General features: G+C 66.7%; 33 protein-coding genes, 1 tRNA gene and 1 pseudogene (1 of these 35 running past the window's edge). 2 read left to right on the top strand and 33 right to left on the bottom strand.

Annotation, left to right across the window (positions count from 1 at the left end; genetic code table 11):
* Positions 1 to 256 precede the first annotated feature (256 nt).
* The 16 genes and pseudogenes from OF829_RS19545 to OF829_RS19470 all read right to left on the bottom strand — a co-directional run bounded on the left by OF829_RS19545 (position 257) and on the right by OF829_RS19470 (position 25,282).
* Positions 257 to 1,846, bottom strand: coding sequence for a carboxylesterase/lipase family protein (locus OF829_RS19545; protein ID WP_264941874.1), 1,590 nt, complete (start codon positions 1,844 to 1,846; stop codon positions 257 to 259).
* Positions 1,731 to 3,167, bottom strand: a complete 1,437-nt coding sequence (locus tag OF829_RS19540) for a methyl-accepting chemotaxis protein (protein ID WP_264941873.1) — start codon at positions 3,165 to 3,167, stop codon at positions 1,731 to 1,733. Before OF829_RS19540 ends, OF829_RS19545 begins: the two co-directional genes overlap by 116 nt.
* Before the next feature lie 42 nt (positions 3,168 to 3,209).
* The gene (locus tag OF829_RS19535; protein ID WP_264941872.1) at positions 3,210 to 4,211 is read right to left on the bottom strand and encodes a sugar kinase; all 1,002 of its coding nucleotides are present in this window, start codon (positions 4,209 to 4,211) and stop codon (positions 3,210 to 3,212) included.
* Positions 4,208 to 4,963 carry a 2-dehydro-3-deoxy-D-gluconate 5-dehydrogenase KduD gene (gene kduD, locus OF829_RS19530; RefSeq protein ID WP_264941871.1) on the bottom strand — a complete coding sequence of 252 codons (756 nt, stop codon included), beginning with the start codon at positions 4,961 to 4,963 and terminating at the stop codon, positions 4,208 to 4,210. The genes OF829_RS19535 and kduD overlap by 4 nt, the downstream gene beginning before the upstream one ends.
* A complete protein-coding gene (gene kduI / locus OF829_RS19525; protein ID WP_264941870.1) occupies positions 4,963 to 5,805 on the bottom strand; it encodes a 5-dehydro-4-deoxy-D-glucuronate isomerase in 843 nt (280 codons plus the stop codon). The genes kduD and kduI overlap by 1 nt, the downstream gene beginning before the upstream one ends.
* Positions 5,806 to 5,822: 17 nt before the next feature.
* On the bottom strand, positions 5,823 to 7,271 hold the full coding sequence (gene uxaC, locus OF829_RS19520) for a glucuronate isomerase (RefSeq protein WP_264941869.1): 1,449 nt from the start codon (positions 7,269 to 7,271) through the stop codon (positions 5,823 to 5,825).
* 242 nt (positions 7,272 to 7,513) lie between these two features.
* Positions 7,514 to 8,827: pseudogene (locus tag OF829_RS19515) on the bottom strand (MFS transporter); the annotation flags it as partial.
* Between the two features lie 38 nt (positions 8,828 to 8,865).
* Positions 8,866 to 9,693: a 2-keto-4-pentenoate hydratase gene (locus tag OF829_RS19510; RefSeq protein ID WP_406701451.1), complete on the bottom strand. Its 828-nt coding sequence runs from the start codon at positions 9,691 to 9,693 to the stop codon at positions 8,866 to 8,868.
* Between the two features lie 147 nt (positions 9,694 to 9,840).
* A complete protein-coding gene (locus OF829_RS19505; RefSeq protein ID WP_264941868.1) occupies positions 9,841 to 12,678 on the bottom strand; it encodes a TonB-dependent receptor in 2,838 nt (945 codons plus the stop codon).
* Between the two features lie 128 nt (positions 12,679 to 12,806).
* Positions 12,807 to 14,240, bottom strand: a complete 1,434-nt coding sequence (locus OF829_RS19500) for a glycoside hydrolase family 28 protein (RefSeq protein ID WP_264941867.1) — start codon at positions 14,238 to 14,240, stop codon at positions 12,807 to 12,809.
* A gap of 90 nt (positions 14,241 to 14,330) precedes the next feature.
* The gene (galB, locus tag OF829_RS19495) at positions 14,331 to 17,003 is read right to left on the bottom strand and encodes a beta-galactosidase GalB (RefSeq protein ID WP_264941866.1); all 2,673 of its coding nucleotides are present in this window, start codon (positions 17,001 to 17,003) and stop codon (positions 14,331 to 14,333) included.
* Positions 17,004 to 17,016: 13 nt separating this feature from the next.
* Positions 17,017 to 18,072 (bottom strand): LacI family DNA-binding transcriptional regulator, encoded by a 1,056-nt coding sequence (locus tag OF829_RS19490; protein WP_264941864.1) that lies wholly within the window; start codon positions 18,070 to 18,072, stop codon positions 17,017 to 17,019.
* Positions 18,073 to 18,122: 50 nt separating this feature from the next.
* Positions 18,123 to 19,394, bottom strand: coding sequence for a sugar MFS transporter (locus OF829_RS19485; protein ID WP_264941863.1), 1,272 nt, complete (start codon positions 19,392 to 19,394; stop codon positions 18,123 to 18,125).
* A gap of 76 nt (positions 19,395 to 19,470) precedes the next feature.
* The gene (locus tag OF829_RS19480; protein WP_264941862.1) at positions 19,471 to 20,232 is read right to left on the bottom strand and encodes a FadR/GntR family transcriptional regulator; all 762 of its coding nucleotides are present in this window, start codon (positions 20,230 to 20,232) and stop codon (positions 19,471 to 19,473) included.
* 140 nt (positions 20,233 to 20,372) lie between these two features.
* On the bottom strand, positions 20,373 to 23,546 hold the full coding sequence (locus tag OF829_RS19475; protein WP_264941861.1) for a TonB-dependent receptor: 3,174 nt from the start codon (positions 23,544 to 23,546) through the stop codon (positions 20,373 to 20,375).
* A 152-nt stretch (positions 23,547 to 23,698) separates the two neighbouring features.
* On the bottom strand, positions 23,699 to 25,282 hold the full coding sequence (locus tag OF829_RS19470; RefSeq protein ID WP_264941860.1) for a family 43 glycosylhydrolase: 1,584 nt from the start codon (positions 25,280 to 25,282) through the stop codon (positions 23,699 to 23,701).
* A gap of 100 nt (positions 25,283 to 25,382) precedes the next feature.
* Between OF829_RS19470 and OF829_RS19465 the strand changes: the two genes are divergently transcribed.
* A complete protein-coding gene (locus OF829_RS19465; RefSeq protein ID WP_264941859.1) occupies positions 25,383 to 26,273 on the top strand; it encodes a ThuA domain-containing protein in 891 nt (296 codons plus the stop codon).
* Here OF829_RS19465 and OF829_RS19460 read toward each other — a convergent pair.
* The 4 genes from OF829_RS19460 to OF829_RS19435 all read right to left on the bottom strand — a co-directional run bounded on the left by OF829_RS19460 (position 26,270) and on the right by OF829_RS19435 (position 32,496).
* The gene (locus OF829_RS19460) at positions 26,270 to 27,574 is read right to left on the bottom strand and encodes an HlyD family type I secretion periplasmic adaptor subunit (RefSeq protein ID WP_264941858.1); all 1,305 of its coding nucleotides are present in this window, start codon (positions 27,572 to 27,574) and stop codon (positions 26,270 to 26,272) included. The two genes, OF829_RS19465 and OF829_RS19460, sit on opposite strands and share 4 nt — an antisense overlap.
* A 13-nt stretch (positions 27,575 to 27,587) precedes the next feature.
* Positions 27,588 to 29,312, bottom strand: coding sequence for a type I secretion system permease/ATPase (locus OF829_RS19455; protein WP_264941857.1), 1,725 nt, complete (start codon positions 29,310 to 29,312; stop codon positions 27,588 to 27,590).
* Between the two features lie 65 nt (positions 29,313 to 29,377).
* Positions 29,378 to 31,939, bottom strand: coding sequence for a calcium-binding protein (locus tag OF829_RS20605; protein ID WP_319951567.1), 2,562 nt, complete (start codon positions 31,937 to 31,939; stop codon positions 29,378 to 29,380).
* A gap of 296 nt (positions 31,940 to 32,235) precedes the next feature.
* Positions 32,236 to 32,496, bottom strand: coding sequence for a hypothetical protein (locus tag OF829_RS19435; RefSeq protein ID WP_264941856.1), 261 nt, complete (start codon positions 32,494 to 32,496; stop codon positions 32,236 to 32,238).
* A 185-nt stretch (positions 32,497 to 32,681) separates the two neighbouring features.
* On the opposite strand from OF829_RS19435, the gene OF829_RS19430 reads away from it, so the two are divergent.
* Positions 32,682 to 34,619 (top strand): potassium transporter Kup, encoded by a 1,938-nt coding sequence (locus OF829_RS19430; protein ID WP_406701450.1) that lies wholly within the window; start codon positions 32,682 to 32,684, stop codon positions 34,617 to 34,619.
* Here the strand turns inward: OF829_RS19430 and OF829_RS19425 are convergent.
* From OF829_RS19425 to OF829_RS19365, 13 genes are all read right to left on the bottom strand, one after another.
* The gene (locus OF829_RS19425) at positions 34,616 to 35,311 is read right to left on the bottom strand and encodes a response regulator (RefSeq protein ID WP_264941855.1); all 696 of its coding nucleotides are present in this window, start codon (positions 35,309 to 35,311) and stop codon (positions 34,616 to 34,618) included. The genes OF829_RS19430 and OF829_RS19425 overlap by 4 nt on opposite strands.
* Before the next feature lie 10 nt (positions 35,312 to 35,321).
* Positions 35,322 to 37,862: a DUF4118 domain-containing protein gene (locus tag OF829_RS19420; protein ID WP_406701452.1), complete on the bottom strand. Its 2,541-nt coding sequence runs from the start codon at positions 37,860 to 37,862 to the stop codon at positions 35,322 to 35,324.
* A 116-nt stretch (positions 37,863 to 37,978) separates the two neighbouring features.
* On the bottom strand, positions 37,979 to 38,572 hold the full coding sequence (kdpC, locus tag OF829_RS19415; protein ID WP_264941852.1) for a potassium-transporting ATPase subunit KdpC: 594 nt from the start codon (positions 38,570 to 38,572) through the stop codon (positions 37,979 to 37,981).
* A gap of 11 nt (positions 38,573 to 38,583) precedes the next feature.
* Positions 38,584 to 40,614 (bottom strand): potassium-transporting ATPase subunit KdpB, encoded by a 2,031-nt coding sequence (gene kdpB / locus OF829_RS19410; RefSeq protein ID WP_264941851.1) that lies wholly within the window; start codon positions 40,612 to 40,614, stop codon positions 38,584 to 38,586.
* 17 nt (positions 40,615 to 40,631) lie between these two features.
* Positions 40,632 to 42,335, bottom strand: a complete 1,704-nt coding sequence (kdpA, locus tag OF829_RS19405) for a potassium-transporting ATPase subunit KdpA (RefSeq protein WP_264941850.1) — start codon at positions 42,333 to 42,335, stop codon at positions 40,632 to 40,634.
* 12 nt (positions 42,336 to 42,347) lie between these two features.
* On the bottom strand, positions 42,348 to 42,437 hold the full coding sequence (gene kdpF / locus OF829_RS19400; RefSeq protein WP_264941849.1) for a K(+)-transporting ATPase subunit F: 90 nt from the start codon (positions 42,435 to 42,437) through the stop codon (positions 42,348 to 42,350).
* A 295-nt stretch (positions 42,438 to 42,732) separates the two neighbouring features.
* Positions 42,733 to 42,816: transfer RNA gene (locus tag OF829_RS19395), tRNA-Leu, on the bottom strand.
* Between the two features lie 60 nt (positions 42,817 to 42,876).
* Positions 42,877 to 44,082: a FecR family protein gene (locus tag OF829_RS19390; RefSeq protein WP_264941848.1), complete on the bottom strand. Its 1,206-nt coding sequence runs from the start codon at positions 44,080 to 44,082 to the stop codon at positions 42,877 to 42,879.
* Positions 44,079 to 44,471, bottom strand: coding sequence for a hypothetical protein (locus OF829_RS19385; protein ID WP_264941847.1), 393 nt, complete (start codon positions 44,469 to 44,471; stop codon positions 44,079 to 44,081). The genes OF829_RS19390 and OF829_RS19385 overlap by 4 nt, the downstream gene beginning before the upstream one ends.
* Positions 44,472 to 44,590: 119 nt before the next feature.
* Positions 44,591 to 45,040, bottom strand: a complete 450-nt coding sequence (locus OF829_RS19380; RefSeq protein WP_264941846.1) for a DUF805 domain-containing protein — start codon at positions 45,038 to 45,040, stop codon at positions 44,591 to 44,593.
* Between the two features lie 34 nt (positions 45,041 to 45,074).
* Positions 45,075 to 45,503, bottom strand: coding sequence for a DUF805 domain-containing protein (locus tag OF829_RS19375; protein WP_264941845.1), 429 nt, complete (start codon positions 45,501 to 45,503; stop codon positions 45,075 to 45,077).
* Between the two features lie 106 nt (positions 45,504 to 45,609).
* Positions 45,610 to 47,118: a YifB family Mg chelatase-like AAA ATPase gene (locus tag OF829_RS19370; protein ID WP_264941844.1), complete on the bottom strand. Its 1,509-nt coding sequence runs from the start codon at positions 47,116 to 47,118 to the stop codon at positions 45,610 to 45,612.
* Positions 47,115 to 48,571: the 3' portion of a tryptophan halogenase family protein gene (locus tag OF829_RS19365; RefSeq protein ID WP_264941843.1), read on the bottom strand. Its footprint extends 202 nt past the window's final position; the window shows 1,457 of its 1,659 coding nt (coding positions 203-1,659); the start codon falls outside the window, past its right edge; the stop codon is at positions 47,115 to 47,117. The genes OF829_RS19370 and OF829_RS19365 overlap by 4 nt, the downstream gene beginning before the upstream one ends.

Genomic DNA, 48,571 nt, shown 5'->3' with positions numbered 1-48,571 from the left:
CGCGCCGCATACTTCCTCGCCTTCATCCACCTCGCCGCAGCCATGATCTGGATGCGTTGAATGTCGATTCGTCCTAGCGCTCGCCCGGAAAAAGACATCGCCCCGGCCCGGCTTGCAATGTTGGATTTCGCCTGCTTGGCTCAGCGCGCCCGGCCGCCCGGGCCGTTCTTTGACATCGCGAATTCAGGGGCGGAAGCGAAAGCGCGAAAACCGGCGCACCAGTGTCACCCTAGTGTAACCTTTCGGCGACCGCGCCTCAGCTCCCCGGTTGGATATAGGGCACCCGCGCGAACAGCTCGCGCTCCCATTTGCGCGGATCGTTGACCGCGCGGCTGTTCACGTCGAACAGCATCGTTGCGCGCTTCGGCAGCGTATAGGCAGGCCATGCCGGCACGCCTTTCGCCACCGGTTTCCCCGTCCGCGCCAGCGCCGCGAACGCCGCCATCACCTGCCGGCTCAGCCGCTGCGCCTCGGGCCCCGTGCCGGTAAACGATCCCTGCGCGCCCAGCGTACCGAAGGCGAGCGCGATGTCCATCGTATGCGGCGCGCCGCGGCCCGGGATCGGCGACTGGAAATCGACCTGATAGACCCAAGTCGCCTTCGCCCCTGCCGCAGCGCGGGCATCGGCCTCGATCACCTGCCCCGGCCAGCTCCGGCCCGCCGTGGTCGCGCGGTAGAAAATCTGTTCGGGCGTATCATTCGGGAAATGCGCGCGATACTCGCCGACGATCCATTCGGGCAGCAGGTCCATCCGCAGCTCGGGCGCCATCGCCGCCGCCAGATTGTCCCAGGTCAGCCCCTTCACCTTGGGGGAATCGGGCGAGACGAACGCGCGGGTCTCGTCGTGGGTGTTGCCGAGGATCATGGGAATGTGCAGCGACTGCGGATTGGCGTCGGGCCAGAAAGGGTGGCGCGTCAGCCATTTCATGTCGAGCACCGGCCCGAAATAGACGCCCCCGCCCAGGATCGGATCGGTCGCGTCGAGCGCCTCGACCAGTCTCTCCATCGGCATGTCGAGCAAGGGCGACAGGTCGCTCTCCTTCACCCCGAGCTTCGCCAGATAGGCCTGCGCCCTCCTGGTCGCGTTCATCGGCCCCGAAGCGGTCACCTGTTGCCCGCTCATCGTCGCTGCCGAATGGAACAGGCCTTTCGCGGCGGGCATCCCCATCAGCGTGGCGATCTTCGCGCCGCCGCCCGACTGGCCGAACACGAACACGCGACCGGGATCACCCCCGAAGGCCGCGATATTGTCGCGGATCCATTCGAGCGCCAGGATCAGGTCGAGCTGCCCCAGGTTGCCGCTGTCGGGGAAGCGCGGATCGAGCCGGGCGAGATAGAGGTATCCGAACGCGTTGAGCCGGTGGTTGACCGTGACGACGACCACATCCTCGGTCCGCGCCAGCGTCTCGCCATCGTTGAGCGGCACCGTCACCGTCCCGCCCGAATAGGCGCCGCCATGGATATAGACCATCACCGGGCGCTTGGGCGCGCTTGCGAGGATGGTAGGCGTCCAGATGTTGAGCTTGAGGCAGTCCTCGGACTGCGCCCCGTTCCCCCGCTGCGGCGCCATCGCGCTGAATTCATTGGCCGGGACGATCTCGCCCTCGTGCGAGGCTCTTACCGGGGCGCGAAACCGCTCGGCGCGCCCGTAGCGAACGCCGAGGAATCGGTGCACGCCGTTGACGGTGTCGCCGGAGAAGGCCCCGTCAGGCCCACCGGCGATGGCGACCTCACGGGCCGGCTTCGGCGCCGTCCGGGGGTCCGCCGCCAGCCTCTGCCCCCGCGCCACCCCCGGCATCGCCGCCAGCGCCAGCCCGCCCGCCAGCACGCTCCGCCGTGTCGTCATCGTCCGCTCCCATCATGAACGCGCTCACCCGCTGCTCGACCTGCTCGAGCGTCGATCCCGCCTCGGCCGCCTGCCGCCCGGCGCTTTCGGCGGCACCCGCAAGCGAGGTCACCCGCTCGCTGATCGTCGCGATCAGCGCCGCGATCTCGCGCGAGGAGACCGCGGTCTCGTCGATCGAGGCAAGGATGCCCGCCATCACCGCCGCCTGCGATTCCATCGCGCCCGACACGGTCCGCACCCGATCGAGCAGCGCACTCACCGTGGTGCGGATCGCTTGGTTGGTCTCCGCGACCAGGTCGCCCGCCGCCTGGGCCTCGCGGATCGTGACGGTGATCCCGCCGGTCGCGTCGGCGGCCTGGTCGGCGAGGCTGCGCACCTCCTGCGCAACGATCGCGAAGCCCCGGCCGCTCTCCCCGGCACGCGCCGCCTCGATGCTCGCATTGAGCGCGAGCAGCTTGGTCTGGTGGGCGATATCGGCGATCAGCGTCACCACCGATTCGATACGCGCGGTATGTCCCGCGAGGCTCGCGGCATGATCGGCGCCGGTCACCGCCACCGCGTCCGCCTGCCCCGCGACATCGGCCGCCGCCAGCGTGTCGGCCCGCGCCTGCTCATAGACCGCGATCAGCCCCGCCGCGCTCGCCGTCGCCTCGGCCATCACCATTGCCGACTGGTCCGCCGCGGTGGCCACCTCGGTCGCCGGCATGCGCAGCGCCTGGAGTTCGGCCGCGGTCTGCTCGGTGAAGCGCGCCACGTCGCGGCTTGCCCGCACCGTCCCGGTCACCGCCTCGCCCAGCTCGTCGCGCACCGCCACCGCGGCGTCGCGCCGGGCCGCCGCCGCGCGCTGCCGGGCGATCGCGCGCAGCCGGCTGGCAATCACCTCGAACTCGATCATCCCCAGCTTCTGGGTGGCGCGAGTCACCCGCTCGATCTTGGCGAGGTCATCGGTCAGCTCGAAGAACAGCGCATGGACCCGCATCTGAGCCACCGCCATCGACGCGGCGACGACCCAGAATTCGAGCTCGAGCTGCGAGATGCGGTCGGCTTCGGCGATGATGGTGTCGAGCCATTGCTGATCGACCGGGCAGGCGAGCTTGGCATGGGCATAGCCGATGCGCGCGCGCACCAGTTCGTCGGTGACCGCGATCCCGCGGCGCGCGAGCAGATCGCGGACAATGTCCTCGATCTGCGGTTCGATCAGCGACCAGGCTTCAGCCAGCTCGGCCTCCCAGACGGCGTCGATCGAATAGGCCTGGCGGAGCTGCGCCACCTTCTGGTGGGGCAGCGCCTCATCCTCGGCGGGTGAACGGCTCCCCTTCATGACGGATTCCCCTCCCACGGGCGATCGTTCGCCTCTGTGTCGTCATCTCCGCACGTCCAGCCCTTCGCCGAACGCGGCGAGATCGGCCCGGGTGAACAGGCTCGCGTCGCCGGGCAGCGAATGTTTGAGGCAGGTCAGTGCGAGACCCGCTTTTGCTGCGGCGCGGCTGTCCCCGCCCTGCAGCAATCCGTGCAGCACGCCCGCAGCAAAGGCGTCGCCCGCGCCGATCCGGTCGACGATCCCCGCGACGAGGATCTCGTCGGTCTGGTGCGCGCCCTCGCGCGTGTCGATCCGCGCGGCGATGCGGTGGCTGTCGGCATCGACGACATGGCGCGCGGTCGAGGCGATCATGCCGAGCTTGGGGAACGCGGCGAACGCGGCCTCGGCGGCCTCGCGGCGCCGGTCCGAACCCTCGCCCGAAAAGTCGCGGCCGAGGAGCAGCGAGATATCACGGTGGTTGCCGAACAGGATATCGGCATGGCCGATCAGCTGGGTCAGCACGCCACGCGGATCGCTGTCCCATGCCTCCCACAGCTTCGCGCGGTAATTGCCGTCGAACGAGACCGGAATGTCGCGGGCAGCCGCCACCTCGGCAGCCGCGATGGCGGCCGCGGCAGTGTTCGGCCCAAGCGCCGGGGTGATCCCCGACAGGTGAAGCCGCGTCACGCCGTTCAGGGCCGCATCCCAGTCCCAACGCTCTGCCGCGCGATCCGCGAACACCGAATGCGCGCGGTCATAGACGACCTCCGAGGCGCGAAGCCCCGCGCCCGGCGTCAGGAAGTAGAGTCCCAACCGGCCCGGCTCGACCGCAACGCTGGAGGTATCCACCCCCCGCCGCCGCAGCTCGCCGATCACCGATGCGCCCAGCGGATTGTCGGCCACAGCGCTCACCATCCGCACGGCATGCCCCAGGCACGCCAGCCCGGTCGCGACATTCGCCTCCGCCCCGCCGACATTCACTTCGAGCTTGGGCGTCTGCAGCAACAGCTCGCGGCCGGGCGGCGAGAGCCGCAGCATCAGTTCACCGAAGAAAGCAATCGTCATCGCGCCAGCCAGCCCCCGTCCACCGCCAGGATATGCCCCTGGACATAGTCCGAAGCGCTGGACGCAAGAAAGACCGCCGCGCCGCCCATATCGTCGGGCGAACCCCAGCGGCCCGCCGGGATGCGCTCCATGATCTGCCGGTTGCGCGTCTCGTCGGCCTGGAGCTGGGCGGTGTTGTTGGTGGCGATATAGCCGGGCGCGATCGCGTTGACGCAGATGCCCTTCGACGCCCATTCGTTCGCGAGCAGCTTGGTCAGCCCGCCGATCCCCGATTTGGACGCGGTATAGCTCGGCACGCGGATGCCGCCCTGGAAGGTCAGCATCGAGGCGATGTTGATGATCTTGCCGCCGCCATTGGGGATCATGTGCCGTGCTGCCGCCTGACACAGGAAGAACACCGATTTGAGATTGGTGTCGACCACAGCGTCCCAGTCTTCCTCGGTGAAGTCGATGCTGTCATTGCGGCGGATGATCCCGGCATTGTTGACGAGGATGTCCAGACGCCCGAGCTTCTCGACCGCCTCGTCCACCACCCGTTGCACCGGCTCGATCGACGAGAGGTCGGCGGAGACGATCTCCGCCTTGCGCCCCATCGCGCGCGCCTTCTCGACGGTCTCGGTCGCGGCGCTGCGGCCGACGGCGGCGATATCCGCCCCCGCCGCCGCCAGCGCCAGCGCGATGCCCTGCCCGATGCCGGTATTGGCGCCGGTGACGACTGCCACCTTGCCGCTCAGATCGAAGGGGCTCGACATCAGGCCAGCTGGCAGATGTCGAGGACGTTCATGTCGGTATAGTCCTGGTTCTCGCCAGCCATCGCCCAGATGAAGGCATAGGCCTTGGTTCCCGAGCCCATATGGACCGACCAGGGGGGCGAGATCACCGCCTCTTCGTTCTGCACCACGATATGCCGCAGCGCGTCGCCCTGGCCCATATAGTGGAAGACGCGGTCCTTCTCGAGATTGTCGAGATCGAAGTAGAAGTAGATCTCGCTGCGGCGCTCATGGATGTGCGGCGGCATGGTGTTCCACACGCTGCCGGGCTTCAGGATGGTGAGCCCCATGACGAGCTGCGCGCTGTCGCACACGCCGGGGATGACGAGCTGGCAGATCGTCCGCTCGTTCGATTCCTCCAGCGTGCCGCGCTCGAGCTTGTTGGCGTCGGCGATCGAGAGCTTGCGCGTCTCGAACGCCTTGTGCGCGGGGCACGAGGCCAGATAGAAACGCGCACCTGTGCCGCTGAACACGACTTCCGCCGCGCCCATCGTCACATAGAGGCAGTCCTTGTTCGCCAGCGTGTAGCTGTCGCCATCGACGGTGACCGTCCCCTCGGCGGCGCCCACATTGACGATCGCCAGCTCGCGCCGCTCGAGGAAGGGGTGACCCACCGCCGAAGCCGGCTCGGTCTGCGCGGGCAGCGCGACCGGGGCCGAACCCACCTGCACCCCACCGATCACGAAGCGATCGGCATGCGTATAGTTGAGCACGCACTCGCCCTCGCGGAACAGGTCGCCGATCAGATAGCGGTCGCGCAGCTCGTCATTGGAGACGCACTCCATCATGTCCGGGTGAGTGGCGTAATAGGTACGGTCGAACATGATATCTCCGGTTGTGATCAGGCCGCCGCGGCGACCGGGGTTGGGGCGTGCTGGTCGAGCTTGTAGGCCCGCTTGACCAGCCCGTTGGTGAGCTCGTGCGCCAGCTCGGCGGCCTCCCAGTCGAGCAGGCGGCCTTCCGCCACCAGCTGCGCGAGGAAGCCGCAATCGATCCGCCGCGCGACATCGTGCCGCGCCGGTATCGAGAGGAAGGCGCGCGTATCGTCGTTGAAGCCGACGGTGTTGTAGAAGCCCGCCGTCTCGGTCACTTGCTCGCGGAAGCGGCGCATGCCCTCGGGGCTGTCATGGAACCACCAGCTCGGGCCGAGCTTGAGGCACGGATAATGGCCGGCGAGCGGTGCCAGCTCGCGCGCATAGGTCGTCTCGTCGAGGGTGAAGAGGATGATCGACAGGGTGGTCGAGGTGCCGAACCGGTCGAGCAACGGCTTGAGCGCCGAGACATAGTCGGTGCGCAGCGGAATGTCGGCGCCCTTGTCGCGCCCATGGCTCGCGAACAGCCCGCCATTGTGATTGCGGAAGGAGCCCGGGTGGATCTGCATCACCATCCCGTCGTCCGCGCTCATCGCCGCCATCTCGGTCAGCATCTGCGCACGGAACAGCTCGGCATCGGCCGGGGTCCAGCTGTCGGAAAGGATGGTGCGGAACAGCCGCTCGGCCTCGTCAGGCGAGAGGTTCGCGGTCTGGGCAGTGACATGGCCATGATCGGTCGCGGTCGCCCCCGCCGCACGGAAATCCGCACGGCGCTTGCGGTGCGCGGCGAGATAGCCGTCCCAGCTATACACGTCCTCGCCGGTCTTCTCGGCGAAGACCTTCATCGCCCCGGCGAACTGCTCATGCTCGACATCGATCACCGCGTCGGGTCGATAGGTCGTGACCACCCGGCCGTTCCAGCCGCTCGCATGGATGGCATGATGCGGCGACAGATCGTCCTGCGGCCCTTCGGTCGTGGCGAGGAACTCGATCCCGAACCGGTCGAACAAAGCCCGCGGCTTGAACGCGTCGGTCGCCAGCTTCTCGTTGATGCTGTCGTAGTAGAAGTCGGCGGTCGAGGCATCGAGTGCGACGTCGAACCCGAACACCTCGCCGAACACATGGCCAAGCCACATCGAGGACGGCGTGCCGCGGAACAGGTGCAAATTCTCCGCGAGGATCCGCCAGGCTTTCCGGGGATCATGCGACGGCACGCCATTCTTGTCGGGCACCCCCAGGTCCGCCAGCGCGATCCCCTGGGAATAGAGCATCCGGTAGAGATAATGATCGGGCGCGAGCAGCAGCTCGCTCGCGTTCGACCAATTGGCGTTGGTCGAGAACCAGGTCGGATCGGTGTGGCCATGCGGGCTGATAATCGGCAGCCCGGCAACCTCGGCGTAGAGTGCGCGCGCGACGTCGCGCGTACGCCCTTCCGCCGGGAACAGCCGGTCCGGATCGAGCTTGAGGGGTTTCGCCATCGTCAGCCTCACACCTTCCTGCGGGTCAGCGCGTTGACGATCACGCCCAGGATGGCGACTCCCGCAAACGCTGCCAGCACCCCGTAATAGCTGGCCGGAGCGAAGCAAGGCGAAGCGGCGCCCATCCACACCGGGGTGCAGCCGCCCACCGCGGTCTTGCTCGACGCGAGGAAGAACACCATCCCGGCAATGCCCGACACCACCGCGAGGATGACGGCCCAAGGTGTCGACGCCGGGAACCGCTCGACCCGCTCGAGCCGCGGCGAGAGGATGTGCACCGAAAGCACCGCGAGGAAATAGGCCGCGCCCGCGGCGATGAACATCGGTGCATAGCTGTGGAACCGGTCGAGCACGTCGCCCGAATATTTGGAGAAGAGCGCCCCGCCGAGCGCGCCCACCGTCCCGCCGATGCCGATCACCGCGCCAACCGCGAAGCGTGGGAAGGTGTCCGACGGTAGCGTATAGAGGTTCGCCGAAAAGCCCTGATGCGCGGCGGCGGCGATGCCGATGATCAGCACGCTCACCCACAGGTTCGAAACCGAGGTGGCGAACATCACCGGCAGCACGAAGATCGCGCAGACAATCATGGTGATCTTGCGCGCCCGGCTGACGCTCATCCCCGATTTCATCAGCCGGCCCGACAGCCAGCCCCCGGCGACGCTGCCAACGTCCGAGATCAGGTAGATCGCGCCCAGCGCCAGCGCCGCGGTCGCGGTCGTCCAGGTCTTGAGGTCGAGATCATATTGCTTGCCCAGGAAGTCGGGCAGCCAGAACAGGTAGAACCACCAGATCGGGTCGATGAAGAACTTGCCCAGCGCGAACGCCCAGGTTTCGCGCGTCGCGAGCAGCTTGAGCCACAGGCCCGGCGTCTTCACATCGGGATCGGCCGGATCCTGGGTGATGTGCGCGAGCTCGGCGGCGCCGACTTTCGAATGGCTGGCGGGATCGTCCTTGTAGATCGCCAGCCAGGCAATCAGCCACAGCACGCCGAAGATGCCGGTGGCGATGAACACCATCCGCCAGCTCAAATGCATGTACTTGATCATCACGAAGACGATCAGCGGCGTCAGGATCGCGCCGACGTTCGAGCCCGCGTTGAACAGGCCGATCGCGAAGGCGCGCTCCTTCTGCGGGAACCATTGCGCGACCGATTTGACGCCCGCAGGGAAGTTGCCGGACTCGCCGATGCCGAGGCCAAAGCGGGCCGCGGCGAACTGGCTGACGCTGTAGACGCCGCCGCACGCGACATGCGCGATCGTCCAGACGACAACAGCGACGGCATAGCCCAGCCGCGCGCCGATCGCGTCTACCACCTTGCCGAAACCGATATAGCCGACGGCATAGGCGATCTGGAACCAGACCACGACATCGGCATACATGCGCTCGTCCATATGGAGCGCGGGGTCTTCCATCATGATCGGCTTGAGCAGCCCGATCATCTGGCGGTCGATATAGTTGATCGCGGTCGCCGCGAACAACAGGGCGATGATCACCCAGCGATAGCGCCCGACGCGCTCCACGGCGCCGGCAATCGCCGCCTCACCCGAACTCGCCATTCCCCTCTCCTTTTTTCTCGTTATCGAGGCAGCCGGCCTTAACGGCCGATCGTGCACCGCACCCGCATATCGGTGCCGAACCGGGCCTCCACCGCGGCGCCGGGGCGCACGGGATGGACGCCGGTGACGGCGCCGGTCGAGATCCATTGGCCGGCGGCCAATGGCAGGGGGCGGGATGCCGCCAGCTCGAACAGGAAGCGCACAGCGCCGAACGGCCCGTCGAGCATGGTACCGGCCGTCCCCGTCCCGGCCTCGATACCGTCGATTGTTAGCGCTACCGGCCAGTCAAGGAAACCACTATCGGGCGCCACCGCAGCGCCGATGACGAGCCCGTTATTATTGCCGAAATCGGAGATGGTGACTGCCGGGCCATGTTCGTTGATCCCCGCGAAGGGCGATCCCGCCACCTCGATGCCGATGCGGATCTCGTCGACATGGGCGGCGACCGCCGCGTTGGTCCATTCGCGGCCGAAACTCGCGGGCAGTTCGCCCAGTTTGAGCAGGAATTCCGCCTCGGCGGCGGTGAATCCGTCGGCGAAAGCGTGCATCATCGGCGAGGAGCCTTCGCCCGCGTGGACCACGCCTGCGGCGAAGATCGGCCCCGCGAGCCGGTTGGTGCCATATTGCGCGACCAGAGGCTCGGGAATGCGGCCCACCTTCCAGCCCGCGATACGCCCGCCGAACAGGCCGATCGCGCGCTCCTGGATGCGGTAGCCATCGTCGAGCGATTCGGGGAGTTCGCCCGGATAATCGGCCAGCGCGCTGCCGGCGTGGCGGGCATCCACGAATGCGCGGGCGATCGCTTCGGCTGCTTGTCTTCCTTCACTCAACGCATCTTCCTTCTCGATCGATCGCCGTGCGGTCACAAACATGCTCCCCGGTCATTTGCAAAAAATCGCTCGGCGTGAGGCACGCCGAGCGAGGTTGCGAGGGCCCGGAAAAGGCGCGCACCCGCGCCTGTCCCGGAACCAGGGAAGCATTTGGGTCGGGACGGCAACGCGCCGCCCGCCCGATCAGAACTTCACCCGCACGCCAGCGTAGAACTGGCGGCCGGTGTGGTGGAACAGGACGACCTGATCGTCCTTGTCGATGTAGAAGTCCTGCGGCTCGTCGGTGAGATTGATCGCCTCGAACGTCAGGGTGACATTGTCGGTGATCTTGAGCGAGGACGAAGCGTCGAAGTTGAGCGTCTCGTTCACGCCTTCCTCGGTGCTCTGCTCGCGCGCACCGCCCGCAAAGGCGGTGAGATAGGAGGAGCGGTAGGTCGCCGAACCGCGGATGCTGAACACCGAGTCCTCGTAGAACAGGGTGCCGTTGGCCGACTTGTTCGAGAGGTTGGTCAGCGGCCCCACCACCGTGCCGACGCCGCCGGGCCCCGGATAGGTGATGTTCGCTTCGACATAGGTGTAGTTCGCCAGCACGCCGAGATGGCTGAGGAAGCCCGGTAGGAAGGTCAGCTGGTGCTGATAGTTGATCTCGAAGCCCTTGAGCTTGCCGCCCTGCCCGTTGACCGTACGCGTGTACTGGAACAGGTCGGTCGGCAGCACGCCGGTGCCGTTGAGCAGATCGAGCGGGAGGCCCAGCTGGGTGTAGGGCACCAGTTCGGTGATGCTCGTGCCCGAAAGCGTGCTGATATTCTTCTGGAACAGCCCCACCGCGAGCAGCGATCCCTTGCCGAAATACCATTCGGCCGACAGGTCGAGATTGGTCGCCTTGGTCGGATCGAGGAAGGGGTTGCCGGTCGAATAGCCGCGGTTCGACGCCTGGATCGTCAGCGAACCGCCGGGCGACAGCGCGGCGAGGCCGGGACGGGTGATGACGTCGGCATAGCCGAAGCGCAACAGCACGTTCGGAGTGATCTCCGCCACCAGGTTCACCGCCGGCAGCCAGTGATCATAATCGCGGATCACGCGCAGCTGCTGGATGCTGCCATTGACCGCGGCATAGCCCGCGGTGTTCTGGCCGGTGCGGACATAGCGGATGCCGACATCGCCGCGGATCTGGATCGATCCGATCGGGAAGCGGAAATCGCCCTGCAGATAGACCGCCTTCTCGATCTCCTGCACATCGACGAAGCTCGACCGCGCATTGGTGTTCTCGACCCCGCCCAGGCGGAAATCGATATTGGTGCCGTTGATGTTCTGGACGCAGTCGCAATAGATGCCGAGCGTCGAGACGAACGCCGCGAAGTTCGGGATGATATAGCTGCCATAGGCCGGATCGCCGGTCGCCCCGGGGAGCGAGGTGGTGAGCGAAGCGACCTGCGCCGCGGTCAGCGTCGGCGAGACGGTCTCGGCGACCAGGCGGCGCTTCTCGCTGCCGCGATAGTTGAACTGGCGATATTCCGCGCCGGCCTTGATCGTGAAGTGATCGGGGATGACGTCCCATTCGCCCAGCGCCTTGAGCGAGCGATAGCTGTTGATCGCGCCCTGGGGACGGATGCGGATGTCCGACGCGCCGTTGGTCATCGACCAGTTGGCCGGATTGTTGATGTCGAAGCCCCAGTTGATCACGGGCTCGCGGTCATTGCCCCGATAATCCCACGAGAAACCGTTCGTATTGAGCCGGTCAAGCGTGATCGTCGTCTGGACCGGGTTGCTGAAGTCCGAATTGGCATAGCCGCCAAACAGCGTGCCGCGGAAGCCGCCGCCGAAATCCTGGTTCACGGTCAGCGTATATTGCTGGAACTTGGTCTCAAGATGATCGAGGCGCGATTCGACGCGCACATCGACATTGTCGAACACGCCCTGGACCAGCTCGTTCTGCGAATTGACCGTGCCCGAGCGGATGATCGTCTGGGGCTTGCCGGTGCCGGTGCGGCTGAACGAGATCGCCTCGATATAATTCTCGGTGCGGGTTGTCCTCGAATCCGAATAGAGCGCGTCGAAGGTGATCAGCGTGTCGTCCGACGGCTGCATCTGGATCGAGGCGGTGATGCCCAGGCGGCGCAGGTCGTAATTCCAGGTGTCGTAGCGCGGGATGCGCGGATGATAGATCAGCGTGTCCCAGTTGCTGCCGTTGCTCGCCGGGACCTCGTTGATCTTGGCGACGGTGAAGCCGGCCAGCGTCGAGGCGGCGTTGAAGCCGCCATTGGCGCCGGTCGGGCTCCAGCGAACGGTCGAATGGCCGGTCTCGAGCACCTTGCGCTGCGAATAGGCGGCCGACAGCAGCACGCCGAAACTCGAATCGCTATTGTGCCAGCTCACCAGCCCCGCGAAGCGCGGCGAGACCTTGTCGTTCATGTCGTTATAGCCGGCCTGCGCCGAGCCCGCGATGACCAGGCCGTCCTTGTAATCGAACGGGTGCGCGGTCTGCAGGTCGACGGTCGCGCCGAGCGAGCCTTCCTCGACATCGGCCGACGCGGTCTTGCGCACGGTGATCGAGTTGAACAGCTCCGAAGCGAAGACGTTGAAATCGAAGCCGCGGCCGCGATTGACGCCGCCGCCGGCATCCGAGCTGCCGGTGGTCGCGATCGCTTCCATGCCGTTGATGCGGACGCGGGTGAAGCCCGGCCCGAGGCCGCGGACCGAGATGCTGCGGCCCTCGCCGCCGTCGCGCGCAATGGCGACACCGGGGACGCGCTGGATCGATTCGGCCAGGTTGTTGTCGGGGAAGTCGGCGATGTCCTCGGCCTTGATGACGTCGACCACGCCGCTCGACCGGCGCTTCTCGTCGAGCGCTGCGGTGACCGAACCGCGGAAACCGGTGACGACGATCTCCTGCTCTTCCTGAGCGTTGGGATCGGTGTCCTGCGCCATCGCCTGCGACGGCATCAGCGTCGCCAGCGTCAATGCGGCCAGCGAAACCCCCGAAGCACGCCGAAAATTCGTCGAAACGACTGCCTTTCTCATCTCCACCTCCTCTGAGCCCCCGAATCCATTTGACGGACAGGTCCGGTGAGCTGTCCCTCTTGCTACCGGTGTCATAGTCCTGCGTCAACGCAGCCGTTTGCGGATTTTCGTGCTTTCGCGGGACTCGTTCAGCCAAGCGTCTCGACCGGCCTCCCGTTAACCCGCACATTTTCCAGCGTTAATCGCTCGGTGAAGCGCACGACGCTCGGCTGGCTCACCCCATCGAAACTGCAGTCGCGCAGGGTGATATCGGTGACAGGAGCCCCGGGCAGCCCCTGGCTGTCGATCACGCGGAGCGCATTCGCCGCACGCAGCCGCTCGACCACGACGTTGCGCAGCCTGGGCACGAACCGCCCCCTCGCGCCCTCTTCATAGTTGAAGTCACAGGTGACCGCGGCGCGGCTCACCGTGCCGACATCCAGGTCGCGATAATAGAAATCCTCGAGCAGCCCGCCCCGCAACGCATTGTTCTTGAAGCGGATTGCGTACCAGAGATCGGGACTGTCCATCACGCAGCGCTCGGCGAATACCCAGCGCGCGCCGCCCGAAATCTGCGATCCGACGACGACACCGCCATGCCCTTCCTTCATCCGGCAATCGCGGATCAGAATATTCTGCGCGGGCGTGGCGAGGCGGCGGCCATCCTCGTTGCGCCCCGAATTGACCGCGATGCAATCGTCCCCGGTGTCAAAGGTGCAGCGCTCGATCAGCATCATATCGACCGATTCGGGATCGCAGCCGTCATTATTGGGGCCATGCCCCATGATATCGACGCCGCGGACGATGATGTTGCGGCAGAGCACCGGGTGGATCTGCCAGAAGGGCGAGCCGCGCAGCTTGATCCCCTCGATCAGCACATTCTCGCAATCATAGGGCTGGACGAAGGCGGGGCGCAGGTAGCTCCCCTCGCCGAACACGCGCTTCTCGACGGGCACGCGGTCCTCGGCCATCTGGAACAGCACCGCGCGCGCCTTGCGCTGGTCGGGCATGCCCTCGCGCCAGCCATGTTCCGCGGTGCCGCCCCAGGGGCCTTTCCACGGCCACCAATGCTCGGCGCTCCCCTGCCCGTCGAGTATGCCGCTGCCGGTGATCGCGATATTCCGCTGCTTTCGCGCATAGACGAAGGGCGAGTAGTTCATCAGCTCGATCCCCTCCCAGCGCGTGAAAACAAGGGGATAGTGGGCGGGATCGGTGCTGAAGAGCAGGTTCGATCCTTCGGCCAGATGCAGGTTCACGTTCGATTTGAGATGCACGGCGCCGGTGAGGAAGCGCCCGGCGGGCACCACCACGCGCCCGCCCCCGGCGGCCGCGCACGCCTCGATCGCCCTGGCGATAGCGGCGGTATTGAGCGTCGTCCCGTCGCCCTTCGCGCCATAGGCCGTGATGTCGAAATCGCGCGCCGGGAATTCGGGCGCGCGGACGGTGCGGGCGATATCGGCGGCGCGGTCCCAAGGGTCGGCGGGGCGGGCGAGCGCGCCGGGCACCACCGCGCCAATCGCTGCCGCGCCCGCACCCGCGCCTGCATAGCGCAGCACGTCACGGCGCGAAGGTCTGATCAGCATGGTGCTCTCCCAGGGTCGGCTGTCCGGTTTGACACCGGTAGCCAACCCTGTCGCGCGCCACGATTCGGGTCAAGCCCGGCGCGAAAGCGGCTAGCGCCGGCCGCGGATGATGACCGATGCGCCTCTAAGCGAGCCTGAATCGGCGCGGAGCGTGATCGTCCCCGCCTTGCCCGGTTTCGAGCGGACGATCACCAGCGCATAGCCGTTGAACGCCTTGCGCCGGGGCGAGGGGAAGGGCTCGAAATCGGCGGGATCGCCATTGTCGGTGGCGACGATCTCGCCGGGTCCCTCGATAGTGAACGCGATCGGATTGCGCGCGCGCGGGGCGGTGATGCCGTTCGCGTCGGTCACCCGTACGGTGACAAAGCTCAGGTCATAGCCGTCCGATGCGATCGTCGAACGGTCCGCCGTCGCCCCGAGCGCCGCCGGTTCGCCTGCGGTCTTCGTCACCGCCTCGGCCCAGCGCTTGCCATCCTTGTACGCGACGACCTTCAGCTCGCCGGGCTCATAGACGACATAGTCCCAGCGGAGGCGATACTCGAACGGCGCCTTTTTCCGCCGCCCCTGCGACTTGCCGTTGACGAACAACTCGGCCTCGTCGCCCGAGGTGAAGACATGGACCGGGGTCACCTGACCCTCACGCCCCGGCCAGCTCCAATGCGGCAGGATATGCGCCATCGGCAGATCGGGCCGCCACCGCGCCTGATAGGCGTAGAAACGGTCCTTCGGGAAACCGGCGAGGTCGATGATCCCCGAATAGGAGCTGCGCGCGGCATAATAGGGTGTGGGCTCGCCGAGATAGTCGAACCCGCTCCACACGAATTCGCCCGCGTTCCACGGATGCTGGTCGTGAAGCGCGAAGCTGCGATCGGCCGACGAGCCGAAATCGGCCGCGAACAGCTCGTAGCTGCTCACCTGGAGCGTCGCCGGATCGCCGCCCGCGCCGGGCCGCACCGGGCCGCTGATCGTGCCCGGCACCGGGAACTGATATTCTCCCCGGCTGCTCAGCGCCGACGCGCTCTCGCTGCTGAGGATCGCCTTGCCCGGGAAGGCCTTGCGGAAAGCAGGGAATTGGCTGGGCAGGCTGCGCACCCCGACGCCCTGATAGTTGAGCGTGATGACGTCCACTTCGCGCGGCAAAGCCATGTCCGCCTTGGCCCAGTTCATCGCGGTCATGGTGCCGCGCGTCGGATCTTCCTGCCGCACGATGCCGACCAGCTCGCGCGCGATCGCCGCCCCCTCCTCGCCCGAATATTGCTCGCCCACCTCGTTGCCGATGCTCCACAGCACCACCGAGGGGCTGTTGCGGTCGCGGCGCAGCATCGAACGCAGATCCTGCTCGTGCCAGTCGGCGAAGATCAGGTGGAAATCGAGCGGGGTCTTCTTCTTGAGCCACACGTCGAACACCTCGTCGATGACGAGGATGCCCATCCGGTCGGTCAGGTCGAGCAGTTCGGGCGCGGGCGGATTATGGCTCATCCGCAAGGCATTGGCGCCCATGTCTCGCAGGATTTCGAGCTGACGCTCGCCGGCGCGAGTGTTCCAGGCGGCCCCAAGCGCGCCGAGGTCGGCGTGGTTGTTGACGCCCTTGAGCGCGATATGCTGGCCGTTGACGATCAGGCCCCGGTCGGGATCCCAGCGGATGCTGCGGATGCCGAATTTGGTCTCGTAGCGGTCCACGACCTTGCCGCCACGGGTGACGCTGGTGACCGCGACATAGCGGTTCGGCTTTTGCTCGGGCGGCGGGCCCCAGAGGCGGGGATTGGCGAGCGTGGTGCCAGCTTTCACCTCGGCCTTGCCATGCGCCGGGACCTGCGTGCTCGCCGCCGCGATCTGCACGACCGCAGCGCCGGTGCGCCGACCCGAAGCGTCGAGCGCGTAGATGCTCGTCGAAACCTCGACCGGCGCGGCCACCCCGGAATCATTGTCGACCGTCACCGTCAGATCGATCGCCGCCGAAGCCGCCGAGACCTGAGGCGTCGTCACCTGCGTGCCCCAATGGCCGATATGGACCGGGTCGGTCTTGGTCAGCCAGACATTGCGGTAAATGCCCCCGCCCGGATACCAGCGCGACGAAGCAGGCGGGTTGTCGAGCCGGATCGCGAGCTGGTTGTCGCCGCCGGGGACGACATAGGGCGTCAGATCGACGCGCCACGAATTGTAGCCATAGGGCCAGCCGCCCACCAGATGCCCGTTGAGCCAGACTGTCGCGTAGGCCATCGCGCCATCGACATCGAGGAAGACCGAACGGCCCTTGTCGCGCGCCGGGATGTCGAGCTTCTTGCGGTACCAGCCGATCCCCCAGCTCGGCAGCCGCCCCATCCCGCCATAGGGGCCGGTGGTGAGGAACGGCCCGGCGATCGCCCAGTCGTGCGGCAGCGTCACCGCGCCCCAGCCGCTGTCGTCGAAGCCGAACTGGACGAAGGGCAGATCGCCGCCGGGATCGCCCGCGGGCCGGACGTAGCGCCTCACGGGATCGCGGATAAAGGCGTTGCCGGTCGGCAGGATCCACGGCTTGAGCACCGACAGCCCTGCCCCGCCGAGCGTTTGCGCATCCTCCGGCCGGGCATCGGCAGCCTTGCCGTCGCCGCTCTCGTCCCCCGCCGGGCGGACATCATAGTCGAGCCGGACCGCCATCCCCTGCGGATCGCCCAGGTGAAAACGCCAGCCGGTATTGATCGACAGCCGCTCGCGCGGTTCGCCCGCCATCGCCGCGCCGGGGGTCAGCAGAAGGGCGAGCGCCAGCAAGCGGAGCAGGGGCATGGGGAGCTTTCGTCTAGAGGCCGACGCGGCGGAGGGAGCCGGGCTGCGCGTCACGGCGCTTCGCCCGGCCGATGCTGCCCGAAACCGCGCGGGGGAAGAGGATGCGGCGGATCGGCGGCGCGGGGCGCCCGGTCCGCGCGCACTCGATCCGTTCGGCGAGCAGGCGGAAGGCGGCGCGGCACATCTCGGCAACGGGGAGCGCCGCACGCGTGAGCTCGGGCCAGATGCCATCGCCGATTCCATAATCGTCGAAATAACAGACCGCGACGTCCTCGGGGACGCTGCGGCCGCGCAAATGCGTCGCGGCAAGGCAGGCTGCGGCCTGATCCTCGCGGCAGACAAGGATCGCGCTCGCCGCATCGGCCCGCCCCGCCAGCCTGGTCGCCGCCTCGATCGCCGAACGCTCGGCATCGACGACGAGTTCGGGCGCCACGCCCAGCCCGAAATTGGTGAGCGCACGGGCATAGCCTTCGAAACGGGCCCGGTCGGTGAGGGAATCGCTCAGCGCGCCCATGAAGCCGATCCGCTTGTGGCCGAGGAAGATCAGCCGCTGGGCAAGGTCATAGGCCGCCGCCGTCTCGTCGGTGCAGACGGCTGCGAGCCCTTCCGGCTCGGCAGCGATCGCACAGGCCGGGAGCGCATCGCGGACGAGCGACGCGCCCGCCCCGCGCAACAGGATCAGCGCCTGGGGATCGAGCCGCTCGAGCCGCATCGCCTCGCGCTCGCTGCGGCCGGCGCCCACCGCGAAGGGAACCAGCTGCATCCCGGATTGCCGCGCACCGGCGATGCATGCCGTCAGATAGGTTCCGAGCCGCGCCTCCTCCGCCTCGGGATAGACCAGAGCGATCCGCGCGTCCCCGTCACCGCCCAGCGCGAGCTGGCGCGCAGCGGGATCGGGGCGATAGCCGGTCTCGGCGATCGCGGCCTCCACCCGCGCCAGCGTCTCCGCCGACACGCGGTGCGGCGCATTGATCGCGCGCGACACCGTCATCCGCGATACGCCGGCACGATCGGCGATGTCGCGGATCGTGGCCGGCGATCGATCGCGATCGGGCGTGGCGCTCCTCATCTCGAGGAGCAGTAGAAATGGTACGAGTATTTAAGTCAATATAGTCTGAGTTATTGCGAAGCGCGCTGCCCTGTCACCTTACAGCCCCATAGCGCGTAAAACAGCACATAGAGGCTGCACAAAGCGGTGAGGATGAAGCCCCAGTGCAGGCCATAGGCATCGGCGATCTTGCCTTGGACCGAGGCGAGCGCACCGCCGGCGATCGACATGATCAGCAGACCCGACCCCTCTTCGGTCAGCGGCCCCAGCCCGCGGATCGCGAGCGCGAAGATCGCCGGAAACATGAGCGAGATGCCCAGCCCGACCGTGATCAGACCGTACATCGCGGCGGGACCCGGCACGAACACCGCGACGAGCGAGCCGCCGATCGCGATGAGCGAGAACAGCGCCAGCACGCGCTCGGGCGCGATTTTGCGCATCAGCCCGGCGGCGATGAAGCGCCCGACCATCATCCCGCCCCAGAAGAAAGTGAGATAGAAGGCGGCCTGATCCTGCGGGATATTAGCGACGCTCGGCTGCGAGACGAAGTTGATGAAATAGCTGCCGACCCCGATCTCCGCGAACACGCACAGCGCGATACCGACGCAGCCCAGGATCAGGTTGCGGTGGTTGAACAGCGACAGGCCCCGGCGAGCCTCGACCGAAACGCGCGAGGTCGCAGCGCCGAGCGCGGGCAGCTTGGCGCGCGCGATCATCACTGCGAGCACCGCGAGCACGATCGCGACGATGAGATAGGGCAGCTCGGTCGCCTGAGCATCGGCCATGCGCTGGGCATGGGTGAGCTGGGTGCCCGGCGCGGCGGTGCCGCCGATGGTGCGCGCGAGGATCAGCTGCTGGCCGAAGACGATCGCGAGCACGTCACCGGTAGTGTTGAACGCCTGCACCAAGGTCAGGCGCGACTCTGCGCTCTCGGGCGGGCCGATCACCGCTACATAGGGGTTGGCAGCAACCTGGAGCAACGCGATGCCGCACGAGACCGTGAAGAGCGACGCGATAGTCACCTCGTAGGAGACGAGGTTGGCCGCCGCGATCATTCCGAGCGATCCCACGGTCATCACCACAAGCCCGGTGGTCAGCGCGCGCTGATATCCGATCCGTTCGATCAGCTTCGCGGCGGGAATCGAGGCGAGCAGATAGCCGATGAACCAGACCGATTCGATCAGCCCGGTCTGGAAATAGCTGAGCTCGAAGACGCTCCGCAGATGCGGCAGCAGCGTGCCGTTGATGACGCTGATGAAGCCCCACATGAAGAAAAGCGTGGCGAGCAGCACGAGCGCGCCGCCATATCGCGTGCCAGCCGGCACACCAGTTTCATTCGTCAACGACCCCTCCTGCTCAATATATGGTACGAGTATATTTTGCCCAGCCGATACGCGCAACCGCGTTCCGCCAGCGCTGTCAGGAAGCGCGCGCGATCCGGCGGCGGCGCGCGGGCGATCCGATCCCTTCGATCCCCATATCGTGCAGCGCCAGCTCGAGCAGGTCGTTCATCGCATTGCGCGCCGCGCCCGCATCCGAGCGCAGGATCGCGTCATACACGCGCTCATGATCGGGCACCGGATCGCGCTGGCGCTCGCCGAACGCGCCCTTGCGGCGCTTGAACTCGGTGGTCCAATGGACCGCAGCGCCCACGGTAGTGGCCAGCGCGCTCATCGTCTCATTGCCGGTCGCGGCGAGGATCGCGCGGTGAAAGCGCTGGTCCGCCGCCTGTCCCTCGGGCGTGCGTAGCGTGTGTTTCGCCATCTCGTCGAGCGCGACGCGCATCGCGTCGAGGTGGCGCTGCTCGCGCCGGTGCGCCGCGAATCCGACCGCGGCGGGCTCGATCACCCCGCGCAGCTCGAACAGGTCGCGGATGAATTCCTCGCTCGGCTCGCCCTCGAACATCCAGGCGAGCACGTCCGGATCGAGCAAATTCCACATGCCGCGCGGATTGACGCGGGTACCCGCCTTGGGCCGGCTGTCGACCAGCCCCTTGGCGGCGACGATGCGAATCGCCTCGCGATAGGCGGTGCGCGAGATGCCCAGCGCCTCGGCCTGCTCGATCTCGCCGAGAAAGGCATGGCCGGGCAGGTAGACGCCCGCCAGGATCGCCGTCCCGATCGTGCGTGCGGTGGTGCCGTGGATTCGCGGCCGCAGCGTCTTTCGCGTCTCCTGGTTCATGCCCTCTCCGGTTGCTGCCGCAACGGTAGCGCCATCCCCCCCAAAAAAGAAGGCCGCCCGAAGGCGGCCGAGGAGGTAGCTCTTGAGAGGCGGGGAGCGGCGGCCGGTCTGTAAGCCGGCCGCCTCCCCCTTTTCGAGGATCAGAAGCGGCCGCGGATGCCGACCATCACCTGGCGGCCCGGGTTGAAGTAAGAGAAGGCCGCGTTCGGGAACTGGAAGTAGCTGCGCTGCGCCGCCTTGTTGATGTTCTGCACGTCGAGCGTCAGCTCGGGCAGCCCCTTCATCCCAAGCACCTCGCCCAGATCCACCGACCCGCCGAAATCCCATTGCTGGTAATCGTCGCCATAGAGCGAGGCGAGCGTGATGCCGTTCTGGTTCGCCCCCGACGAGACCGAACCCTGGGTGAAGGTGGTCGAGAGCCGCAGCGAGACGCCGTGATTCTCGTAATAGGCGGTGACGTTGTAGGTCACCGGCGCCACGCCCGTCGCGATTGCGGGCGCATTGCCCGAACCTGTCTGGCTGATCAGCGTCAGGTTCGCGTTGAAGCCGAAGCCGTTGATGCCGAGATAGCGACCGAGCAGGAAGTCGAGCGGCTGCACCCAGTTCACTTCGAGGCCGTTGACCTTGAGCGTACCGCTGGCGTTGACCTGCTGGGTCAGCACCACCGTCGCGGTGTTCGGACCGCCACGGGCATCGATCGCGACCTGCTGCGTCGGGCTCAGCGTGGCGTAGGTGACGCCATATTGGGCAAGCGACGAGAAGGGCACGGTGACGTTGCCGTTGACGGTGAAGCCGGTCACCGCCTTCCGGAAGGCGGTGAAGCCGATATAGCCTTCCTTGCCGGTGTAGAACTCGAACCCGACATCGATATTGTCCGAGATGAACGGCGACAGCGCCGGATTGCCGACCGAACCGATATCCGCCGAGGGGCTCGAGAAGTTGAGGCCCGGCAGCATCTGGCTGGGGTTCGGACGCGTCATCGTCCGCGAGACCGCCGCGCGCACCACCGCATTGTCGCCAATGTGGAACGCGCCGGAGGCCGAGGGCAGCCAGTTGTCGTAGGTGTTGTCGGTGTAAACGAAGTTGACAATGTTCGGGTAGCAGCTGCCGTCGCGCGCATTGGCGTTGGCGCCGGTGCCCGGGCAGTCGGCGGGGAGCGGGCCCGCGCCGTCCGGGTCGACATTGTTGCGCGGATCGGGGATCGTCACGCGGCCGCCGATCGTCTGCTTGGTCTGCACCCAGCGGACGCCGACATTCCAGGTCAGGCGGTTGTCGCCGATCGGGGTGTCGCCGTTGAGCTCGCCATAGAAGCCGAGCGTGCGCTCACGGACATAGCCGCCGCTCGCGCCCGTGTTCGAGCCGCCCGATTCGGGCGCCGCATCGTGGAAGGCCTGATAGTTGGAGGCCGCCTTGAACTTCTCCCAGTCGACAGTGAGGAAGCCCTCGGGACCCGGCTTGAGCAGCGCCTGGAGCGGCGCGCCGTTGGGCACGAGCGAGCCGGCATAGGTGATCGGGCCCGCGGCACCCGCGGTATAGCCGGTGCCATAGGCCGGCCAGGTCGGATAGCCCGCCGGGGTCGCGGTGTTGAGGCCGTCGCAATTGGGCTGGCGGTTGGGCCCGGGCAGGTTGACGCTCGGACGGTCGCCGCAGACCGCATTCTGCCAGGCCTGGCTGTTGTCATAGCCGCGGATCGTGCGCGACGTATCGTCATAGGCGCCGCCGACGCGCAGGTTCAGCTGGCTGTCGCCCCATTGCACATTGCCGCGCACACCCTTGGTGTAGGTCTGGCGCCGCTCGTCCTGGATGTTCACGCGGCCGCCGGGCCAGCCGAAGCTCGCCGGGCTGTTCAGATTGACGTTGGTGGTCACCGTGGGGAACACGCCGCCATTGGTGTTGTCGTAATTGACGGTCACGCCCGAATTGGCCGGGGTGATCACCAGCACCGTCGGCGATTCGCGGTGGAACCGGCTCTCGGTATAGTTGGCGTTGATATCGAATTTGAGGTTGTCGCTCAGCTCGACCTCGAGCCCCGGATTGACCCCCCAATATTGAAGGTGCTCGATATAGGGGCGATATTCGAGGAACCATTGCGCGTTGTAATAGGTGCCCTTGGTGACGACGCAGCCACTGGTGCAGTCGCTGCGGTCATATTGGGTGTTGACCGGGATCATCGCGCCATTGCGACCGACCCAGTTCATGTCGACGCGCTCCATCTCGTTCAGCCGGCGCGCGAACATGCCGTCGATATAGATGTGGATCCCGTCGCCCTTATATTCGAGGCTGCCGATGAAGTTCAGCCGCTCCTTCGAGCCGAACTCGGCGACCGGGCGGCCGAGGCGCGGGATGATGCCGTTGTCGATCTGGGTGATGTTCGCGCCCGGATTCTGCGCGAGCAGGAAGGCCTGGTCGATCGTGGTGCCCGGGGCTACGCCGGGGATGCCCGCGTTCGAGGGCACTGTCGGCGGGATCGTCCAGTTGCCGCCGCCGGTCGAGTTGCGCGTGGCGGACGTGCTCTGGGTGGCCGACAGGTTCGGGTTGGTCCAGCCCACCGTCTCGTAACCCGCGGTGCGGATCTCGTTATGGACGCCCGCAACGCCGAGCAGGACGCCGAAATTGCCTGAGGTGTAGCTGGCGAGGATCGACCCGCGATACCCCCATTTGCCGCCCGAATTGGTGTTGTTGGTCAACTGGCCCGAATAGGTGACATGGGTGCCCGGATTGTCGAACGGACGTGCGGTGCGCATGTTGACGCTGCCCGCGGCGCCGCCTTCGAGCATCTCGGCGGTCGGGCTCTTCTGCACCGTCAGCTGGGTGAAGAGTTCAGTCGGGAAGACATCGAGATCGACTTCGCGGTTGGTGCTCTGCGCGCCGTCGCGGCCGGTCGAGCCGACCAGGATCGGGGCATTGTTGAGCAGGACGCGGGTGAAGTTGGTGCCGAGGCCGCGAATCGCGATCTGCAGGCCCTCGCCGGTGATCTCGCGGCTGATCGTCACGCCGGGGACACGGTTGAAGGTCTCGGCGATGTTGGTGTCGGGGAACTTGCCGATATCCTCGGCGAAGATCGTATCCGTGAACCCGGTCGCGTTGCGCTTGGCGTTGGTCGAGCTCTGCAGCGACCCGCGATAGCCGGTGACGATGATTTCCTGGCCGTCCTGGCTGTCGCCGTCCTGCGGCGCGGCGGCGGTAGCCTCCGCGGTGGGATCGGTCGTCGGATCGGTGGTGGCGGCAAGCGCGGGCCAGGCCGTCCCGGCCAGTAGCACGGCGCCGAGCATCGCGGCCCGGCGTGCAGCAAACGAAGTGGTGAAGCGACTCATATCGATTTCCTCCCCTCAAACCCTGCTTTGCGCAGGCGTGACTCAGGCGCGTTGGTAGCGCTAACTCGGACAAATAAAATTGTATGAGTACTTCTGTCAATATAGTCTGAGTTATCAGCCAGACACATTTGCGGAGGGGTGTCGCCTCGCGGTCACAGCGCCCGGTAGCGGAAGTCCCGGAATCGCGCCTCGCCGGGCCCCGCGGCGTAGAGTCCGGGCCTCAGCATCAGGAAGCCCCAGCGGACATTATGGTGGTAGCCCGAGACCTCCATGCTGCGCTCGAACCGCTTCCACGTCGCGCCGTCATCGGTGCTGGTGTGATAGGTCACGATGTGATGATCGTTGGTGGCGCGCATCCGCAGCCGCCGCCCGCCGGGCCGCTCGGGCCGGGCGCGTTCGCCGCCATATTGGTGCGCGACGAAATGCTCCTCACTGAAGCCAAGCCCGGCATAGAGCTTCTCGTCATAGAAGAAGAGCAGCCCCGCCGACCCTCCGGCCGAGATCTCGATCTCGCATTCGAACTGATAGGCCTGGTCGCACGCGATCAGCAGCAGCGGCGAGGAATCGGGCGGCGCCGTCCCCTTCCCCCGCACGATCAGCGTGCCGTTCTCGGCCCGCGCGCGGTCGGCCTCGCCGGGTCCAGGCTTGTAGAAATTCCATTTGGTGCCGAGTTCGAGCGTGCGGAAATCGTCGGACAGCTCGAGCCCATGCGGCACCGCCGACCCGCCCTTCGGTTTGGCGATCGGCTGCGAGAGATCGCCGCCCTTCATCCGGAGCCAGCCGTCCGCGGTCCATTCGACCGGATCGAGCAGCGCCTGGCGCCCCAGCGTCCAATAGCCATTCTCGAAGCCATGATAGAGCGACCACCAGCTGCCGTCGGGCGCCTCGACCAGCGAAGCATGGCCGCGCGACCACCATTTCTCGCTATTGTGGGTGGTGCGAACCAGCGGATTATGCGGGCAATTCTCCCACGGCCCGTGGATCGAACGCGAGCGTGCAGCGATCACCATATGGCTGGTCGGCGGCCCGGCGGTTCCGCCCACCGCGAGGATCATGTAGAACCAGCCGCCATGGCGGTGGATCTTCGGCCCCTCGGGCGAGAAGCCCTCGATCGTCCAGTCGTCGGGATAGCGCCACGGGTCATAGACATGCTCGACCGGCCCCACCGTCGACAGCCCGTCATCGGCGAGCCGGATGCGGTCGCCGCCCGACAGGAACAGCCAGCGCGACCCGTCCTCGCCCACCGCGTGGCACGGATCGATATGGTTGGGCAGGCCCAGGTCTACGGGCTCGCTCCACGGCCCGTCGATATGATCGGCCCAGATCACCCAGGTAGCGTTGGGACTGCGCGTCGGGATGTAGAGGAAATAGCGGCCCCGGTGCTTGACCAGGCTCACCGCCCAGACCGAGCCGATATTCTTCTTGAGCGCCGCCCCGCGCGGCTGCCAGTTCACCAGGTCGCGCGAGTGCCAGATCGTCAGGCCGGGATAGGAGAAGAAGCTCGAAAAGGTCATGTAGTAATCGGCGCCGTCCTTCAGGATCGCCGGATCGGGATGGTCGCCGCCGAGCACCGGATTGAGGAAGCGGCCGTCGCCCAGATCGGCGATCCGCTGATTGTCGAAGCCGCGCCGCCAGTCGGGCACGCCGGGTGCCGCCCCCGCCGTGCCGCGGCCCAGCATCGCGCTCGCCGCGCCCGCGCCCGCAATCCCGAAGGCTTCGCGCCTGCTGATCCCCATCGCTCTCTCCCGAAAATAGTATGCGTCTTGCCCCGGTCCGGCTAGCTTGCGCGGCAAAGGGTACCCACAATACTCAGACATTAGAACAAAGGAGTCCAGGATGAGGCTGAACCGGTTGCTGTTGAGCGCCACGGGCGCGGCTTTGATGCTGGGTGCGGCGGCGCAAGGCAGCTCGCAGCAGACCGTGCCGGCCCCGACGCCCTCCCCCACCCCCTTCGTCAAGGATCCGCGCTACTGGCCGACGCCGGTAATGGATCAGGTCCGGCCGCAACTGCCGCGATTCCACCGGCCGCACCGCGTGCTGATCTTCTCCAAGACCAACGGCTTTCGCGACGATCCGCAGAACAAGGCGGCTACCCGGGCGCTGATCCGGCTCGCGACCACGCGCGGCTGGGACTTCTACGCCAGCGAGAATGCCGCGCTGTTCAACCGCGAACAGCTGCAGGAATTCGATGTCATCGTGCTCAACAGCATCAGCGGCAATGTCTGGACCGATCCGCAGCGTGCCGCCTTCAAGGCCTGGCTCGAGCGCGGCGGCGGGCTGGTCGCGCTCCATGGCTCGGGCGGCGACCATCATTATGACTGGCAATGGTATGTCGACACGGTGATCGGCGCGCAGTTCATCGGCCACACCTATCAACCCAAACAGTTCCAGATGGGCACGATCCTGATCGCCGATCCGCGCCACCCCGCCCTGCACGGGATCCCGCTCAAATGGACGCGCGAGGAGGAATGGTATGCGTTCGATCGGGTGCCGAGCGGCAACCGCACCCACATCCTCGCCACGCTCGACGAGGCGAGCTACGAGCCCGCGCCCGAACAGCGCATGGGCACCCATCCGATCATCTGGACGCGCTGCGTGGGCCGCGGACGCGTCTTCTTCTCGGCGCTGGGACACAAGGCGGAGACGTATGGCGAGCCGCTCCACCTGCGGCTGATCGACAATGCGCTCGGCTGGGCGTCGCCCGCCAAGACGCGGAGCTGCGTCTAGCCCTCGCGGAAGGCGTGGCGGAGCTGGTCGAACAAGGGCTTCAGGATGAAGGACAGGATCGAGCGGTCGCCGGTCTCGACGAACACCTCGGCGGGCATGCCGGGCTTGAGCGCGAGGCGTGAGATCATTGGCGCCTGATCGGGATTAAGCCGGACCTTGATCCGGTAGAAGCTCTGCCCGCTATGCTGGTCCTGCGCCAGATCGGCCGAGATGAAGATCAGCGTCCCCGCAAGGTCTGGCGTGGTCTGGCGGTCGAGCCCCGGGAAGGTCACCCGCGCCTTCTGCCCCAGCCGCAATTGCTCGACCTCGGCAGGGCGCACCCGCGCGGTGACGATCAGCGCGTCGCGATCCGGGACGATCTGCAGGATCGGCTGGTTGGGCGGCACCGCGCTGCCGATCGTGGTATAGGCGAGCTTGTCGATCGTCCCCGATTGCGGCGCGCGGATCACGCTGCGGCCATGCGTGTCCTGCGCCGAGGCGAGGCGGACCTGCTGCTCGTTGAGCTGCGCCATCACCGCGGCGAGCTGGGTCCCCGCCTCGCTGCGGCTGGTCTTGTCGATATTGAGCATCTGCTCACGCGTTTCGGAGATGCGCGCGCGGGTCTGCGAGATGTTCGCGGTCAGCTCGGCGCGCGAGCCGCGCAGCTGGACCGCGGTGCGTTCGAGCTGGTTGATCCGCCCGAGCGTGACCAGCTGCTTGGCATAGAGCTCGCGCAGGCCCGCCAGCTCGGGCTCGATCAGCTTCACCTGATCGTCGATCGCCGCGATCTGCGCCTGATAGCCGCGGATCTGGTCCTCATACTGGTTGACGCGTTCGGTCAGCAGCGACAGCGCCCCGCGCCGGTCCTGCATGCGCAGCGCGAACAGCCGCCGCTCGCGCGCCATGATCTCCTGGACCCCCGGATCCTTGCTGTTCGCCAGCTCGGGCGGAAAGCTGATCGCCCCGGCCCCGTCGCGCTCGGCCTCGAGGCGGGCGCGGGTGCCGAGCAGTCCCTCGAGCCCCTGCGATGCCGAGGCCGATCCGACCTGCGACACCGACGAATCGAAGCGCAGCAATTCCTGCCCCTCGGTCACATGGTCGCCGTCATGGACGCTGATCGCGATGAGCACCCCGCCGCTGGGATGCGCGATCGTCTTGACGCTCGATTCGACCGCGACCTCGCCCGAAGCGGTCACCGCGCCGGTGACCTGGAGGAAGAAGGCGAGGATCAGGAAACAGAGCAGCAGCAGCCCGACCAGGGCAAGCGCGCGCCGCGTCCTGGTACGCAGGCGCAGGTCCGCTTCGGAGAGTTCGGCGGGCATCGGGGAAGCGATATCAAGCAACGACGGTCAACCCGCCCGGGGCCGGGGGCTTGCCGTTCATCCGCGCGAGCACCTCGTCTCGCGGGCCGAAGGCCTTGGCCGCCCCGCCCTGCATCACCAGGATCAGATCGACCGTGCCCAGGATCGCGGCACGGTGCGCGATCAGCAGCACGATCCCGCCGCGCGCCTTGACCCCGGTGACCGCCGCCGCAAGCGCCGCCTCGCCTTCGGGATCGAGGTTCGAATTGGGCTCGTCGAGCGCGACCAGGAAAGGATCGCGGAACAGCGCGCGCGCCAGCGCGATCCGCTGGCGCTGGCCGGCGGAGAGGTTGAGCCCATCCTCGCCCACCTGGGTCTCATAGCCCTCGGAAAGCTGGAGGATCATCGCATGCACCCCCGCGGCCTCGGCGGCGGCGAGCACGAGTTCAGAGGGCGCATCGGGCTCGAACCGCGCGATATTCTCCGCCACCGTCCCCGCGAACAGCTCGACCGATTGCGGCAGATAGCCGATATGCCGCCCGAGCGCGTCGCCATCCCATTGATCGAGCGTCGCCCCGTCGAGCCGGACCGCGCCGCGCACCGGCTTCCACACCCCGATCACCCCGCGCAGCAGCGAGGATTTGCCCGAGGCGCTGGGCCCGATGATCCCGATCGCCTGCCCCGCGCTCGCGCTGAACTGGACATCGGCGACCACGGCGCGGCTGACGCCGGGGGGCGAGAGTACCAGCCGATCGACCGCGAGCGCCTTTTCCGGCGGGGGCAAAATGGTGCGCACGCCCGTCTCGGCAGGGACCTGGCGATAGAGCGCGTCGAGCCGCGCCCAGCTCTGCCGTGCGGTGACGAAGCCCTTCCAATTGGCGATCGCCTGTTCGACCGGCGCGAGCGCGCGGCCCGAGAGGATCGAGCTGGCGAAGATCACGCCCGCGGTCGCCTCGCCCTTGATCACCAGGATCGCGCCGACGGTCAGCACCGTGGACTGGAGGAACAGACGGAAGATCTTGCTGATCCCGCTCAGCAGCGAGCTGTTGCCGGTCAGCCGCGCCTGCTCGTCGAGGAAGTGGAGATGAACCTTGTCCCAGCGCGCCATCACCCGCTCGCGCATCCCCAGGCTCGCGATCAGCTCGGCATGGCGCCAGTTGCGGTCGCCCAGGCTCCGGCGGGCATTGGCGGCATCGGTCACCCCCGCGACATGCTTTCGCGTCACCCGGTCCGCGCTCCAGGTGAGCAGCCCGAGCACGATCGCGCCGACCAGGGTCACCACGCCCAGCCAGACATGGACGAGCGACAGGACCAACAGGAAGAAGAGGATCCAGGGCAGGTCCATCAGCGCGCTCGGCCCGGGGCTTGCGATGAAACCGCGCAGCTGATCGAGGTCGCGGCTGGGGCTCACCTTGCCCTGCGCGTCGGGCCGTTCGAGCGCGAGGCGCATCTCGATCGCCTGGGTGCGCGCGGTCATGCGGCGGTCGAGCGAGGCGGCGATGTCCGCCAGCAGCTGCGACCGCATCACGTCGAACGCGCCCTGGAAGAGGTACGCGACGCCGATCATGAAGAAGAGAGCGAACAAGGTCGCCAGGCTCTGCGAGGGCAGCACCCGGTCATAGACCATCATCAGGTAGAGCGATCCGCCGAGCGTCAGGATGTTGAGCATCGCGCTGAGCACGCCCACCCCGATCAGCCCGCCGCGAAAGCTCGCGAGTGCCGAACCCAATTCCGATCGCAGGACTGCCGGACGCGCCATCGAACCCCTTTGTTACGCTTGCATAACCGGTAACGTCTCGAAACCCGAATTTGATGCACCCTGGCTCACAGGGTGAACAGGAGCTCGGCGGGCCCGCCGCCCTCCATCATCGCCGAGGTGAAGCCATTGAGCCCCAGATCGGTCACATCGACCAGCGCCGGCTGATCCTCGGGACCGAACGAGAACAGGCTCGAGCTCGACGAAAGCGGATCGAAGGCGATGAAGTCGCCCGCGGTCAGCACGGTGCCCGGGGTGACCTGCGCGAACAGGATCGCCGCCGCTGCGCCGTCGCCATCCTCGTCATACCAGATCGCGCCGGTGGTATCGTCGTAGATGATGCGGTCGTCGGCATCGAGCGCCGCGCTGCCGATCACGAACGCACCCGCATCGAGCGCGCCCTCGCCGGCCAATGCGGTGAACACCGACAGGTCGAGATGGATCGAATCCAGCCCCGCCTGGAAATCGGCGATCGTGTCGAACGTCCCGTCATCGGCGGTATCGAACCAGAATTCGTCCGCGCCGTTGCCGCCGATCAGCGTGTCATAGCCGCCATCGCCATAGATTTTGTCGTTGCCGTCCATGCCGCTGAGGACATTGTCGCCGCAATTGCCGATCAGCGTATTGGCCAGGCTGTTGCCGGTGCCGTCGATGTCCGCGCCGCACTGGAGGAACAGGTCCTCGATATATTGGCCCGCGAGCGAGTAGGTGATCGAGGAAATGACGGTGTCATGCCCCTCGCCGCCATATTCAACGGCCAGGTCGCCATCGTCATCGACATAGAAGGTGTCGTCGCCGCGCCCGCCATACATGGTGTCCACGCCGAAATCGCCGTCGATCGTGTCATTGCCGTCCATGCCCATCAGCACGTTGGCGCCACAATTGCCGACCAGCAGGTTGTCGAGGCTGTTGCCGGTGCCGTCGATATCCGCGCCGCAATCGAGGAACAGGTCCTCGATATACTGGCCCACCAGCGAATAGCTCACGGCGCTGAACACCGTGTCATGGCCCTGGTTCGCATATTCGATAACCACGTCCCCGGCATCGTCGGCGTAGAAGACATCGTCGCCAAGGCCGCCGATCATCGTGTCGGCGCCCACACCGCCGTCGATCGCATCATCGCCCGCGCCGCCATCCATCGTGTTCGCGCCGTCGTTGCCGAGCATCAGATTGTCGAGACTGTTGCCGGTACCGTTGATCGCATCGGTCCCGGTGAGAACCAAGCCCTCGAGATATTGGCCGGCGAGCGAATAGCTGACCGACGCGATCACCACGTCGTCGCCATTGTTCGCCAGCTCCACCGCGATGTCGCCGGCATTGTCGATATAGAATTGGTCGTCGCCGTCGCCGCCGATCATCGTGTCCGCGCCGCCGCCGCCGTCGAGAATGTCGTCGCCCTCGCGCCCGTCGAGCGTGTTGGCGCCGTCATTGCCGACCAGGATATTGCCGAACTTGTTGCCAGTGCCGTTGATCGCGTCGGTGCCGGTGAGGGTGAGGTCCTCGATATATTGGCCGCGCAGCGAGAAGCTGACCGAGGAATAGACGAGGTCGTAGCCCTGGCCGTTGAGTTCGGTGACCACGTCGCCGGCATTGTCGATATAATAGATGTCGTCGCCTTCGCCGCCGATCAGCGTGTCGGCCCCGCCCGCGCCGTCGAGCGTATCGTTGCCCAGGCCCCCGGTCAGGATATTGGCGGCGCTGTTGCCGGTCAGATAATTGTCGAGCTTGTTGCCCGTGGCGTTGATCGCATCGGTGCCGACCAGCTCGAGATCCTCGATATACTGGCCCGCGAGCGAATAGCTGATCGACGAAAAGACCTTGTCATAACCGCCATAGGAGGTCTCGATCGCGGTATCGCCGGCATCCTCGATGTGGAAGATGTCGTTGCCGTTTCCGCCGATCATCGTGTCGATGCCGGCACCGCCGAAAATCTCGTCATTGCCGTCCATGCCGTTCAGCGTGTTGGCGCCGTCATTGCCGATGATGACGTTATTGAGGCTGTTGCCGGTGCCGTTGACGTCGGCGGTGCCCGAAAGGATCAGGTCCTCGAGATACTGGCCCACCAGCGAGAAGCCGACCGACGAATAGACGGTGTCATGCCCTTCGTTCGCAGCCTCGATCACGACGTCGCCGGCATTCTCGACGTAGAAATAATCGTCGCCGGTCCCGCCATACATGGTGTCGGCGCCACCCTGCCCGTCGAGCGTGTCGCTGCCCGCCCCGCCGCGCAGCACGTTGATCCCGCAATTGCCGACGATCAGATTGTCGAGCCCGTTGCCGGTACCGTTGATGTCGGCGCCGCACAGCAGATAGAGATTCTCGATATATTGGCCGACGAGCGAGAAGCTCACCGCGCTATAGACCGTGTCGGTGCCCCCGTCCCCGTACTCGATCACCACATCGCCGGCGTTATCGACATGATAGGTGTCGTTGCCACGCCCGCCGATCATCGTATCCGCGCCCGCGCTGCCATCGATATCGTCGTCGCCGGAGGTGCCGTAGAGCGTATCCGGCCCGGTCGTGCCGCCGACCGTGGCGAACCCGCTGGGCTCGCCCAGCATGCCCGCGAGCATGTGTGCGCTATCGTCGCCGGCAAAGGCGCGGATAAGCGTTTCGGCTCGATAAGCCATGGCGATGTCTCCCCCGTCCGCGCCGGGCGACGGTGGGGAACCGGCCGGACGCGCGCTATCCGATGGTTAACGTACCCCGCCACCGGGGGCAACGCTGCGATCCCGTCACGTCGGCCAGAAAAGGGAAGCATCCGAACCCGCTGGGTTGGCAAGGCCGGCGAGGCCAGTCGAAAATTGGTGCCTGGCTGGACTTGAAGAAGCGAAATAAGCTTTTGATTTCTGATGATATCAACTTCGACACTTCCGCAAGGGCCCCCAAAAGGGCCCCTTCCGCCGGAAAAACGGACCGATTGTCGCTAGTCCCGATCAGCGCGGCTCCAGCGCCGCGACACCTCGACCTTGTCGAAAATGTGCTTGCCCAGCACAGTGAGGATACTGCCGAAGCTGGCGCAGAGGAAGGTCGTGGCTGCCAGAAGATAGGCGACGGGATCGCTGTTCAACGCCACCGTCCCGGCCCTGCTCCTCAGCGCCGCGCCCGCGAAATAGGCGATCGCCAGTGTCCCGACACCCGCGACGCGCAACAGCAGGCTCGCACCAGCCTTCTCATACCAGACCATTTGAATTTCTCGCGCCTTTCGTCGGCCCGGTAGCTATGCCGTTCGGCATAGGCATTCGAGATCGAGCCAGGCCCGCGCGCATTGGGATTGCATAGGTTTTCGGCTCGCGCGGATCGGACAAGCATATGGAAAACATATGCAGCGCTTCCCGAATACCGCTCGAAAGCAAATGTGATTGGCCGCACATGCGCCGCTTCCCAGCGGCTCGACTGAAAGTGCGCCCTTTGACTGCCGCGACCACCGATACCGCTGAGGCCCATCACGGCCCGCAGGACCGCCTCTCGACGCTCGCGCTCGGCGCGATCGGGGTGGTGTTCGGCGACATCGGCACGTCGCCGCTCTACGCGCTCAAGGAGAGCTTTGTCGGGCACCATCCGTTGGCGGTGGATCGGGCGCATATCTTCGGGGTGCTGTCGCTCATCTTCTGGACGATGATGCTGATCGTCACGATCAAATATGTCTTCGTCATCCTGCGCGCCGACAACAAGGGCGAAGGCGGCAGTCTCGCGCTGCTCGCACTGATCATGCGCAAGGCGGGCACCCGGCGCTGGACCCCGGCGATCGTCACTCTGGGCGTGCTGGCAACCGCGCTCTTTTATGGCGACGCGATCATCACCCCGGCGATTTCGGTGCTGTCGGCGGTCGAAGGGCTGACGGTGGTGCAGAGCAGCCTCACCCCGCTCGTCCTGCCGATCACGATTGCCATCCTGATCGGACTGTTCGCGATCCAGTCGCGCGGGACGGCGGCGGTGGGAATCCTGTTCGGGCCGGTGATGATCTTCTACTTTCTGGTGATCGGCGTGATGGGGATCACCGGGATCGTCGCAAACCCGGAAATCCTCGGCGCGCTAAATCCATATTATGCGCTCGATTTCTTCCTGATCGACCCCAAGCTGGCGTTCCTCGCGCTCGGATCGGTCGTGCTCGCGGTCACCGGGGCGGAAGCGCTCTACGCCGATATGGGGCATTTCGGGCGCAAGGCGATCATGGTTTCGTGGCTCTACATCGCCTTCCCCTGCCTGATGCTCAACTATCTCGGCCAATCGGCGCTGTTGCTGAGCACCCCTGCGGCAGTCGAGAACCCCTTCTTCATGATGGCACCCGAAGCGCTGCGGCTGCCGCTTGTGATCCTCGCGACCGTGGCGACGATCATCGCCAGCCAGGCGGTGATCTCGGGCGCCTTCTCGGTGACGCAGCAAGCGGTGCAGCTCGGCTTCCTGCCGCGGCTCAAGATCACCCACACCAGTGAAAAGGCCGCCGGCCAGATCTATGTGCCGCTGGTCAACTGGGCGCTGCTGGTGATGGTGATCGCGCTCGCACTGGGTTTCGGCAGCTCGGGCAACCTCGCCGCGGCCTATGGCATCGCGGTTACCGGCACGATGTTCATCACCGCCTGCATGCTGGGCGTGCTGACGATCGCGGTGTGGAAATGGCCGCCGGTGGTCGCGGTGCTCGTCACCGGCACGTTCCTGATCATCGACGCGCTCTATTTCGCGTCGAACCTCACCAAGGTGCCCGATGGCGGCTGGTTCCCGCTGCTCGTCGCCGCGGTCGTGTTCACGGTGCTCACGACCTGGCAAACCGGGCGGCGACTGGTTCGCGAGCGGCTGCACGAGGGCGCCATGCCGATCGAACTGTTCATCCAGTCGGCCGCGCATTCGCTCAAGCGCGTGCCTGGAACCGCAGTCTTCCTCGCTTCGCGCCCCGACGATATTCCGCCCGCTTTGCTCCACAATGTGAAGCACAACCGCGTGCTGCACGATCGCGTGGTGGTGCTGACGGTCATGACCGAGCAGGTGCCGCATTTGCCGGACGGGAACGCTTCGGACGTGCTCGCGCTCGGCGAGGGTTTCTACCGCGTCATCGTCCGCCACGGCTTCATGGACGAGGTCGATCTGCCCGCCATCCTTTCGCGGCTCCAAGGTTGCGGCGGCCCTTTCACGCCGATGGACACCAGCTATTTCCTCGCCCGCCAGACGCTGATCGCGTCAAGCCGGCCAGGCATGGCAATCTGGCGCGAGAAGCTGTTCGCCTGGATGGTACGCAATGCAATGAGCGCGATGGAGTTCTTCAAGCTGCCCACCAATCGCGTGGTCGAACTCGGCAGCCAGCTCGAAATCTAGTTTTCGACGCCCATCAGCCGGTAGCCGACGCCCAGTTCATTGACGACGATCGCGGGCTGCGCGGGATCGGCTTCGAGCTTCTGGCGGATGTTGCGGATCACCACGCGCAGATATTCGATGTGCCGCTCGTAATCGTGCGACCAGACCGCGCTCAGCAGCTGCTGATGGGTGATCACGCGGCCGGGGAAGCGCGCGAGTTCGGCGATCACCGCGAACTCCTTGGGCGTCAGGTGGATTTCCTCATCCCCCCGCATTACGCGCCGATCGAGCAAGTCGAAGGTCACACCATGGGCGGTCACGCTGGCCTTGCCGCCGTCCGCGCCGATCCGGCCGCGCAGCGCCGCACGGACGCGGGCCAGCAACTCCTCGGTGTCGAAGGGCTTGGTGACATAATCGACCGCGCCGAGATCCAGCGCGGTTACCTTGTGCTCGGTCGCATCGCGGGCAGAGACGATCAGGATCGCCGCCTTGGACTGTTTGCGGATCGCGGGGATCAGTTCGAGCCCATCGCGGTCGGGCAGGCCAAGATCGAGCAGCACCACATCGGGTAGCGCTTCGCCCAGCACTTCGAGCGCCTGCCGTCCAGACGCCGCTTCGGCGACCCGATAACCGGCGCGTTCCAGCGTCCCGTTGAGGAGGCGCCGGATATGCGGTTCGTCATCGACAACCAATATGGTCGCGGCATTGCTCATTTTCTTGGGCTCATTCGTCGAAATCCTCGGGTTCGCGGACCAGCAGCGCCTCTGGGAAGCGCAAGGTGAAGCGCGCGCCCCTGGGCTCGCCCCGGTTCGCCGCTTCCACTTCGAGCCCCATCGCCTCGGCGAATCCCTTGACGATGGCAAGCCCCAGCCCCGTCCCCCCCTTCGAGCGGTCCGAACCTTCGAGCCGCCGGAAGGTCTCGAACACCTCGCGTTCGCGCCCCGGAGGCAGACCGGGGCCCTGGTCGAGGATCGAGAGCGCAAGACTGCCCGGCGAGCGTTCGGCGAGAATCGTGATCGGCGTGTCGGGGTCGGCGTAGCGCCCGGCATTGTCGAGCAGGTTGATCAGGCAATGATGAAATAGCTGCGGATCGACGCGGACCAGCGGCAGGCCCGGCGAGACCTGAAGATCGATGGGGTGGGGTTCGAGGGTGGCGCGGGTATCATGGACCGCGCTCGCCACGGCGTCGGTGAGATCGACCGGCTCGATGCCGAGCTTGAGCGCGCCGGCTTCGACGCGGGCCATATCGAGCAGGTTCGAGACGAAGCGTTTGAGCCGCTGGGTTTCGACGTCGATCGTGTCGATCAGCGGATTGCTCTCCTTGTGCTTGAGCTCGGCAATGGAGCCGAGGATCGCGGTCAAGGGCGTCCGAAGATCGTGGCTGACCGACGACAGCAATGCCGCACGAAGCCGGTCGCGTTCGCGCAGTTCGGCGACCCCGCGCATCTCCTCCCCCAACCGCATCCGTTCGAGCGCAAGCGTTGCCTGATCGAGCAGGCTCATCAGCAGCGGGATCTGGTCCGACCGCACGGTATCGCGCGCATCGTCACGGGCGAGGCCGATCACGGCGATCGTCCGCTCGCTGGTCTTGAGCGGGTAGAAGAGCCAGTCCGACGCTGTCAGCGTGTCCGATCCGCGTCCGGCCGGCAGGCCCTTGTCGAGCGCCCATCCCGCGGCGGCGCGTTCCATCGTCTCGAGCCGGTCTTCGGGCGGATAGGCCGCGCGGAGTTCGGGACCATCGGGCGACGGCACCAGCATCGTCGTACGGACGTCGAGCAGCCGCGCAATCTCGGCGCAGACCGCCTGCATCAGCTCCTCCTCGTTCGCCGCGTCGCCGAGCTGGCGCAGGAACCCGGCGAGCGCCGCATTCTGGCGCGCGCTCCCCGCCGCGAGATCGGCCTGCGCGCGCACCCGCGCCGAAAGGTGACTGGTTGCTACCGCAACGCCCAGCAGCACAATGATGGTGACGACATTTTCCGGATTGTTGACGCTGAACGTGCCGGTCGGCGGCAGGAAGAAGAAGTTGTAGGCCAGCGACGAGACGACGCCTGCGTAGAGCGCCGGCCATCGCCCGAACAGGCTCGCCGCCACCATCACCGGCAACAGATAGAGAAGCGCGACATTGGCGAGATTGAGGATATGGAACAGCCCCGATCCACCCGCGGTGATCGCGGCGACCATCAGCGTGGTCCAGGCGTAGCTTGAAGGCGACCCGAACACGCGCTTCGGCTTCGCGGCCGGTTTGGGCGCTTCGCCGATCATCGGCAGAACATGGACCGCGACGCCCGGCGTCTCGCGCACCAGCCGGTCGACGATCGACCCGTGGCGAAGCTCGAACAAACGCGACCGCGCCGACTTGCCGACGATCAATTGCGTGGCGCGCGCCTCGGCCACATAGGCCTTGATCCCATCCAGTGCGGAGTCGGCGGGCACGGACACCACCGAGGCACCGAGCTGGCTCGCGAGATTGAGCGCGGCGGCGAGGCGGCGGCGCTCCTCTTCGCCGAATTGCTGCTCGCGCGGCGTCTCGACATGGAGCGCGGTCCACGGCGCACGCAACGCATCGGCGATCCGCTTGGCGCCGCGGACGAGCCCCTCGGAGCTTGGCAGCTCGTTGACCGCGACCACCAGCCGTTCGCCGACTGCCCAGTTTCCGGCAAGCGCGTGGCTGCGGAGATAGTCGAGCATCTGGACATCGACCGCCTGCGCGGCGCGGCGCAGCGCCAGTTCGCGCAGCGCCGACAGGTTCGACTTGGAGAAGAAATGCTGGAGCGCCCGCGTCGCTTCCTCGGGGACATAGACCTTGCCGTCCTTGAGTCGCTCGATCAGTTCGTCGGGCGGCAAATCGACGACTTCGATCTCCGCGGTTTCGAGGATGCGGTCGGGCACCGTCTCGCGGACCCGGACATGGGTGAATGACGCGACGACGTCGTTCAGGCTCTCGATGTGCTGGATGTTGATCGTCGAATAGACGTCAATCCCTGCGGCCAGCAGTTCCTCGACATCCTGATAGCGCTTGGGATGGCGACTGCCGGGCGCGTTGGTATGGGCGAGTTCATCGACCAGCACGAGTTGAGGATGGCGCGCGAGGATCGCGTCGATGTCCATCTCCGGCAGGGTGCGGCCCTCATAGGCCACCTGGCGACGCGGGATGACGTCGTGCCCGCGGGTCAGCGCCTCGGTTTCGGCGCGGCCATGGGTCTCGACCACGCCGATCGCGACATCGACCCCCGCGCGCACTCGCTCGGCCCCTTCGCGCAACATCTCGAAGGTCTTGCCGACCCCCGGCGCGGCGCCGAGGAAGACCTTCAAACGGCCGCGGCCTTCCTGCGCGGCGGCGCGCAGAAAGGCCTCGGGGTCCGGTCGGTCGCTGGGCGGCTTCACGATGGCGATTTAGCGCCTTCCGCATCGAGCTGTCGATTGAGCAGCAGCACGTTGACGCGGGGTTCGCCGAGGAAGCCGAGCAGCGGGTATTCGACAGCCTTATCGACCATGGCGCGCACGCGGGCCTCAGGCCATCCACGCGCCCTGGCGACGCGGACCACCTGATAAAACGCCGCCTCGGGGCTGATATGGGGATCGAGCCCCGAGGCGGAGGTCGTCACCAGATCGGCGGGGACAGATTGTCCTGGTGCTTTCGCCTGGTAGGCGGCGACATCGGCCTGCACCCGGTCGTGCAGCGCCTGGCTGGCGGGGCCGAGGTTGGAGCCGTAGCTGTTGTTCGCCTCATAGCCCTTGCCGGCGGCGGACGGGCGCGGATGGAAATACTGGTCGCCGGTGAAGGCCTGCGCGATCAGGCTCGATCCGATCACATTGCCTTTGGCATCGCGGATCAGGCTGCCGTTTGCCTGACTCGGGAAGATCAGCTGGCCGATCCCCGTCAGCGTCAGCGGATAGACGATGCCCAGCAGCAGCGCGAACAGGATGGTGAGAACGAGCGCGGGACGGAGCGCGGTTTTGATGTCTGCAAACATGGGTCAGCTCCTCAGGCAAGGCCGATGGTGGTGACGATCATGTCGATCGCCTTGATGCCGATGAAGGGAACGATCACGCCGCCCAGCCCGAAAATGGCGAGGTTTCGCCGCAGCAACGGGCCGGCGCCGATCGGGCGGTACTTCACGCCCTTGAGCGCGAGCGGAACCAGCGCAGGGATGATCAGCGCGTTGAAGATGATCGCCGACAGGATCGCCGATTGCGGCGAGGCCAGCCCCATCACGTTGAGCACCGAGAGCCCCGGATAGAGCACGGCGAACATCGCTGGAATGATCGCAAAATATTTGGCGATGTCGTTGGCAACCGAGAAGGTCGTGAGGCTCCCGCGCGTCATCAGCAGCTGCTTGCCGAGGCCGACAATCTCGATGAGCTTGGTCGGATCGCTGTCGAGGTCGACCATGTTGCCCGCCTCTCGCGCGGCCTGCGTCCCCGTGTTCATCGCGACACCGACATCGGCCTGGGCGAGCGCAGGCGCATCGTTGGTGCCGTCCCCGCACATCGCGACCAGCTTGCCGCACGCCTGTTCCCTGCGGATCAGCGCGAGCTTGTCCTCCGGGGTCGCTTGGGCGAGGAAATCGTCCACCCCTGCCTCGGCAGCGATGGCAGCGGCGGTGAGCGGGTTGTCGCCGGTGATCATCACCGTGCGGATACCCATCCGGCGCAGCTCGCCGAAACGCTCGCGAATGCCGGCCTTGACCACGTCCTTGAGCGCAACCGCGCCAAGGATGCGGCCGTTCTTCGCGACCGCGAGCGGGGTCATGCCCGCGCGGGCGATCTCGTCGGTGGCGCGGCGGAGTTCGGCGGCGGCAGGCGTGTCGCCGATGCCGGGATTGGCCTTGAGGATCGAATCGACCGCGCCTTTCTGGATCAGCGTTGCGCCGAATTTGACCCCGGAGATCCGGGTCTGGGCGGTGAACGGAACGACTTCCGCGCCTTCGGGAAGCTCCGTGGTGGTCACTTCGAACCTGTCGCGAGCGCGCGCGAGCGCGACAATCGACCGCCCCTCGGGTGTTTCATCGGCCAGGCTTGCGAGCAACGCGGCTTCCGCCAGTTCCAGCACATTCACGCCGGTAACCGCGCGAAACTCGCTCGCCTGGCGGTCGCCCACCGTGATCGTACCCGTCTTGTCGAGCAGTAGCGTATCGATATCGCCCGCGGCTTCGACCGCACGGCCCGACTTGGCGAGCACATTGAAGCGCACCAGCCGATCCATGCCCGCAATGCCGATCGCCGAGAGCAACGCCGCGATGGTCGTAGGGATCAAGGTGATCAGCAGTGCCGCGAGGATCGCGATGGGGATCGCACCCCCAGCATAGCTGGCGAAGGCGGGGATGGTGCCGACCGCGATCAGGAAGATGATGGTCAGCCCCACCAGCAGGATCGTCAGCGCGATCTCGTTGGGCGTCTTCTGCCGCTCGGCGCCCTCGACCAGCGCGATCATCCGGTCGAGGAAGCCCTGACCGGGATTGACCGTCACGCGGACACGGACCCAGTCCGAGATGACACGCGTGCCTGCGGTCACCGCCGAACGGTCGCCACCCGCCTCGCGGATTACCGGCGCGCTCTCGCCGGTGATCGCGGCTTCGTTGACCGAGGCGACCCCTTCGATCACCTCGCCATCGGCGGGGATCAGGTCGCCAGTCTCGACCAGGACGACATCACCCATCTTGAGCGCGCCGGCCGCGATGGATTCGGTGCCCGAGCCCTTGACCCGCTTGGCAGTCAGGTCGGCCTTGGTCGCACGTAGCGACGCCGCCTGTGCCTTGCCGCGCCCTTCGGCGAGTGCCTCGGCGAAGGTGCCGAACAGCACGGTCAGCCACAGCCAGAGGACGAGCTGGACCTTGAAGCCGAGGCTCAGCGTATCGTTGCCGACGAACAGCAGCACGGTGAGCAACGCAGCGACGCAGGCGGTGACGAACATCACCGGATTGCGGATCAACTGGCGCGGATCGAGCTTGCGGAACGAATCACCGGCCGCGGGAAGCAGCAGATCGGCGGTGAACAGGGATGCGGTCCTAGCCATTTTGGCGGTTCCCGAAATCAGGAGAGGGTGCCGCCGATCATCGCGAGATGATCGGCGATGGGGCCAAGCGCGAGGCTCGGCAGGAAGGTGAGGCCGCCCAGGATGAGGATCGTGCCGACGAGCAGGCCGACCCAGAGCGGGCCGGTGGTCGGGAACGAGCCCGCGGTCTCCGGCGTGTATTTCTTGGCGGCCAGGCTCCCGGCGATGGCGAGCATCGGAACGATCACGAAGAACCGTCCAAGCCACATCGCGACGCCGAGCATCCCGTTGTAGAATTGCGTGCCCGAGGTGATCCCTGCGAACGCGGAGCCGTTATTCCCGACCGCGCTGGTGAAGGCGTAGAGGATCTCCGAGAAGCCGTGCGGCCCCTTGTTGAGCGGCCCCGCCAGCCCCGCGGGTAGTACCGACGCGATGGCGGTGAAGCCGAGGATCACCAGCGGCAGAATGGCGATGGCGAGCACCGCCAGTTTCACTTCCCGTCCCTCGATCTTCTTGCCGACATATTCGGGGGTGCGCCCCACCATCAGTCCCGCGACGAACACTGCGAGGATGGCGAACAGCAGGAAGCCATAGATCCCCGCGCCGACGCCGCCGACCACGACCTCGCCGAGCTGGATGTTGAACAAGGGGATCATGCCGCCGAGCGCGGTGAAGCTGTCATGCATGGCATTGACCGCGCCGCACGAGGCCGCGGTGGTGACCACCGCGAACAGCGACGAGGCGGCGACGCCGAAGCGGACTTCCTTGCCCTCCATATTGCCCCCGGCCACGCCGAGTTGGTGGAGGATCGGGTTGCCCGCGGCTTCCTGCCAATAGGTGACGGTGACCCCCGCGAGGAACAGCACGAGCATCGCCGAGAGAATCGCCCAGCCCTGCTTCGTGTTGCCCACCGTCTTGCCGAAGCACCAGGTCAGCCCGAAGCCGATCGCGAAGATCGACAGCATCTGGATCAGATTGGTGAGCGCGTCCGGATTCTCGAACGGGTGCGCAGAGTTGGCGTTGAGGAAGCCACCGCCATTGGTGCCGAGCATCTTGATCGCTTCCTGCGAAGCGATCGGGCCCATGCTGATCGTCTGCCGAGCGCCCTCCATCGTCGTCGCGGCGACTTGCTGGGTCAGCGTCTGCGGCACCCCCGCAGCGATCAGATACACCGAATAGATCACGCAGATCGGTAGCAGCAGATAGAGGGTGATGCGGGTGCAATCGGCCCAGAAGTTGCCGATGCTCCCCGCCTCCCGCCGCGCGAACCCGCGGAACAATGCGAACGCGAGCGCGATCCCGGTCGCGGCCGAGAGAAAGTTGTGGATCGTCAGCCCCAGCATCTGGCTGAGGTTCGAAAGCGCGACTTCACCCGAATACCATTGCCAGTTGGTGTTGGTGGTGAAGCTGGTCGCGATGTTGAACGCGCCGTCCGGAGCGATCCCCGGCATCCCTGACGCGTTGAGCGGCAAGAACGCCTGCAATCGCAGGATCGCATAGGTGAAGAGCAGCAACGCCACGTTGAACAGCAGCATGTGCACCGCGTAGCGCCGCCAGCTCTGCTCGACGGTCGGGTCGATCCCCGCCAGCTTGTAGAAGCCCCGCTCGACCGGGCCGAGCACGACATGCAGCGGTGTGCGCCGCCCTTCATAGAGCGCGTGGAGCCACAGCCCCATCGGCTTGGTGAGAGCGAGCAAGATGCCCACGAAGACGACGATCAGCGCCCATCCTTGCCAGGTCATTTCATCGCTCCCTCAGAATCGCTCGGGGCGCAGCAGGACCGCGACCAGATATGCGAGAAGGCCAAGCGCGGTCGCACCTGCGAGCCAGAGATCGAGGGTCATCGGTCAGGCCTCGTCGCACAGACGGGCATAGCCGAGCGTCACCGCTACGAGCCCGAGGATGAGGCCGATCCAGAGAAGGTCTTGCACGTGTGCATCTCCACTTTCGAAGATGCGCGATTAGGTGCGCTGGCCGTTTTGAAGCGAGAGCGAATGCCGGTCAGTGCGTATGGATTGTATAATAATCAGGAGCGGCGGCCGGAAGCATCTCCGAACCCTCGGGGTCCGCAAGGCCGAACGGCCGCCCGCGCTTATGTGCGGAAAGCCAAGCGGGCGGCGCCCGAGGCGAATCAAAAACTGGTGCCCCTGGCCGGACTCGAACCAGCATGCCTTGCGGCAACCGATTTTGAGTCGGTCGCGTCTACCATTTCGCCACAGGGGCAGCGAGGCGCGTGGCTAACCGATCGTCCGGCGCGCCGCAACCCGAGCGTTGCGTGGCCGATCAGCCTGGCGGCTTGCCCGGAGGCTTCTGGTTCGGCGATGGGGTCGGCGTCGGCCTGGGCGTGGGCGTCGGCGAAGGCGTCGGCGCGACGAAAGCCGGGCTCGGCGGCGCCGATTTGAGCGATGGCGGCGGCGCAGGGGGCGGCGGTGGCGGAGGCGGTGGGGCGGACGGCTTGCCCTGGTTGGGGTTCGGCGCCCGGTCGATCGCGGCGGGCGAAGGCGTGGGTGTCGGCGCGGGCGCGGCGGCCGGCTGTTGCTGGGTGCGGCGCGGTCGGGGCTGCGGTGCGTCGCGCAACCGGTCGAGCGGCATCGGAACGCCCATGTCGGTACCCGGAGGCCCGTCGTCGCCGGGCAGCCCGCGCGCCTCGGGATAGTCGCCCGCGCGGCGCGGGAGGCGGCGCGGCCCGGAGGTCGGCCCCTCCTCGATCGGCGGCGCCGGCACAAAGGTGCGGCTGGGGTCGAACGGCCCCTTCAGCCCCAGCCGCTGCGCGACCGAGGGATAGAGCAGGGCCTGGATCTGGCGCAGCCCCTCCGGCGAGATGGTGAAGGGTCCGATCGGCGTGGCACCCGGATAGGGCACATAGACCGCCAGCATCGGCTGATCGACGGTCACCGTCCGCCCGCCGGAGGTCACGTCGATGATCCCGGGCAGGACATTGGCGCTGGTCCCGCGCCCGGGCCCGCGCAGCACGATCAGCGACGCGGTCTCCGGATCGGCGCGCACGCCGCGGCCGACGCCGCGCTCGTTATTGGCGATCAGCACCGCGTCGGGGCCTATGATCCCCTCGACCATCGTCCCGCGCACGCCGATCGCGGCGGTGGGCGTGTTGATCGTCGTGCTGCCCGAGGTGCGCCGGCCCGACATGTAACGGAAGGCGCCGCGCGCCACCGTCGCGCCCATGTTGCGGCTGTTGCGCTGCGGATCATAGACATAGCGGTCGATCGTCAGGCGCGCATTGGCGCCGACGGTGAAGATCGAGCGGTCGAGCAGCACGATCTGCATCTGGCTCTTGGCGCCGGTCTGGATCTGGTCGGCGGTCGCGATCCGCTGCTTGAGCTGGACGGGCCGGGCGATCGGCGCGTTGGGCTTGCGCAGCCGGACGTCGTTCTTGACCGCCGAGGTGACCCCCACGACCTGCGCCTCGGCGGGAATGGCGGGCAGCGCGGCGACGATCGCGACGCCGGTGAAGAGATAGGCGCGCTTCATCGCCGGGCTCCTCCCCGCGGAATGGGTCCGCAGGCGGCGCGAACCTCGGCCCAGGCCGCGGCGTCGCCCTCCACCCCGCTCAACTGCTCGATCTCCATCCGCGCGCCGGGCGCATCGTCGAGCCGGCACAGCAGGCTGGCGTGGAGCAGCAGCGCGTCATCGGCCTCGGGATGATCGACCAGCAGCCGCTCGAGCGTCGCCACCGCACCGATCAGGTCGTCCCCGGCGATCTGCTGCCGCGCCAGCGCCATGGCGGGCCCCACGCCCTGCGACGCATCGATCAGCCGGTCGATCTCGACCCCCGGATCGACCTGCGCCTGTGCCGGCGCGGCAAAGCCGAGCGCGGCAAAACCCAGCCCCAGGAGAATCACGCGATTTCGAATGCCCATGGCCCCACCTCGCTGTGTTGCCTCGCCATGCCGTTCCCGAGGATCGAGTCGGCTCCGGAACATGGCTAGCACCGCCGCGGGGCGCCGGAAACCGCTTCCGGCGCCCCGTGAGGGCTGGATCAGTGGAATATCTCTTCCAGCTCGGTCGGCTTGTGCCCCTCCAGAAGAGGATCGTCGCCATATTGGTTCTCGCCCTGCGTGCCCGGGAGCACCATGAAGACGAAGATGATCAGCCCCCCCACATAGGGGACGAAGTTGATCAGGAAGAACCAGCCCGACATGTCGCGGTCGTGCAACCGCCTGATCGTGACCGCGAGCGACGGTATCCAGAGCGCGAGATACACCAGCACCCCGATCACCATCGGGAGTCCGATCAGCGGATTGGGCTCCCCGCCCTCGCCCGAGGGCGTTTCTCCGCTGAGGGCAAAGCCGTCGACGAGCATGAATGGCACAAAGAAGAGGGGGAGGATGAGCCCCCACATCAGCAAATGAAACATCCAATATTCGATCCGCGGTGAGCGCCCGTCGAAATCGGCGTAGCGCTTCAGCGGCAGAAACATCCATTTCATGCCCTAGGGTCTCCGGACGTGGGACGGCGTGCGGTCAGATATCGGATTGCGTGGGATCGGGCCCGTAGCGATTGTCCCCTACCGTGCCCGGCAGGACGTAGAAAACCAGCAGGATGATCGCACCGATGAGCGGAATGAACGCCAGCAGCAGCAGCCAGCCGGTCTTGTCCTGATCGTGCAGCCGCCGCACCGAGACCGCGAGCCCCGGGATGAGGAAGAACAGGCCGACCAGGCACGACACGATGAAGCCGGGCGAGGAATAGATGGACCCCATCGCCGCCATCGCCGCTTCCGGATTTGCGGGATCGTAGACCGGGATCGCCGGCGGGAAGATCATATTGACCACGAAACTGATCCCCCAGCTCACGATGAGCTGGAACAGGACGAACATCCAGAATTCCATCCGGCTCGAACGCCCGGAGAAATCGGCGTAGCGCTTCAGCGGCAACAACATGTAATTCATGACAATCCCCCTCTCAGATTGCGTGTGATGCGTGCCCGTGGCCGTGTTCGGCTCCGGGCGCAGGTTGCGCCACAAGGGGCTTATGCTCAACCCCAAAAAACCGAGGCTAATTTCGCGGCGCCTGCCGCCGGTAGCTGAGCGCCTCGGCGACATGGATGCGGCCCACCCCCTCAGCCCCCGCCAGATCGGCGATGGTGCGCGCGACGCGGAGCACGCGGGTATAGCCGCGCGCCGAGAGCCGCATCGCCTCCGCCGCCTGGGCGAGCAGCTTGCGCCCGGGCTCGTCAGGGCTGGAGAAACGTTCGAGCAAAGCCCCCTCGGCCTCGGCATTGGTGCGCGCCGGGGCATCGCGATAGCGCTCGCCCTGCACCGCGCGCACCGCCGCCACGCGCGCCGCGACTTCGGCCGACCCTTCGGCCGGCGGCGGCAGGACGAGATCGGCGGCGGTGACCGGTTGAACCTCGACGTGCAGGTCGATGCGGTCGAGCAAAGGCCCCGAGACCTTCGCCTGATAATCGGCCGCGCAGCGCGGCGCCCGCGCGCAGGCGAGCGCGGGGTCTCCCAGATGCCCGCACCGGCACGGATTCATCGCGGCCACAAGTTGAACCCTCGCCGGGAAGGTCACATGCGCATTGGCCCGTGCCACGCTGACCACCCCGGCTTCGAGCGGCTGGCGCAGCGAATCGAGAACCGCGCGCTGGAATTCGGGCAATTCATCGAGGAACAGGACGCCCAGATGCGCGAGGCTCACCTCGCCCGGCTTCACCTTGAGCCCGCCGCCGACCAGTGCCGCCATCGAGGCGCTATGGTGCGGCGAGCGGAACGGCCGCGTCCGCGTCAGCCGCCCGCCCTGCAGCGCGCCCGCGACCGAGGCCACCATCGACACCTCCAGCGCCTCGGCGGCGTCGAGCGGCGGCAATATCCCCGGCAGGCAAGAGGCCAGCAGGGATTTGCCCGCCCCCGGCGGCCCGCACATCAACAGGTTATGCCCGCCCGCCGCCGCGATCTCGAGCGCGCGCTTGGCGGTCTCCTGCCCCTTCACCTGCGCGAGGTCGGGGCCATGATCCGGCGCATCGGCCTCGCCCGGCGGCGGCGCCGCGAGCAGCTGATTGCCCTTGAAGTGATTGAGCAGCCCGATCAGGTCGGGCGCGGCCACGACCTCGACCGATCCCGCCCAGGCCGCCTCGGGGCCCTGCGCGACCGGGCAGACCAGCCCCTTCCCCATCTCCGCCGCATGGATCGCCGCGAGCAGCACCCCCGGCGACGGCGCGATCCGCCCGTCGAGGCCCAGCTCGCCGACCACGACATAGCCCGCCAGCGTCTCGGCGTCCGCCACCCCCATCGCACCGAGCAGCGCGAGCGCGATGGGGAGGTCGAAATGCGATCCTTCCTTGGGCAGGTCGGCGGGCGAGAGGTTGAGGATGATCCGCTTGGGCGGCAGCGCCAGCCCGATCGCGGCGATCGCGGCGCGCACCCGCTCGCGGCTCTCCGCCACCGCCTTGTCGGGTAGCCCAACCACTACGAAGCTCGGCAGCCCAGCGACCAGGTTGCACTGCACCTCCACCGCGCGCGCTTCGAGCCCGAGATAGGCGACGGTGGAGACGCTCGCGATCACCCCGCGGTCGCCGCGGTGCCCATCACCGTCGTGCCTGGGCCGAGCGCATTGGCCTGGCTCGGCATCGACCGCGTCGGCGGCACCCGCGCGGCGGTTGCCCCGGGCACCGCCGCGTCGGTCATCATCGCGAGGATTTCGGCATGATCGGGCAGCGAGGCGAGCACCGCCTGCCGCACCGCCACGGTCTCACGGATATGCCGGTCCCACATCTCGCGCGGGAGTAAATCGGTGCCGGTCGCCAGCGGCTGGGTGTAAAAACCCTTGCCGAACAGCACGCTGCTCACGCTCCAGAAGCTGAACACGTTCGAATGGCGCGGATCGTAGACGTCGGGCAGCGCGTGGCGCCAGATATCGAGACACGCCTCGAGCGCGTCCGAACGCTTCGATTCATGCCGGACCGCGCGCCAATAGGGTGTGTCCTCGCGGTTGCCGAGGGTGAAATGGAGGCTGAGGAAATCGCGGATCTCCTCATAGATCTTCTCCATCTCGGCATTGAACTTGGCGATCGGCGCCGGCTCGAAATCGCGCGTCGGCATGATCTGGAGCAGCCGGCGGCAGGCATAGTCGACGAACTGGATCGAGGTCGATTCGAGCGGCTCGAGAAACCCGCTCGCCAGCCCGATCGCGACGCAATTGCCGACCCATGACCGCCGGCTTCGCCCCACCCGCATCGGGACGGGGCGCGGATCGGTGAGCGTGCCGAACCCGGCGTTGCGCGCGGTCAGCGCATCGCCGATCTCGGCGTCCGAGGCGAAGGCGCTCGAAAACACATAGCCGGTTCCGATCCGCGAGCGCAGCGGGATGCGCCAGCTCCACCCCGAATCCATCGCCGCCGAGACCGTCGCCGGGAACAGCGCGCGCGCTTCATCATGCGCGATCTGCACCGCCATCGCGCGGTCGTTGATGAGGTAATCGGCATAGGAGACGAACGGCTCCTCGAGCGTCTCGTTGATCAGCAGCCCGCGAAAGCCCGAGCAATCGATCACCAGCTCGACCGGCCGCCGCCCGCCCTGCTTCAGGTGCAGAGCCGCGATATTCCCACGCGAATCGCGTTCGGCGCCCGTCACGGTGTCGCTGACATGCGCCACGCCGCGTGCGATGCAGACCTCCTTCAGGAAGTCCGCGAACAAGGCCGCATCGAAATGATAGGCGTAGTTCAGCACCCCGCTATAGGGCCGGTCGCTGGGCCGGCGCGGCGATTTGTGCGCGCCCGCCGCGGCCACCGCATGCCCGATCACATTGCTCAGATTGGTCCCGGGCTCGAATTCCGGCGGCGCGCCATAGGCGAGGAACGACGCCGCCGGATTCCGCCCGGCGATCTGGAGCCCGCCGGTGAAGCTGTGGAAATAGCTGCGGGGCGCACCCCGGGCATCGCGGTCCCAATCCTCGAAGCGCACCCCCAGCTTGAAGGTCGCCTGGGTGCGCGCGATGAACTCATTCTCGTCGATATCGA

The organism is Sphingomonas caeni (assembly GCF_026013415.1).
Taxonomy (GTDB): domain Bacteria; phylum Pseudomonadota; class Alphaproteobacteria; order Sphingomonadales; family Sphingomonadaceae; genus Sphingomonas; species Sphingomonas caeni.
This window is presented reverse-complemented; position numbering and strand designations above follow the sequence as displayed.

Bases quoted from the DNA above. Each gene is read 5' to 3' on its own strand.
- OF829_RS19380 (WP_264941846.1), bottom strand. From the start codon at position 45,040: ATGAAATGGATGTTTCTGCCGCTGAAGCGCTACGCCGATTTCGACGGG.
- OF829_RS19500 (WP_264941867.1), bottom strand. From the start codon at position 14,240: ATGCTGATCAGACCTTCGCGCCGTGACGTGCTGCGCTATGCAGGCGCG.
- galB (WP_264941866.1), bottom strand. From the start codon at position 17,003: ATGCCCCTGCTCCGCTTGCTGGCGCTCGCCCTTCTGCTGACCCCCGGC.
- OF829_RS20605 (WP_319951567.1), bottom strand. From the start codon at position 31,939: ATGGCTTATCGAGCCGAAACGCTTATCCGCGCCTTTGCCGGCGACGAT.
- uxaC (WP_264941869.1), bottom strand. From the start codon at position 7,271: ATGGCGAAACCCCTCAAGCTCGATCCGGACCGGCTGTTCCCGGCGGAA.
- OF829_RS19535 (WP_264941872.1), bottom strand. From the start codon at position 4,211: ATGACGATTGCTTTCTTCGGTGAACTGATGCTGCGGCTCTCGCCGCCC.
- OF829_RS19540 (WP_264941873.1), bottom strand. From the start codon at position 3,167: ATGAAGGGGAGCCGTTCACCCGCCGAGGATGAGGCGCTGCCCCACCAG.
- OF829_RS19425 (WP_264941855.1), bottom strand. From the start codon at position 35,311: ATGAGCAATGCCGCGACCATATTGGTTGTCGATGACGAACCGCATATC.
- kdpF (WP_264941849.1), bottom strand. From the start codon at position 42,437: ATGACCCTCGATCTCTGGCTCGCAGGTGCGACCGCGCTTGGCCTTCTC.
- kduI (WP_264941870.1), bottom strand. From the start codon at position 5,805: ATGTTCGACCGTACCTATTACGCCACTCACCCGGACATGATGGAGTGC.
- OF829_RS19455 (WP_264941857.1), bottom strand. From the start codon at position 29,312: ATGGCGCGTCCGGCAGTCCTGCGATCGGAATTGGGTTCGGCACTCGCG.
- kduD (WP_264941871.1), bottom strand. From the start codon at position 4,963: ATGTCGAGCCCCTTCGATCTGAGCGGCAAGGTGGCAGTCGTCACCGGC.
- kdpB (WP_264941851.1), bottom strand. From the start codon at position 40,614: ATGGCTAGGACCGCATCCCTGTTCACCGCCGATCTGCTGCTTCCCGCG.
- OF829_RS19480 (WP_264941862.1), bottom strand. From the start codon at position 20,232: ATGAACCAGGAGACGCGAAAGACGCTGCGGCCGCGAATCCACGGCACC.
- OF829_RS19420 (WP_406701452.1), bottom strand. From the start codon at position 37,862: ATGTTGCGCGAAGGGGCCGAGCGAGTGCGCGCGGGGGTCGATGTCGCG.
- OF829_RS19460 (WP_264941858.1), bottom strand. From the start codon at position 27,574: ATGCCCGCCGAACTCTCCGAAGCGGACCTGCGCCTGCGTACCAGGACG.
- OF829_RS19505 (WP_264941868.1), bottom strand. From the start codon at position 12,678: ATGAGAAAGGCAGTCGTTTCGACGAATTTTCGGCGTGCTTCGGGGGTT.
- OF829_RS19390 (WP_264941848.1), bottom strand. From the start codon at position 44,082: ATGAAGCGCGCCTATCTCTTCACCGGCGTCGCGATCGTCGCCGCGCTG.
- OF829_RS19545 (WP_264941874.1), bottom strand. From the start codon at position 1,846: ATGACGACACGGCGGAGCGTGCTGGCGGGCGGGCTGGCGCTGGCGGCG.
- kdpC (WP_264941852.1), bottom strand. From the start codon at position 38,572: ATGTTTGCAGACATCAAAACCGCGCTCCGTCCCGCGCTCGTTCTCACC.
- OF829_RS19465 (WP_264941859.1), top strand. From the start codon at position 25,383: ATGAGGCTGAACCGGTTGCTGTTGAGCGCCACGGGCGCGGCTTTGATG.
- OF829_RS19385 (WP_264941847.1), bottom strand. From the start codon at position 44,471: ATGGGCATTCGAAATCGCGTGATTCTCCTGGGGCTGGGTTTTGCCGCG.
- OF829_RS19470 (WP_264941860.1), bottom strand. From the start codon at position 25,282: ATGGGGATCAGCAGGCGCGAAGCCTTCGGGATTGCGGGCGCGGGCGCG.
- kdpA (WP_264941850.1), bottom strand. From the start codon at position 42,335: ATGACCTGGCAAGGATGGGCGCTGATCGTCGTCTTCGTGGGCATCTTG.
- OF829_RS19490 (WP_264941864.1), bottom strand. From the start codon at position 18,072: ATGAGGAGCGCCACGCCCGATCGCGATCGATCGCCGGCCACGATCCGC.
- OF829_RS19475 (WP_264941861.1), bottom strand. From the start codon at position 23,546: ATGAGTCGCTTCACCACTTCGTTTGCTGCACGCCGGGCCGCGATGCTC.
- OF829_RS19435 (WP_264941856.1), bottom strand. From the start codon at position 32,496: ATGGTCTGGTATGAGAAGGCTGGTGCGAGCCTGCTGTTGCGCGTCGCG.
- OF829_RS19375 (WP_264941845.1), bottom strand. From the start codon at position 45,503: ATGAATTACATGTTGTTGCCGCTGAAGCGCTACGCCGATTTCTCCGGG.
- OF829_RS19430 (WP_406701450.1), top strand. From the start codon at position 32,682: ATGCGCCGCTTCCCAGCGGCTCGACTGAAAGTGCGCCCTTTGACTGCC.